The following is a 57671-nucleotide window of genomic DNA, read 5'->3' as shown; positions in this document are numbered from 1 at the left end:
ACTCCCGAGATTTTGGTAAGGCCATCGATGATCTGTGCCACTTTGGACCCAAACTCCTTTTCAATGTCCTCCAATTCCAAGTCCGTGTCTTCTACCACGTCATGGAGGAGTGCAGAAATAATGCTGGTAGTGCCTAAACCGATCTCTTCAACGCACACCAATGCCACTTCTAATGGATGATATATATAAGGCTCTCCTGACTTCCTCCTCATCTCCTTGTGAGCCTCGCTGGAAACATTAAACGCTTTTTTTATCAATTTGGCGTCACCGGGCTTGAGAAGCGGTTTGGCAACCCGAAGCAGCCTTCTATATCTTTTTAATATTTCTTTTCTTTCTTCCTCTAAATCTACTTTTATCATACAACCCAAGTTAAAAATAAATCTTCAGCTTTGAATCAATTGAACGGATAATATTTTTAATTTTTTTTGCTCATAGTTATTGAAACTTAACCAGAGATTCCTACCTTTGCAACCACGTTGAAAAAAAGAGAAATAAAGGTACATATAATTTTCTTTTTTCAATATTAAGTGGCACCATACGATAAGCGGATATGGATTTTCTGTCTTATTTAGGCAGATGGTTGACATTAACATAATCAATAATTGCGGATGTGGCGAAATTGGTAGACGCACTAGACTTAGGATCTAGCGCCGCGAGGCATGGGGGTTCGAGTCCCTCCATCCGCACATAACTTTTAACTCCCTCGATCTTGATTCCTCTGCCTTATGGTTTTAATCAGGATGGAGGGTTTTTGTTATTGGTAAACATTAAATTAAGAGCTCTTGGAAATCACATTAGACAAGCATGCAGAAAATGAAGCTTCAGTTAAAATCAAACTTAATGAAGCTGATTATCAACCCAAAGTTGATGCCAAAATAAAAGAATACGCCAAAAAGGCTAACATCAAAGGATTCCGGCCGGGAAAAGCTCCATTCTCCATGGTCAAAAATCTTTATGGTACTTCCGTCTTGGTGGAAGAAATCAATACCCTGCTGTCTGCATCGCTGAATGATTACCTGAAAGCACAGGAATTTAAGGTTTTAGGTGACCCATTGCCTGTAACCGAGGATGCTGAACAGATCGATTGGAAGAAACAAAAGGAATTCGAATTCGAATATAGAATCGGTTTTGTAGAGAAAGTTGACGTCAGTGTGGACGACACTTTGGAAGCCAAACTTTATGATATCGAGCTATCCGATAAGGAAGTGAGCGATGCCATAGAGAACATCAAAAGCCAATACGGGAAAATGACCAATCCGGAAGAAAGCCAGGAAAATGACTTTTTATACGGAGACCTGAAGTCAGAAGATGGCGGTTTTGAAGAATCGCTCTCCATACCTTTATCGAAAATAGACGGCAGATCACTCAAAAAGTTTATTGGGGTGAAAAAAGGTGATATCATCACTTTTGATCCAAACAAAGCTATTAAAGGTGACTTGGCCGAGGCATTGGGGCTTGGTCCTGAAGATGCCGCAAAATTAAGCGGAGAATGCACCTTCACCGTCCAGAACATCAACAGGACTGAGGAAGCCGAAATGAACCAGGAACTTTTTGACAAGGTATTTGGGCCAGACCAGGTATCCAATGAAGAAGAGTTCATTGAAAAGGTAAAAAACATCCTCAGCGAGAATTACAAAAAGGAAATCAAGGTCTTCAATGAAGAGCAGCTAAAAGATCTCCTTATCGAAAACACCAAAATCGAACTTCCCCAGGATTTCCTGAAAGAATGGTTATTGAAAGCCAATGAGGGAAAAGTTTCGGAAAAAGACGTAGAGAACGAATATCCTGCCTACTCAAAACAACTTATCTGGTCACTCATTTCCAATAAGGTTGCGGAAGAGAACGATATCAAAGCGGAACACGAGGATGTCATTGAAAAAACCAAGGAAATGATCCGGGAGCAGTTGGCTTCCTCAGGATTAGCCTCCCAGATGGAAGATAACATGGATATGTTTGTCCAAAATTACTTACAGGGCAACGAAGGCCGCAATTACATGCAGATGCTCACCGCTGTGCAGAATGAAAAAGTGCTCGATTTCGTGAAAACAAAAATAGCGCCTAAGGAGGAAAAAATAAGTGTGGATAAGTTTAAGGAACTTATCGAAAACTAAAAACCTTATTTATTTGTTTTTAAAAAGTCCTTTTCTAAGGGCTTTTTTTATTTTTGTAACGATCTTGTAAACAATAAAAAAATGAATAAAGAAGAATTAAGAAAATACGCTGTCCAGCATAGGGGTATCAGTGGAAATACTTTCGACCAATACACCCAGTTTGTGGAAAACATGACCCGGTCTGTCATTGAAGAAAGACCGACAAATTTCCGGGAAATTGATGTTTTTTCCAGGCTGATCATGGACAGGATCATATTTTTAGGAACAGGTGTAGATGACCATATCGCCAACATCATCACGGCCCAGCTGTTGTTTTTGGAGTCTACTGATTCCAAAAAGGATATATTATTGTATGTCAACAGTCCGGGGGGGTCGGTTTATGCCGGGCTTGGAATTTATGACACGATGCAATATATTAGTCCTGATGTGGGTACCATATGTACCGGCCTGGCTGCCTCTATGGGAGCTGTATTATTGGCCGGAGGTGCAGCGGGAAAACGTGCGGCCCTTCCCCATGCCAGGATTATGATACATCAGCCTTCCGGTGGCATGCAAGGGCAGTCCAAGGACATGGAAATTACAGTCAGGCAGATATTGGAATTAAGAAATGAACTTTACGAAATACTTTCCCTCCATAGCGGGCAAAGTATTGATCAAATTGAAAAAGACTCAGACCGGGATTATTGGATGAGAGCAGAAAAGGCCAAGGAATACGGTTTGATTGATGAAGTATTGATAAGGAAAGCAAAAGATTAATTGGATGGCGCAAGTGACTTGCTCCTTTTGTGGGAGGAATAAAAAAGACGTGGACCTGATGGTTTCAGGAATCTCAGCCCATATCTGCAATTACTGCATAGAGCAGGCATTTCAGATTTTAGGCGAAGAAGACAAAACCAGAAAGCAAGGCAAAAAACCAAAATTCAAACTGAAAAAGCCTAAAGAACTGTCCGCTTATCTGGACCAATATGTAATCGGACAGCAAGAGGCCAAAAAGGTATTGACGGTTGCCGTGTACAACCATTACAAGCGGTTGGGACAGAAGGAGGAGAATGAAGATGATGTAAAGATCGAAAAGTCCAACATCATCATGGTCGGCGATACGGGTACGGGTAAGACCTATTTGGCCAAAACCCTGGCCAAGATTCTCGAAGTGCCTTTCTGTATTGCAGATGCCACGGTATTGACTGAAGCTGGCTATGTGGGAGAAGATGTAGAGAGTATCCTTACCAGGCTTCTTCAGGCAGCGGATTATAACGTTGAGGCGGCTGAAAGGGGAATCGTATACATTGACGAATTGGATAAAATTGCCCGAAAGTCAGATAACCCTTCCATCACAAGAGATGTGAGCGGTGAGGGGGTACAGCAGGCCATGCTGAAGCTTTTGGAAGGCACCTCTGTCAATGTACCGCCCCAAGGGGGGCGCAAGCATCCTGATCAGAAAATGATAGCCGTGAATACGGAAAACATCCTTTTTATATGCGGGGGTGCCTTTGACGGGATTACCAGGCATATCGCAACAAGGCTCAATACACAGCCTCTCGGTTTCAGTAAAAAATCAGAACTGGAGATGATAGACAGAAACAACCTGTTGCAATATGTGACCGCTCAGGACCTGAAGGCCTTTGGTCTGATTCCGGAACTGATCGGAAGGCTACCGGTCCTTACCCATCTGGATCCTTTGGACAAAGCCACCTTGAAAAGAATACTCACAGAACCCAAGAACGCCCTGACCAAGCAATATATCAAATTGATGGCCATGGAAGATGTTGAATTGGAATTCAAGGAGAGTGGCATCAATTTCATTGTGGATAAGGCCGTGGAATTCAACCTGGGTGCCCGGGGGCTGCGTTCAATCTGCGAGGCGATCATTACCGACGCCATGTATGAATTGCCTTCGGAAGAGGGCGCCAAGCACCTGGTGATCGATGAGGATTACGCCAAAACACAGTTTGAAAAATCTAAATTCAAAAAGCTACAGGTGGCTTAGCCGTCAGTTAAGCTTTTTCAAGAGAAGTATAAATAAGCCTTGCAGTTTCCTGCGAGGCTTTTTTATGCCCTATTCTCTCCTCCACCTCATTGTAACCCGCCCTGACATCCTGAATTCTCCCCTCATGATTAATCAACAGGCTCAATTCCCTTTCCACTTCTTCATTTCGGTAGTCCTCCTGAATAAGCTCTTTGACGACCTCCCTGCCCGCTATCAGATTCACCAGTGAAATATAAGGCACCTTGATCAGCTGCCGGGCGATGTAAAAGGAAAGCGCACTTGTCCGGTAGACCACCAACTGGGGAACCCCAAACAAAGCCGTTTCCAATGTCGCTGTGCCTGAAGTAACCACAGCCGCTTTGGCATAAGCCAAAAGATCATAGGTCTGGTTGTACACCAAAGGAATGGAGGCTTTCCTGGCCAGAAGATAAACCTCATCCGGCAAATTGCTTACGGCAGCAACAACAAAAGCCACATCATCCATTCTCTCCTTAAGCGCAACCATTGTTTTCAACATCATTTCCACTTCCTGCTTTCTGCTTCCGGGCAACAAAGCCACGATAGGTTTGCTTCCGAGTTGATGGCGATTCAAAAAATCCGGATTGGGCTTGAATTTGGCAATTTCGTCTTTTAAGGGATTGCCCACATAATCCACTTCCCAGTCAAACTTCCTGAAGAAATCAGGCTCAAACGGTAGAATGGCATATAACCTGTCAATGTATCTCTTTAGCTTAAACGCCCTTTTCTGATTCCATGCCCATACTTTGGGAGAGATATAATAATGAACCGGAATGTGCTGATCATGGGCAAACCGGGCTATCTTCATGTTGAATCCCGCAAAATCCACCAGGACAATGGCGTCGGGACGAAAAGCGGTGATGTCTTTTTTGATCAGATTCAGGTATTTCAAAACCCGCCTGAAATGCAGCAATACTTCCACAAAGCCCATCAGGGCGATCTCTTTATAATGTGCCGCCAGTACACAGCCGGACTGCTCCATATATTCCCCGCCCATACCCCTAAACTCCAGGGATGGGTCCAGGCGGGACAAAGCACTTATCAAATTAGACGCATGTAAATCCCCAGAACGCTCACCGGCTATGATGTAGATTTTCATGTTTTTATTTTTAACCACAGAGAAAAAAGGAGAAAAAGGAGGTTTATGCTTCTATATTTTTTTATCTATCATATCCGATACTAATCTCTCCTGTAACTCTGTGGTGATTTTTTAACCACAGAGAAAAGAAGGAATAAGTGATTTAAGTCTTTGTTTACCGGCTTCAATTTCATTACCAAACCACTCCGTAAACTCCGTGTCCTCTGTGGTGGAATCATTACTCCCCATAATACTCTACAAAATTCCGGGGGGTTTCGTACAGCGTCAACTTGTACAGGCCACCTTCTTTGACCAAATGACCGATTTTAGACTCCAATATCTTCCAAAATTCCATGACAAGGTTCTCACAACTGGCCATCTTTCCCTGCATGAATGGTACGTCGATATTCAGGTTCTTGTGATCTATCTTTTCTATGATCTCTTTTCTGATCAAGATACTCAGCTGTTTTAAATCCACCACAAAACCGGTATCAGGATCAGGGAGGCCTTTTATGGTCACAATCAGCTCAAAATTATGACCGTGCCAGTTTTGGTTGGCACAGGGCCCGAACACCGCTTTGTTTTTTTCCTCTGACCAATTGGGGTTCCAAAGTTTATGAGCCGCATTGAAGTGCTCTTTCCGGGAGACATGTACCATTGCTTCTTTTTCAATTCAGGCTGCAAAGTTAAGCAAAAAAGAAAAAACATTCACGGGTTGGCTATTGGAAACACGTTTGTCCTTTTCAGGGCTGCATCTGACCTGGAAAGCTGGTGGATATTGCCCACCGATTACACGGATTAAGTTTGTGTAAATTCGTGTAATTCCTGGTCACCGAATCGGCAGTGGGCCCATTTCAGTCTAAGCCTGTATCTACCTCACGATATCTTTATAAACCGCAATTTCACTGAGTTGGGGAGGAAAAATCCTGCCTTGTAAACGCCTAGGTGACACTTCCAGATGGGATAGTAGAGAGTAGCCATAACCCCTAACCGATTTTGACCTTATAAACGTCTGCAAATCGTTATTTCATAGGCAAAAAGGGGCACGCATGACACAGAAACCATCCCTGACAAGGATCATCTATCCGGCACAACGGCCGTCATCGCGCACATGAAGACGAAGCTGTATCTTGATAAAAAATGTAAGTATTACTTCCGGAAAAAGTGCTGGAAATTGACGCACCAACACCGGAGGGAGGTTTTATGATGCCATGATGATATAAAAATCCGGTACGAGAATGGAAATTGTTATTGGATTGCTGATTGTAATCTGCTCCCTGATTCTTTGGCTTGTTTTTGTCCCGGTATATCTGAGGATAGACACCGGCGCTGGATTATATGAACTTAAGCAGGCAGGAAGTCTCCATATATCCCTGCATCCGGGTAAAGTTCCTTTTGTCAAAATGAGTGTTCTGGGGTTTAGAATTCCCTTCGGTCGAAAACGGAAGACAAAAAAGCAAGAGAAAAGAAAAAAAGGGAGCAAACCGATGATAAAAAGAACCACGCGGGCCTGGCTGTTTCTTTTTAAAGGCGTATTGAAATGCTTCAAGGTCAAAAAGCTGGCCGCGGCCTTTGATAGCGGCGACTTCACATGGAATGCCCGCTTCTTTTCCCTCATCCCTATGCTCAACACAAAATCAACCTTCATACAGGTTAATTTCAACGGCCTGAATTGTTTCTACCTGGAAATTGAAGGCCGCCTCAATAAACTGATTTGGACATTTATTATATTCTTAACTAAAAAATAGTAGCCATGGATGTTAATTTTGACACATTACTAGAAAAGCTTGCCGATTTTATCCAAAAGGAGGCCAAGTCGGAAACCATAATGGGAGAGCCGTTCATTCTGGGGGAATTTTCCTGTGTACCTGTGGTAAGGATAGGTATGGGATTTGGCACCGGAGGCGGAGGCGGTGACTCCCCCAAGACAGGAAAGGGGCAAGGCGGGGGAGCCGGCGCGGGAATCGGGATTGAACCTATAGGTTTTCTTGTAACCAAGGGAGCTGAGATTTCATTCATCGGCGTCCACAGAAATACGATGCTTTCCAATGTATTTGAAAAAGTACCGGATCTGATTAAATCCTTTATGGAAAAAAAGAAAACCGAAAAGACATGAACCCAAATTCGCCAATATAGCAAAACCTACTTATTCCTACTCCTTTATCAACTTATAAGTCACCATTTCCCGGCCCGACCGGATCATGAGCAGGTAAAGGCCTTTTGCCTGGTTAATTTCCAATTGGTGGAAGACTTCCTGCCGGTCCTTCACCCTTTCAAACTGGCCTACCAAAACCCCGGAACTGGAATAAAGTTCATAACCGACGGGGCCCAAGTAGGCATTGTTGATATTGATCGTGATTTTACGGTCAACCGGGTTGGGGCCAATGGCATATCCCAACCTGCCCAAAAGGGGTTCATTTTCCAAACTGGAGACAACCACCGTATTTGAAATCCGGTTGCATTGGTCATCTATAACGGCCACCTGGTAAGAGCCCCCATCCTCCACCTGATAAGACCGGGAGGTTGCGCCATCAATTTTCTCCCCGTTTCGGTACCATTGATAAAAAGATGCCGGCGCTTGCGAGGTGAGTTGTGCCCCGTTTATCACGATATTGGGTATGGCCAGGGTATTGGGCGTTATGGTCACCCGTCGTTCAAGCACCATCACTCCTCCGGGTCCCCTTACTTCCAGGGACACCGTATAGGTTCTGGCATTGCTAAAAATAAATGTGGGGTTTTCTTCAGTGGAAGTCCCCTGATTGCCGAAATTCCACCTATATGAGGTCACGTTCCCCTCAGTGGTGTTGACAAACTCGGTAAGCGCGCCCACACAGGTGAACCTGACGTCAAAGTTGGCGAAAAGCACGTTGTCACAATCCATGGCCAGCCAGTTGGACCCGTTGACCACCGCTGCGCTGGCACCCAGATTAATAACGGCTTCCCCTATCAGATCAACGTTTACAATATCCACATTCAAAAAACAGTACTTCTTATAAAGGTCATGATTGAGAATAGCCTTGCCATCGGAACGGATCCGTGTTGGGTTCCCGCTGCCCTCACGATGGGTCATATCTTCCTCCACTGTTAATCTGTTCCCGTCCGCAATGGACAAAGTAATCCCTTGGTCCATTTCGAGTTGCTTCACAGAAGTGTTGGCTTGGGCAAGGATCGTTTCCCCCGTTCTCAGTTGCAGGCTACCGATGTTTCCGGAAGAGGAAAGCTGCAGTTGGCTTCCTGCATTGATCAACGCGGCTATCGGGAGGTTGGCAAGGTCAGCATAAACCCCATTGTTACCTGTAAACCTGAATCGGATATCAGGTGACACCTCTGCTGTGGCCGCCATTTCTATCCCGTCAGAAAAATGTATTTCATTTAACCGTCCTTTTATATGGCCATCCCCGCCTAAACGCAGGGACCGGAGAACCAATCTGTCCAGGTCAAAATCAATTTCAGCCCCGGACACTTCCATATGCTGCAAGGTAGGCATAGCGATAACCCTCCACCTTCCTTCATTGAAATTCACATCTGTATCAGAGAGGGTAACCTCACCAAAATCGACTACATTTTCATTCTGGTTAGTGGCCACAAAATTCAGCGTACCGTTTTTGATATCCGTAAGGTTGTTGCTTGAGCGGAAACCGCTTTCTATGGAAAGTTCGTGACCGTCCAGATCCAGTGCCACTTCGGAACTTCCGAAAATATTGAGACTGAAGATACGGGTATCCCGATCCAGAGAAATGTTCTGGGCAACATCCGCCCGGTCAATCACCACCCTAGTTCCTTCATCGGGTAACTGATTTGCACTTTGTCCCTCATTGCTTAGCGACCAGTTTGCCGGGTTATTCCAGTTGCCATCCTGCCCTATCCAGTACAGGGTGTTGACTTGTCCGTCCAATACGCCTGCGGAAAACACCAAACTGAATGGTTGGCGGTTATTCCTCAAACTTCCTTTATGACTGATCCTCAACACATGACGCTGGGGATTGGGAGCATTGATGACTATCTGTTCCACATTGTCCCGAGAATTATCAGCACTATTACTGGCGATAGCGCTTGCCCCTTGTCTGGGATCCAGTGACCAGGGAAAAAAAGTGTTTCCGCCTTCATCCACGATCCTCATGTCAAGGTCATTGACCAACATCCGGTCCGTAGGATTAAGGGAAGGTGCAGGAGGAGATCCGGCAGGATCGGTCCAAGCTATGGTTGCTTTGATCGGGTCTATGCCATTGGAAATAAACTCGAGTTCGTAAACTTCATTGTTTTCCAGTGTGAGTTCTCTGATGATACGGGAGCTGCCATCTTCATTGATAATAAGGTTCGCCGCAGCTTCCGCATCCAACAAACCCCAACCATACATATAATCCGGTCCGGGATTCATCCCTGCTTCTTTGGCAGTCTGGATGGAAAGGGCTTTCAAAGTCGCGGACCTCATGTATCTGCCAGCATTGCGGTTTCTGTACAGTTCCTGCAACAGCAGCAGTGAGCCGGAAATGTTCGGTGCAGCCATGGAGGTTCCGCTAAGGGAGGCATACCCGTCGCCTGCACCATCATTGATGACGGAGGTACTGAAAACATTTACACCCATACCGACCAAATCCGGTTTGATCCTGCCGTCATCCACGGGGCCCCAACTGGAGAAAGGGCTCATCAGTACCGATCCGGGTCCTGTATAATTGGTGACCCCATTGACTGCGCCGATTGTCAAGCTGTTTTTGGCTACACCTTCGGGACCTATAGAATCGTCCGGGCCATCTGAATCCCGGGAACCGTCCCCCACATCGCTCCTATCGTTTCCAGCAGCCCATACCACTGTATAATAGGGTTTTGAAAATGCCAATTCATCTATCTGTCTGGATTTGCTGGTATAAAACCCAAACCTGTAGTCTTCGCTCTGGCTGACGCTTTCATTGCCTGCCCAGGCCCAGTTTCCATTGCTGTCCCTGTACCAGCCCACCAATATGCCGTATGAATGATTGGAAATGAGGTGGCCGTTAGGGGATAAATCGGGGTCATAGCTGTTCTGCATCATTTTGGAAATATCCGCATCCCAGTTAAATGCCCAACCTGTTGCCGCATTGGCCATTCCTCTTGCATTGGCGTTATTGCCCCTGGCTAATATGGTACCCGTCACGTGGGTGGCGTGGTTACTGATGGTTTCAGTGGAACCATCCACTTGCGTGACACGGTTGCCGAATTCATTGTGATTTGCCCGGGGTCTGGTCTGGTCGTAAATACCCACAATCATCCCCTCACCGTTAAGGTTAAGATTTAAACTTCCACCGGGCTGCAAAGCCCTGGTCCCCGTCGTGATGGCCGCTGTGACATTGTGTGTTGTATAGTATACAGGATGGTTTTCTTCATCCAAATATTGAAATTGGGCGATTCTATCGTTCTGCAAATGGATGGTAAGAGGAATATTCAATTTCTCAGCAAGCTCCAGTTTTTCTTCCCTGCTAAGGGTATATCGCTGGACGTTTTCCTGTAGTTTTTTGTAAATATCCGTCCGGACTTCCAGAAGGCCTGCGCTTCCCTTTTGGTCCACCTGGGCATTGGCTCCCAAACTGAGCAACACCATACAGGCCACCACCAATCCTTTACTTAGGTCCATCAATCCCATATTAATTTGTTCTGGTGAGTGTGGTCATTCCACTGTCCCCCGCTTCATTGCTCCAATTAATTGTAATGGTGCCATTCGGGTTGACCCTTCCTGTCCCATTAAAACTGTCCCCTCCGAAAACCAGGTCAGGTTGGTCGATAATGCTGATTTCACCACAAAGTTCGGTGAATATGGCAGGATTGTCCTCAGCACCATACACCTGCGCGTAAACCCCGCCCGTAATATCAGAAATCCTATAGGTGAACGGTTCTACCTCGGTAATGGTCACCTGGTAGTTGACCGTACCGCCCGTACCCACATTCACCGAATTGTATACCCCCGCCAAATCCGAAGGACAGGCCAACCTGATTTCCATTGTCAATGAATGGTAGTTGGCACTGATTTTTGTCTGTCCTGCGTCCAGGATCACCAAAATCAAATCAGGCTGTTCTTCCGTATCGAGGTTACCGGTTAAAATTTCTATAGGGAATTCGACAAAACTTGCATTGGCAGGCAAGGTTACTTCATTGGTTACCATCCGGTAGTGGACGCCGGCCACCGCCGTGGATGAAGGATCCACCCCTATTAAAAGGGATATGGGCGCATTGACCTGGGCTCCGACCAAGTTGATCTTCACCATTGCTTCATCCACCTGATTGTCACTGGTTTTGCTTACTATCTTTCGAACCGTTCCATTTGGTCTGGAAGCATCTTCAAATTCCACTTCCAAACCCTCCCAAACAATATTGAACCCAGAGTCCTCCATGCATGAAAAAATGCTGGACACCATTAACAACAACAGTGGGAAAATATATTTTTTGCTGAATTTTTGCATGGTTTTAATAGCCAGGATTTTGCACAAGGTTTTCATTTAATTGGACTTGGGACAAGGGAATATTCGACAGTACCCTGTAATCCGTATAAGGAACTTCCAGAAAGTCGCTGTGTTTGGTAATATTCATGCCGTTCCTTTTCAGGTCAAAAAAACGGTGGCCTTCAAGGGCAAACTCTTTCCTTCTCTCCAGCATGATTCTGTTAAAAAGCGGCTGTCCTGAAAGCAGGTCATCTACCGCTCCCAGGCCTCTCCTGGATCTCAACGCATTGATATCTGCCCTTGCCCCGGCGGGATTGGTCTGATACCTTGCCTCGGCGCGGATGAGGTATAGTTCCGCGGCGCGGATGATAGGCAGATTTTCCAAAAAATCGCCTTTGTACCCCGTCCATTTCCTGCTGGCATATACGGGCCCATCAATGCCTTCTCTGGTTGTTTCCATCCAGCAGTCTCTCCTCACATCACCGTCTTCATAAGTCGCCATAAGCTCATTGGACGCACCGATAATAAATTGTGCCGCCGGATCATTGTTGGATGTAAGCGAATTTAGGGAGTTGTTCACACCATCCACACTGCTCCAATCGACCTGCCTAAGTTCTATTTCAAAAATAGATTCCGGATGGGGCGCTCGGGAGAAACTCTGGACATATTGGCCGGATGGCACCAATCCATCGCCATTGCTTCTCAGACCAAGGAGGTTCATCGCGGCGGTAGCAGCTGCTTCCGCATCAGCCATTCTTCCCCAATACAGATAAAGCCTGGCAAGTAAAGTGATGGCGGCCCCGGTATTGGCAAGATAAACGCCTTCCGAACCTATGGGAACGGGAGGTAATAACGCAATCGCATTCTGAAGGTCACTTTCGATTTGCTGATATACCTCTCCTACAGTGGACCTGGACCTGAAATCGGCGTCTGAGGCAATCAGGGTCGGTGTAAGTCTAAGAATAGGCCCCAGGTTAAAGCCATCCACCTCCTTGCCCGGTTCGTATCCATACACCCTACAAAGATCAAAATAGAACAATGCTCTCATAAAATAAGCATCCCCCTTAATGATGGATTTCAGGTCTTCATCTCCGGAAACACTTTCATCATCTATCCCGTCGATTATCAGATTGGCGTCGTTGATCCCCCCATATACGTTGCCGTTCCAAAGATCGATATGGTCCCTGTCGCCATTGGCCTCTTCTCCCTGGTACCTGCCGGTGTTGGCTACCAGCCTAAGGTTGTCCGCCAGGATTTCAGGAGCGATCATCATGGTTTGTCCGTAATAGCCGAAACTGGCGGCTCTGTTGTACATGGAATTGGCCACTGCCTGATATCCGAAGACGTTATTAAGAGCCTGTTCTGGCGTGAGGCTTTGTCTTGGAGTGGTTTCCAGGTCAGTGCATCCCATTACTGCCAAAACCTGCAAGAATGCTGATATTTTTATGATTTCCTTCATCGTCATCGTTACTGTTAAAATGTCACATTGATCCCCGCGGTGATTTGTTTTGAGTTGGGATAGGTTCCATAGGTACTGCCAATGGAATTCACTTCGGGATCAAGCCCATTATACTTGGTGTAGGTCCATAGGTTTATCCCCTGGACAAAGAACTTGGCCTGTTCGATTCTTGCTTTCGTCAACAATTGCAGGGGAAGATTGTAATTCAAAGTGACCTGCTTTAACCTGATATAGCTGCCATCAGAAATTTGCTTGGTAGAAAACTGCTGGTAACCCGAATGGCCCGGAATCCTTCCCCCTTCATAGGGTTTGGGCACATTGGTGATATCCCCCGGCTGCCTCCAAAAATACATCTGGTCCACCGTCTGATTATCCTGTCCGATTGAACCAGCCTGTGACAAATTGTACAAATCCTGGTTAAATGCCAGGTTTCCATACTGGTACTGAAAAAACACCTCCAAAGAGACCGGGCCGTAATAAAAGGTATTGGATAAGCCCCCATAATTCCAAGGCAACGCGCTGCCTATATACTTTAAATCATCATCTGAGACCAAGTAGGTATATTCCCCATGTTGATCATAATACATCGGGGCTCCATTGGCCGGATTTACTCCAGCGTATTCATAGGCATAATAAAAATCTATCGGTTTCCCCACAATAAGGTCATTGCCAAGCCTGTCCAATCCTTCATACAGTTCCAATAACTCATTGGAAAATATGGAAATGTTGAAAGCAGATGTCCAACGGAACTTTCCCAACACCAGGTTGGTGGTCTGTAAATCGAAGTCAATTCCTTCATTTCTCAGCTTGCCGGTGTTCCGGGTAATGGCCCCGAAACCTGAGTCAATGGGAAGCTGGGTTTCGAAAAGCAACTTCCGGGAATCCTTTCTCCACACATCCACTGTGGCGATGACCCTTCCGTTAAACAAAGTGGCATCCACACCCAGGTTTGTAGACGCGGCCTCCTCCCAGGTTAAAAGGTCATTGCCCAACTGCACAAACCTCAAAGCTCCCTGTCCCAGGTATTGTCCGGCAGAGCCTACCAAAGTGCGCGACTCAAAATTGCCTATACTTGAATTTCCGGTAACGCCGTAGGATGCCCTCAGCCGGAGGTTATCCACCCAGGTGGCGTTCTGCATAAAACGCTCGGAAGAAATCCGCCAGCCCCCGGAGATTGCACCAAAGTTGCCCCACCTTGTATTGGTGCCGAACCTGGAAGAACCATCTCTTCTCAGGGTAAGGTCAAAGGTGTATTTGTCATCATAATCATATTTTGCCTGGGAGAAAAAGCCCGATCGCTTGTACTCTGTAAAAAAACCACCGACTTCGAACGGCACAGCTGCATTTTGAAGGTATCGTAATACCGGATTGGGAAACCCTCGTCCGGTAGCAGAAGTGGCTTCGGAGGTCTCTCCTTTGTATTCGTAGCCCAAAATCCCGGAAATGGTATGGACATCATTGAATTTTTTGTTGACATTGAAGTTCGCATTGGCGTTGGAGTTGACGATCCGGCGATCTGTAAACGTGGAAGACCCACCATAAGCAGCAAATGCCGGAATGGTAGAGGGACGGTTATTTTCATCCCTGTTGTCCGAAAAATCCACCCCCCCGAAGGTAGTGAACCCTAACCAAGGCAGAATTTGATAAGTCATCTGCAGGTTGGAGACCGATTGATAGCTGGTACCCCTCCTCAACTCCTGCCTCACTCCCTGAACGATATTATAACCAAACAGGTGTTCACTGGGATAAGGCGCAAAAGCACCGTCTTCATCGTAGATCGGCACGTTGGGCCTGGCCGCATAACCGGCTACGAATGGGCTGTTGACAAAATTACCCCGGTCAATGGAGCCATTGGTGATCTGCCGGGATAAAGAAAGATTGGCATTAATGGTAAACCGCTCGTTCGCCCTATGGGTCAAATTTATCCGGCCCGTGCTTCTCGTATAATCAGACATGATGATCTGGCCTTCCTGATAGGTATGGGAACCGGAGATAAAAAACTGCGTTCTTTCATCTCCCCCGGATAGGGAAACATCGTATATACTTAACCTGCCGTCCCGAAACAAGGCGTCTACCCAGTCTGTACTTTGCAGGTCCCTGTCCCCAGGGCTGCCGAATATCTGCTCGGCGTCCGCTGGATTCAGACCAGCGTTGGCATACGCCTGCCTTTTGATAGAGGCCAACTGATTGGCATTCATCACATCATAAAACCCCATGGGCTGCACAATGCCTTCCTGAACTGAAACCCTAACGTTTGTTTTCCCCTGTTTACCTCTTTTGGTGGTGATCAATACCACACCGTTGGCTGCCTGGGCACCGTAGATGGAAGCGGCGGCGGCGTCTTTAAAGACTTCAATGGATTCTATGTCATTGGGGTTGATAGAGGCAAGCGCATTTTGTGGACCCTGACCCGATAGACCGCCTGAAGCCACCTGTACCCCGTCCACAATGTACAGCGGCTGAGTACCTGCATTGATGGACCCCACCCCTCTGATCTGAACATTTAACGTTCCCCCGGGCTGGCCTGATCCGGCGGTAACCTGAACCCCAGCCACCCTTCCTTGCATGGCACGGTCAAAAGACTGCATGGGAAGATCCTGAAACACCTGGCCTTTAACCGAGGCAATGGCCCCGGTTACCTCTCTCCTTGTCTGGTCACCATAAGCGGTCACCACCACTTCCGAAAGGGCAGTAATCTCAGAGATCATGGATATATTGACTGTGGGCCTGTTTCCTACATTGATCTCCTGGGTCTGCAGACCCACAAACCTGAATATCAGGGTGTTTTCTCCGGAAGGTATGTCGATTTCATAGTTGCCATCAAAATCCGTAATGGTTCCAACCGAAGTACCTTTTACCAGAATGGTCACTCCGGGAATAGGCTGTCCATCTTCAGAGGAAATGACCGTCCCACGAACTGTCCGGCTCTGGGAAAAAGCCATGGTTGAAATTGAAAACAATAGCAATAGCAGCGGTAGCGATTTCCTCATAGAATTCAGTTCTGGTGAATTAATAAATCAATTTTATCCAAATTACTTCAATAATCCAACAAATTAAAGTTGTTCGGACACCATTTTATTTTCTGCCTGAATATGCAGCCTGTACAAAGCTTTTTTTTACGGGTAGCCTTTTGGCTTCGGAAAAAGAAAACAACATATACATTATTCTGCCTCTCTATCCCCAATCTAAACAATTAACGCTGTAGCGTGAATTCGGTTTATTTCTTTATCGAAAAAACTTTACAATATGATAATTTCTATCCTTCTATTCAACGACCGGTTCTCCTCTGTATTGTTGGGTTTAATCGGCTCGCTATCTCCTTTACCTTCTGTTTTTAGCCGGGACGGCGCCACACCCAAAGACGCAAGATAATCCTTTACACTGTCTGCTCTTCGCTTACTCAAGTTCTCGTTATAGGCTGGATTGCCTATATTATCCGTGTGCCCCTCTATGAGAATGGAAACGTCGGGATGCTCATCCAGAAAATGTTTTAATCTCCGCAAAGAGGACACAGACTCATCTTTGAGGTCCGCTTTATCAAAATCAAAGAATATATTTTCAAAGACAAAGTTCTTCCCCGTCTCAACAGGCACCAGTTCTATTTCGATATTCCTACGGTCCTTCAGACTGTCTTTTTCCACATTATAAATTTTGGGTATATAGCCTTTTTTTTCAACATACAAGCCGGTGAAAGCTTTGTCGGGGTAAAGCATGGTGAACTGCCCTTCCTTGCCGTCAGATTGGAATCTGTAAAGGGTACTGTCATTGTTCAAATCAACAAGAGACAATTTTGCTTCCACCGGCTCGCCTGTGCTTTGGCTATATACCCTTCCTTCCGAAACAATGATTTTCTCTCCCAGATCAATTTCTTTGGGAAAATTAAACCGATAAATAAACGAACTGTCCACGTTTCCTCCCCTATAGGAGTTTTCCGTGTAGTACGCATAATCTTTCTGAGCGGTAATGAATAGGGCAAGCTGATCGTTTTGATCGTTTATCGGATATCCCAGGTTTACAGGATCACCAAATTGTCCCTGCTCAAACCGCGACATATAAAGGTCTTTACCACCAAAGCCTACATGTCCATCTGAGGCGAAGAACAACACCTCATTGTTGAAAAATATAAAAGGTGACACCTCATCTTTAGAGGTATTTACATAAGGCCCTACATTTTTTGCTTCTGACCAGGTGCCGTTTTCATTCCGCTCGGTATACCAGATGTCATTCCCCCCGTGTCCGTCTTTTCTATTGGAAGAAAAAAAGAGTACGCTTCCATCTGCCGATAGAGAAGGTTGGGAATCCCAATACCTGGTATTGACATTTTTGCCCATGTTCACAGGTTTCTGCCAATCACCGCTGACTTTTTCTGCAATATACAGGTCACAGCTTCCAAATGAATCAGGGGTGTCACACGAAGTAAATATCAGGATGTTTCCATCTGCTGAAATGGTACAGGTACCTTCGTTATAACGGGTATTGATAGCACTTGAAATCGAAATGGGTTTTGTCCAGTTCCCGTTGTCCTGGTAGGCGACATAAATATCTTCATGTTCGTGGTTGTTGAGGCCATCTCTTTTGGTAAACAGTATTTTTTGACTGTCCGCCGTCAGTACAGGGAAATATTGCAAGCGAAAACCATTGATAGGATCAGGTAACCGTTCCTTTGTTAAAGACTTTGGTTGCCGGATTTCAGCAGCAATGAAGTCCATCTGCTTTTTTTTCTCTTTAAAAAAACCGGACTGAGTAAATTCTCCCATATACGGCACTGCTTCCTCAAACTTCCTGACTGCTTCCGGAAAGGCCCCCTTGTTCAGGAGGATCTGTGAGATAAGCCAAGCAAACTGTCCTTTAAAAGTATCATTGTTTTTCACCCTTATTTCCCCCTTTCGGGCTATTTCCAGCGCGTCTTCGGCCCTTCCCCTGCTCAACAAAATCTGGGAGTGCTTGACGTATGCTTCATAAAAATCATTGCTTCTTTCATAAGCTGCCTGAAATTTCTCGGCTGCTTCTTCAAATTGCCTCCTGGATAAATAATTTTCCCCTTCCTCAAAATGCTTTATTGCCCTTCTGTCGACCACAGAATAGTCCTGAGCCAGCAGTTGAGTACAGGATGTAACCATTAAAACAACTGAGAATATGAAAGTAAACTTGTACATGACACAGTTAAGGTATCTCCATATACTTGTGGGTTTGAAGGGAAATCCTCCATTCAGGATGTTTTTTTACAAATTTAATGATCATATCGGTCACCTCCGCCGCCTTTGACCATTCGGGCTGCAAGAGTTTATGGCAGCCCCGGCCAACCAAAGCTGCATGTTTCAATGCAAAATCAAAATCACTCCTATGATAAACTATTACTTTCAATTCATCCGCCCGTGCATAAATGCCGGGATCAGGCTGTTTGAATTTTTTTGGCGAGAAACACACCCAATCCAATGCTCCCGAAAAGGGGTGTGTTCCGGATGTTTCTAGGTTAACCGTAAATCCCTTCTCCTTCAGTAATGAAGTCAAAGGGCCCAAATCATACATCAAAGGCTCCCCTCCCGTAATCACCGCCAAGCGGGCCGGGAATCCGGCGGCCTCTTCAACGATTTCCTCAACGGTTTTGAGAGGCCACTTTTCGGCTTCCCAAGACGCTTTTACATCACACCAAACACAACCTACGTCACATCCTCCAAGCCGTATGAAATAGGCAGGGCGTCCGGAAAAAACCCCCTCACCCTGTATGGTATAAAAGGCCTCCATCAAAGGCAACGACAACCCCTTCCTAACTAACGTTTTGTTATCTTCCATAATTTTTGTTTGAGCGGGTGATTGAACCGCTTTTTATATTTTAAATAACGAAATTATCCACCATAAATTTTGCCCTGAGCAGATTGCAGCGTATTATACAAAAGCGCAGCAATGGTCATAGGGCCCACGCCTCCTGGCACCGGGGTAATGGCGCTGGCCTTTTTGGATACTTCCTCGTATTTCACATCCCCCACCAGTCTGAATCCGCTTTTCTTCGTTGCATCTTCGATACGGTGAATTCCCACATCGATGACCACTGCTCCAGGCTTCACCATATCTTCGGTTACAAACCCCTGTTTCCCGATCGCTACGATCAATATATCCGCCGAACGGGCGATTTCCTTCAGGTTTTGGGTCCGGCTGTGGGTAACCGTAACCGTACAGTTTCCGGGGTAATCATTTCTGGCCATCAATATGCTCATCGGTGAACCCACGATATGGCTTCTTCCTATTACCACACAATGCTTACCCGATGTTTCGATTTCATACCTCTTAAACAGTTCCAAAATCCCATAAGGAGTGGCCGATATATAAGCTGGCCAGTTTAAGGCCATTCTTCCCACATTAGCCGGTGTGAAACCGTCCACGTCTTTCTCCGGACGTATCCTGGCCGTCACTTTTTGCACCGAAATATGCGAAGGCAATGGCAATTGGACGATAAGGCCATCAATTTCGGGGTCTTCATTGATTTTTTGCACTTCCTGCAACAGGTCAGCTTCACTTATGTTTTCCTCTAACCTCACCAGTGTGGAAGCAAAGCCGACTTGCTCGCATGCTTTCACCTTTGCCCCTACATAAGTCTGACTGGCCCCATCATTGCCCACAAGGATGGCGGCAAGATGCGGGGTTTTACCTCCAGTCGCTTTGATTTTGATTACTTCCTGCGCGATCTCTTCTTTTATCTCCGCAGATATCTTTTTGCCGTCAATGGTGATTGGTCCTTTTTGTTGTTCCATTTTCATTATTTTGTACGGAGGGACTGAGTTTGGCCGGAATTACCCGGCACCACAAAATCGCCTTTTTAATATAAAATACCAAAAGGATGGGCCATGTTCCATCCTTTGTTTGAAATACATAGGGTATTCTAGTCCGTCAATCCAGTTTTAACACCGCCATAAATGCTTCCTGGGGTACCTCCACGTTGCCGACCTGCCTCATTCTTTTCTTACCCTTCTTTTGCTTCTCAAGTAATTTTCGCTTTCGCGAGATATCCCCTCCGTAACACTTGGCCAAGACATTTTTTCTCAGGGCTTTTACCGTTTCCCTGGCGATTATCTTGGTCCCAATGGCCGCCTGTATGGCTATTTCAAACATCTGCCTGGGTACCAGTTCCTTCAGTTTTTCGCAAAGGCGCTTTCCCCATTCATAAGCCTTATCCCTGTGCACGATCGCAGAAAGGGCATCTACCGGTTCTCCATTGAGCATGACGTCCAGTCTGACCATGTGGGACTGACGAAAGCCTATTAACTCATAATCCAATGAAGCATATCCTCTGGAAATGGTTTTCAGTTTATCAAAAAAATCGAATACAATTTCTGCCAAAGGCATATCAAAAGTCAGCTCCACACGATCTGAGGTGAGGTATACCTGGTTTTTGATTTGGCCACGTTTTTCCATACATAGCTGGATCACCGGCCCCACATAATCTGCCGCGGTGATGATGGAGGCCTTTACATAAGGCTCCTCGATGTGTTTGAACAAATTGGCTCCCGGCATGTCTGAGGGCGCATTGATCAACTTGTATTCGTTGTTGTTCATAAGCGCCCTGAACTGTACAGATGGCACCGTGGTGATCACCGTCATGTCGAATTCCCGCTCAAGTCTTTCCTGGATGATCTCCATATGAAGCATACCCAGGAAGCCACATCTGAATCCAAACCCTAAAGCCGCAGAGGTTTCCGGTTCCCACACCAACGAGGCATCATTGAGCTGAAGTTTTTCCATGGATGACCTAAGCTCTTCAAAATCCGATGTATCAACCGGATAAATCCCGGCAAATACCATCGGTTTTACATTTTCAAACCCTTTCACCGCACTGCTGCACGGCCTTTTTACATGGGTAATGGTGTCCCCTACCTTTACTTCCTTCGCAACTTTTATTCCTGATACCAGATATCCCACATTACCCGCACTGAGTGAGGGCTGCGGCTTCTGTTGGATGCCAAGTATGCCTATTTCATCGGCTTCATATTCCCTTCCCGTATTGACAAACTTGATCCGGTCTCCCTTATTGATGGTACCGTTAAATATTCTAAATAAAACCTCCACTCCCCTGAAGGGGTTGTATACCGAGTCAAAAATCATGGCCTGGAGGGGCGCATCCACATCTCCCTTAGGCGCTGGAATTTTTTCCACCACCGCATTAAGAATGTCTTCGATTCCCAAACCTTCCTTACCCGAGGCAAGGATAATATCTTCCCTGTCACATCCGATCATTTCTATCACCTCGTCAGCGACCACTTCAGGCTGGGCTCCGGGAAGGTCGATTTTATTGAGTACCGGGATAATCTCCAAATCATGGCCTATGGCCAGATAAAGGTTGGAAATGGTCTGTGCCTCTATTCCCTGGGAAGCATCCACTACCAATAAAGCGCCTTCACAGGCCGCAATGGAACGGGATACTTCATAAGAAAAATCCACATGACCTGGGGTATCTATTAAGTTAAGGACGTACTCTTCTCCTTGATAATTGTATTTCATCTGGATCGCATGGGATTTGATCGTGATCCCCCTCTCCCGCTCCAGATCCATACTGTCCAGCAACTGGTCCTGCATTTCCCTTTCTGTTACCGTATTGGTAAATTGCAGAAGCCGGTCAGCAAGTGTACTTTTGCCGTGATCAATATGGGCAATGATACAGAAATTTCTTATTTTTTGCATGTTCATACTGAGTGCAAAAATAGTAAATAGTTAGGGTTTTAATATTATTTGCTAATTTTAATTGTCTGTTTACAATGTTGTCCCGGTTGTTGGAAATCCCGGAGCTCTTCGGAGTAGTAAGTGAATACCTGAAGGTCAATAATATCCGATATAAATGGCTTCCCATAAACATATAAATCTTCTTCTTTTGATAGGCGTGTTGTTGTTACTTATTAGGGCCCACACTCCCTTGGACAACGATCCCAGTGAAAAGGTCCTGGTTTTTCCTAAAAGGGCGCTCCAATGGGAAGACTTCAAGCAGGTACCCAAGGTCAAGGGAAAAAGCAGTATCAATGCGATTTGCTTAAGTTCCTGCGATGTAAAAATCAAAAGCATAAAACGATTTGAGACCCATGTAAAACTGGATATCATAGCGAATATTAAGCACCAGAAGGAGCTTTCCGAAGTTTCATCGGACTTTCTGTCCAGGGCTGATGAGTCAACTAAAAAAGCGGTGCTCCATCATGAAAACGGGCACTTTATCATAGCACAGATCATCGGTCACCGGATAGTAAGGGACGTACAGGGATATCAGTTTCACCCGAAAGACTACAAACACCAGCTCAATGACATCATAAGGGAAAATTTCCGGGAATGGAGAATGATGGATGCTTTATATGATGCGGAAACCACCAAGCCCCGTGACGCGGAGAAGCAGCGAAAATGGGACAGGTTTTTCCAGGAAGAACTGGAAACCCTAAGAAATGAAACAAAATGAGCCCTTGATTTTATGAAATCGAGCATGACAAAAGTGTGATTATAATCATATGAAATCGAGCATGACGCAAGCGACACACAGAGGGGTGCCCGATCGCCCCGATAGCTCGGGGGGGAAAACATGCGAGATTCCATGCCTGCATGCTGAAGTGCATTACGGCACGCAAGCATGTGACCGCTAAAAGACAATCATAAACATATGAAATCACTGGCAGAAAAAAAGAAAAAGGAAAACATAGTTGAATATATTCTTTACATGTACCGGATGGAAGATCTCCTCAGGGCCTACCGGTTCAGCATGGATGACATCGATCAATATTTCCTCGCGCATGCAAAAATATCAAAAGAGGAAAAAACCGCTTCTTATCAATGGCTGGAAAATATGGCCATGGAAATGGAAAAACATGGGGTAAAAAAAGAGGGTCATCTTCCAAGAACACAAAGATATGTGGATTCACTTGCCAAAATCCATTGGGAACTGGTCAAATCAGACCGGCACTATTTCCATATTTATCAGAAAGCCAAACCTGTTGTAATGGATTTTATTATGGCTGCTGGAAATAAAAATCCGGGACATGAAGTACAGGTATTTGTAAACGGCCTGTATGGCCTGCTCCTAAGCCGGCTCAACGGAAAACAGGTCCCCCCGGAGATGTCCAAAGCGGCAGAGGTATTCGGAGAGGCCCTGGGCTATGTCAATCTGGTTTATATGAGCAGGCAAATGGAAAGGAAATTTAAAAGCTAAGGTATTCATAAATACTTTTGTAGCAATTCCTGTCCTGCACGTAATCCAGAAACAGCTGGTAAAAAGGATGATTTGCCAAGGTAGCGCTGTCTCCAATGACCAAAAGCTTTCTCTTCGCTCTTGTAAGTGCTACGTTCATTCGTCTGGTATCGGCCAGAAAACCTATTTCGCCCTGCGGGTTAGACCTGACCACACTGATCACCATGATATCCCTCTCCTGCCCCTGAAATCCATCAATGGTATTGACCGTCAGGTTTTTATCCAATGACCGCAGCAGTACGCAGCCGGCGTCTTCAGCCACCAGGTCTTTAAGATACCGGACTTGGGCACTGTAAGGAGACACCAATCCTATGCTCCATAACCTTCCCTCTTTATCTTTAACACCTACTCTTTTCAACAGATTTGTCAGAATCTCAAGGCTTGCCTTCGCCTCTTCCTTATTAAAAACACTTAAACTTTTTTTGTCCAGGTATTCCGTAAATCCGCTGCCTGCAGTATCTATAAATTCCAATACGCTCTCATCTTCACGTAAAAAGTGTAAACTTGTGCCTGGAGCGGCCTTCAGTTTATTTTGATAAAAACTGGCATTGGGAAAACCCATGATCAAATCCGGCATCCGGTATTGCAGGTCCAGCATGCTAATGGCTTCAGGGTTTCTTTTAACTATTTTTTCAAACAGCGTCTGTTGCAGCCCGTCCTTGGCGGCCCTCAGGGATTTAATGGTCGGCGGCAATTGACAATGATCACCGGCCATGACCACTTTTTCGGCATTCAGAACGGGGATCCACGTGGCAGGTTCAAGTCCCTGCGCCGCCTCGTCAATAAATACCGTGGAAAAGCGCCTCCCCTTTAAAAATGGTGATGCCGATCCTACCATTGTACAGGCAATCACCTGAGCACTTTCCAACACCGTGTGGGTCATGTATTCATATAGTTGATCCGCGTCTTCAAGTAACCTTGACGCTTCATCCCGAAGTGCTCTCCGCTGCATTTTTTCATGGTGCCCAAAACTTCTTTTGTATTTCCCGGCGTTCCTCCGGCACTCCTCAGCCGATTTCCTGAGTTTTTTGTAATCCTTATAACTCGGATGGTTTACAATTTTTGCATCCAGCGTCTGGTTGAGCATCTCCTCCTCAACCCTGGCCGGATGGCCGATCCGGAGGACGTTTACCCCGGCTTCAAAGAGCTTTTCTACCAACAAATCCACAGCCGCATTGCTAGGGGCACATACCAATACCTGAGGTGAGGTATTCAGCGAAAATAGGATGGATTGAATCAGCGTGGTGGTCTTGCCGGTTCCGGGAGGGCCATGTACTATTGCTACGTCCACGGCGGAATCAATGAGGTTAAACGCTTGGTTTTGCCCCCGATTCAGGACCGGAACATCAATATCAACCGACCGATTGAAAACAGGCCTCCCGGCTCCCAGCAAACGGTCTCTTAATGTGGCCAGCCGGTCTTTATCCGCTTCCAGTACTTTAAGCATGGTTTTTTCCATAATCGTGTAGCTGGTCTCATCAAACATCAAATCTATCCCTAACCTCCCTTCATTAATCCATCGGGGAATCTTTCCTGTGTATAATGTAATCACCATTTTTTTATCTGTGACCATATTGACCACCCCACTCGTCCTGCTTTTTTGGATATCATCCCCGGCTGCATTTGAAAAAAGGGAAACGGTCTTTCCTGAATTAAAAGCATGGGATTCCAATTTTTCCTGATTCTCTAGTTCGAGAACCATTTTATCGGAAAATATCCATTTTATTTTAACTAACCTCACTGGATACCAGCATATTCCCGATGCTTTTCTCTCTTTTAAAGGTTTACTTTGACTTATTTTTTTGAATTGTTCTAAATCCTCTTTCCATTCAGACTTCAAAAGTTTTATAGTATATAATAATTCTTCTCTTATATTTGTCATTTGTGGCGTTTTAAAATAAACCATAAGATCGATAAAAACTGTTATTGTTTTAACCAATCAGCTTAAGCCTTAGTGAATTTTCTTGCACATGCATATTTGTCGTTTGACAAGCCCAAAGTACTGTTAGGTAATTTTATCGGTGATTTTGTCAGAGGTAACTTGGAAGAACAGTTTGATAAACAAATCATCATAGGTATCCTATTACATCGGGAAATAGACCGTTTTACAGATAGACATCCGCTCGTAAAAGAAGCACAGGGCATATTGCGTCCCATTTTTTATAAGTATTCCGCTGTGATTACAGATATGTTTTTTGATTATTTCCTTTCCAAAAACTGGGAAGATTACGATCATAGATCTATCGAAGATTTCACGGCACAAGTATATGATATTATTGATACACACAAAGCCATATTGCCCCATAAATTTCTGCACCCGTACAAATTCATGAAAAAAGAAAACTGGCTGGTGTCATATGGCACCATGGAAGGTATACAACGGGCCTTTACGGGTATTTCCTACAGGACCACTTTTGATTCCAAATTGGAAAAAGCCCCGGTTTATCTAAAAAAATACCATGAAACATTTGAGAATTATTTCAAGCAGTTCTTTCCGGAATTGGTTTCTTTCTCAAGAAACAAACTTGACGAGTTATTGAACAAGAATGGTTACCTGTAAACCCAAAAAAAGTACTTATATAACTTTAGCCCTGGTCATCATCATCCTCATGGCGGGGCTGAGCTATCTTCTATATGACTTTTACCACAACAGCACTTTTCACTTCCTGTTTTATATGATCGGCTGCACCCTCATCACCGTGGTACTTTTGATGATATTGGTCAAAATGATGGCTGGTTACAAATTCATTGCCGCAGGTAAAGATAAAATCGAGATATGGCTTCCCTTTAAGGGCTATCGAAAAACCTATCCGGTAAAAGATGTTCTCGCTTGGCAGGAAGAAGAGGTCATTGCCAATAAAAAAACTTTTAGGCAACTTGTCATGGTATTCACGGATAAGGCTTCTTTTTCGGTCAGCAACCATGAACACCTGGGCTATGAAGAATTGAGAAGGTATTTTATGAAGAAAATACCCAAAAAGAAGGTGAAAAATTAATCAGATTGTTCAAGCAGACCACTATAGAAAGCGACCAAGCTGAAGGCATGATCGCTTTTCTGTGATTGATCCATTGTATCAATGGCTCCAGTCAAAGGTATCCAACGATTCGAGACAAGCCGTGAGCAATTGGATACTTGCCGCAATGTCCTCCTTGTGTGCCATTTCTATTACCTGGTGCAGATGCCTGGTGGGAATGGAAATGGCCCCTGCGATGGCCCCTTGCTTCCCCATCCGCTGTACGCCAGCGGTATCCGTCCCTCCGGCTGTCAGGATTTCCGGCTGCCACTTGATTTTGGCTTTGTCCGCTGTCTGCTTCATGAATTCCACCATCCGGTAATCGCATATGGTGGATGCGTCCATCACCTTTATCGCGGTGCCCTTCCCCAGTGAGGTGATTTTTTCATGCGCCGATGCGCCGGGCACGTCATAGGCTATGGTGGTATCCAGCGCAATGCCGAAATCAGGATTGATGTGATGGGCGGACACGCTGGCTCCTCTCAAACCCACTTCCTCTTGCACTGTAAAAGTGGCATAAACATCATATGCAGGATTTTTCAGGCCACGCAAGGACTCCAACAAAATGAATACCGCGACCCTGTTGTCCAAGGATTTGCAATTGACACAATCCCCCATTTCTATCAGCGCTCTTTCCCGGGTTATGGGGTCGCCCACTTTGACAAATTTCTCTACGTCCTTTTTATCCATCCCCAGATCGATGAAATAATCCGTAAGCTGGGGCAGTTTGTTTTTCTCATCTGCGGTCATTACATGGATAGGCTTACTCCCCATCACCCCTATCAGGTCTTTTTTGCCATGGACGATGACCCGCTGGGAAGTCAGGGTTTTCGGATCAAAACCTCCAAGGGGGTGAAACCTTAAAAAACCATCCTCATCAATATGGGTCACGATAAACCCTATTTCATCCATATGCGCCGCCACCATCACCCTCTTGTTATCGGGATTTTTATTTCCATATTTCACGGCTACCACGTTACCCAAGTTGTCGACCTTCACTTCATCGACCAAAGGCTCCACTTCCCCGAGGACAAAGTCCCGGATTTTTTTTTCAAATCCCGGTGCTCCGGGAACTTCACAGATGTTCTTTAGCAGGGTTATGTCAATTTGCTTATTCATAAGAATCCGGTTTAATAATTTTATTAGAAGAAATACGGTGGAGGCCAACCCGTTCGTTGCGATTCAGTTGCCCGCAGTCTCACGATTGCATCCAAGGGTTAGAACAAATAAACCGATATGATCCTATGGCTTGGATCACTAGGCAGGCGGGATACGAAGCAAACAAAACAGCATGAAGGTCAATACGCCCTCACGACCTTGCCCTCCATATAATTCACAAAAGATCTGTTCACTACCCGCATGCCCCCCTGAGTGGGAAAATCTCCTGTAAAATACCAATCCCCACTGTGAGCCGGGCAAGCCATATGCAAATTGGCCACCGTTTGGTAAATTACGTGAACGCTGGCCCGTATATGGTCAGAAGTAATGATCTCCGCAATTTTATCCGAAATCTCCTGGTCGCTGAAAGAGGAATATATTTCTTTCACAAAGTTTTCTTCTGCATTGGGATTCTGGAGACATTTTTCATAAACCTGGTCCAGAACATATCCCCTTCCCTGTTCTCTTAAAAGTTCCACTGCTGCTCTGAAGGCGATGAAGTCTTTCATCCTGGACATATCAATACCATAACAGTCCGGAAACCTTATCTGCGGTGCTGAGGAAACAATGATAATCCTCTTGGGTTTGAGCTTATCCAAGGTAGTCAAAATGCTCTTTTCTAAGGTAGTTCCCCTTACAATACTGTCATCAATGACCACAATGGTATCCACTCCCGGTCTGATCACTTCATAAGTCGTATCGTAGACGTTTGAAACCATCACATCCCTGTCAGAATCATTTGTGATGAAGGTCCGGAGTTTCACATCCTTGCTCACCAGCTTTTCTACCCTCGGTCTGAAGTTCAAAAGCTCCTCCACATCTCCCAAATGGGGTTTGCCCTCTATCAGCACTTCTCTCCTTTTTGCGCTCAGATAATCCTCCAATCCTTCTATCATCCCATAAAAAGCCGTTTCGGCCGTATTCGGGATATACGAAAAGACCGTGTTTTTCAGATCAAAATCTATGGCTTTCAATATTTGTGGGACCAGTGCCCGTCCCAGATTTTTTCTTTCCCGATAAATATCCGGATCTGTACCCCTAGAAAAATAGATTCTTTCGAAACTGCACGATTTCTTTTCCCTGGGAGGGATGATTTCAAATTCCCCATAGGAACCGTCCTTGTTGACAATCAGGGCATTTCCAGGTTTGATCTCTTTTATCTCCTTATAGTCAATATTAAAAGCGGTTTTAATAGGAGGTTTCTCGGAGGCGACTACCACTATTTCGTCATCAGCATAATAGTAAGCAGGTCTGATCCCTGAAGGATCCCTCACCACAAAGCTGGACCCATTACCTATCAGCCCAGCCATGGCATAGCCTCCATCAAAATCCCGGCAGCTTCTCCGCAGGATCCTGGCTACATCCAGTTCCTGTTCGATGACTTCCGTGATCTCCTTATTGGTAAACTTGCCTTTGTACTTATCAAATATCCGTTGGTTTTCTTCGTCCAAAAAATGGCCTATTTTCTCCATGACCGTGACCGTGTCGGTTTTCTCTTTGGGGTGCTGCCCTAACTGAACCAGTATGTGAAACAACTCCTCCACATTGGTCATATTGAAATTCCCCGCCATAGCCAGGTTCCGGCTTCTCCAATTGTTCTGTTTTAAAAAAGGATGACAGGTTTCAATAGAATTTTCGCCGTGGGTACCGTACCGCAGATGGCCCAGCCATACCTCCCCGGAAAAAGCCATATTTTCCTTTATCCAGGTGGCGTTTACCATATCCCTTTCCGTGCCGGTCTTTTTGGCTTTTTTATATTTTTTGGTAATTTTCTGAAAAATTTTAGTCACGGCTTCTGATTCCACAGACCGATACCTGCTGATATAGCGTGTACCTGGTGAAGTGTTGATCTTGATATTGGCGACACCTGCACCGTCCTGACCCCTATTGATTTGCTTTTGCATCAAAACATAGAGCCTATTGGTCGCATAGAATGGGGTACCATATTTGTCAATGTAATATTGCAATGGTTTCCTTAGCCGGATCAAGGCTATCCCACATTCATGTTTGATCTGATCACTCATAGAATTGGCGAGGAATAATTTCACCACAAAGTTAAGCCTTTTTTATTAGGAAAAGTACTCGTTCTCCCATCTTTATGCGCCTCTCCCTGATGACAGCGGAGACTTTGCGGAAATTTTATTTGTAAAAAAAGCAAAAAAGATCATTCCCATAGTGGATATTTTTGAAGGTGAACCTGTTTGCCAAAGAATAATTTGGTTGTATTTTCAAAAGATTGGGTATAATCAGACACCAAAAAACTGTCTTCTTCCGCTGATTTTTGTCTTGCTGTCATCTGATGGTATTCCAAAAATGCTTTCACCGCATGTGCCACCGTTTCAGAGCTGTCTATCACGTCCATCTCTCCCTTGTAAAATCCCTTAATTTGCTCTTTGATCAATGGATAATGGGTACATCCCAGCACCAATGCCTTTGTACCATTAAGTTCGGGCTGGTCCAAGTAGGAGGCTATTATATCCTCACTTATTTCTTTTAAATGGAACCCTTCTTCAATCATAGGCGCGAGCAGCGGAGTGGCAAGGGATCTAAGTTCAATCCCCGCTTCCAACTCATTGACCTTTCGAAGATAAACCCCTGAGTTAACCGTTTGTTTAGTGCCTATCAATCCCACCCGCTCTCCCGGATGGTGTTCTCTCAGGTAATGGATTACCGGATCAATCACATTGAAAACATGTGCTTTGGAAGCCACATAGGCTTTTACAAGATCATAAGCAGCGGCGGAAGCCGAGTTACAAGCAATCAAAATCATTTTACAGCGGGCCTGAAGCAAAACATCGGCGATTTTAATCGAATAAGCTTGGATCGCCGCTGTGCTTTTATCCCCATAAGGAAGGTGGGCGGTGTCTCCAAAATAAATGATCCGTTCAAAAGGCAAAAGTGACTTGACCGCTCTCGCCACGGTGAGGCCACCGATGCCGCTGTCAAAAATACCGATAGGTGCTTGGGCTGTGTTTTTCATTGTCAAAGGTTTTAAGGACACAAAAATAACCGGATTATTTTAAACAAAAACCCTAAAAAAATATCCCCCAGATTTAGGCATCTGAGGGAATGCAAGCGAAGAGTTATGATATACGATCGAAATACAAATTTAGGAAATATATCCTAATCCTCAAACAAGGAAAAAAATCGTCAGTTTGAGTAACTGTTCCCCAGATTAAATTTAAAAATCACTTGATAAACAGGAACAACGGACTTTTATTTTTTGGCATGGTAAATGAATTTTTTTTATAGATATGAGTTTAACAACATGAAGCAATTGATTTTGACACTAGCACTGATTGCCGGAATGATATTGTTGACCCTCATTACGCTACTTAAATACCAGCAAAGTTTGAGGGACAATATAGTTGGTGACGGACTGCATTTGGACGTCACGGTGCCAGTTTACGAAAAAACTGGAATGAAAGATACGGTAAGGATTTCTGAGAAGGATCTCCCCCGGAAAATTCAAAAAGTCATTGAATTGGACAGTTTGATCAATGATCTGGAAATAGCCACAATCAGTAAAATATCAAAGAACAATTCATTCTATTATGACGTTTGTTTTCTGGATGTGGACAATTTTCAGATTATGGTCCTTTATGACCAAAACGGAGCCATTGTAGACCCCTGATTTTTATGAGTATGGCCCAAGGCCATACCCAGTTTTTCAAAGGAGCACTGATTGTATAAATCGGTGCTTTTATTTTATCTTTACTAGGAACTAGATAAACACTCCACAAAACATATCAAATATCAAACAGGACATGAATAATATACTTTTAATTGAAGACGATCTGACCTATTCAAAGATCATCAAAAATTTTCTGGAGAAAAACGGATTTGAATTGGTCACTTCTACCAAGGTGAATGATGGGTTAGCATCATTGGAAAAAAGTAAAATCGATTTGGTCATAACCGACTACAGGTTACCGGATGGAACAGGGATGGATGTTTTGGATTATATTATCAAAAACAAGTCAAACGTACCCGTAATCCTTATTACCAATTATTCGGATATAAGAACTGCTGTTAAATCCATGAAGATGGGGGCCTTCGAATACATCACAAAGCCATTGAATCCGGATGAGCTTCTTTTAAATGTAAAAGAGGCCATTAAAAAGAAAAAGGAACACCTTCCGGAAAGGAAACAATCTTTTAAGCAGGAACCTAAAGGAACTCCCGCTGTCGGGGACGAGGATTACATGGTGGGAAAAAGTGCCCAGGCATTAAAAACCGAAAAATACATTAATTTGGTGGCTCCCACTGATCTGAGTGTGATTGTATTGGGAGAAAGCGGTACCGGCAAAGAATACATTTCAAAAAGGATCCACCTTAAATCCAAGAGGAAAGACGGACCTTTCATTGCGGTGGACTGTGGCGCTTTATCCAAAGAGTTGGCAGGCAGTGAACTTTTCGGACACGTCAAAGGAGCCTTCACCGGAGCTATAGACAATAAGACCGGCCATTTTGAAAGCGCAAATGGGGGCACCATCTTTTTGGATGAAATCGGTAACCTCAGTTATGAAGTTCAGGTAAAACTGCTCAGGGCCATAGAGGAAAGAAAAATCCGGAAAATCGGCGGAAATAAAGATATACCTGTAGACGTGAGAATCATCACGGCAACCAATGATGATCTGCTCGAAAATGCAAGAAACGGTGATTTTCGGGAAGATCTTTTTCACCGGTTGAATGAATTCAGTATCGAAGCCATTCCGTTAAGAGAAAGAAAAGAGGATCTGCTCCATTTCGCCAATCTGTTTTTGAAAAAAAGTAATCAGAGCCTCAATAAAAACGTGCCAGGCTTCAGCCCCGAGGTAATCAGAATTTTTCAGGAGTACCATTGGCCAGGCAACCTCCGGGAACTGAAAAACATTATCCGCAGGGCGGTCCTGCTTTCAGATGAAGGAGAGGTGCAGCCGGAAGTGATCCCTTCAGAACTGAGCCTGTCTGAACGGCCCACAATAGAGGTCAACTCTGCCAGAGATCTTAAATCCTCATTTGAAGAGCAGGAAAAATCCCTGATCATCAAGACGCTGGAAGAAGTGAGGTATAATAAATCCAAAGCCGCAAAAATACTGAACATGGACAGGAAAACACTCTATAATAAACTTGAAAAGTATGGGCTGGGTTGAATCAGGCACTTACCGAAAGGCCCAACTCCCTGGATATTTCCTCTAAAAGATTATTTACCTGTTCTGTAAGTATCCATATTTTTTCTTCAATCTCATCTGTCCTGCCGTTTTTTAAATCTATCTCCAATTCTTTGGCAAGTCTGCTTTCAGATATCTTTAATTGTCCCAGGCGACTGGAAAGTTGGTGGGCAATTTCCCTTATTTGACGATAGTCCTCCATACCCAAAGCCCTGTTCATGGAAAGGAGGTCTGAACCGGTCTGTGTATAAAAATCTTCCAAAACCTCCTTAAAGAGCGTTTCATCTCCCATACAGAATTTCTTGATCCCGGAAAGGTCATACTTTTGGTTTTCCCCGGGACAAGCCGGCTCGGTGATCACGATATTTCCAGTATCATTGAGAGGTATGTATTGTAACAACTTGGCCACCAGTTCCTTTTCCTTAAATGGCTTTAAAATCAGACCATCAAACCCTTCTTCTTCCATTTTTTCTCTTTCCTTCGCAAAAACATTGGCCGTCATCGCAAAAATGGGCACCTTCTTATATTGCTCCATCTGTCGCAATTGTTTCAGCACCTGATAGCCATCCACCTCCGGCATCTGAACATCTATCAAAGCCAAATCAAATGCCTCTTTCCTGAAATTACCCTGAAAATCCACCCCACCTGTATATGAACTCACCTTGGCACCAAGGTTTTTAATCAAAAGTTCAGAGAATTTCAATCCTACCGGATCATCATCTACCAACAACACTTTGAGACCATCCATTGTATACCTCCGAGGGTCCAACTCAGGCTGGAGTTCCCCCGCATCCACCAGTTCAGTGGGTAAGCTTACAGACATTTGGGTTCCCTCTCCCAATTCACTTTCTACCAGAATCTCCCCCCTCTGTAAATCTACGAGCTTTTTGACGATAGCCAGCCCCAAACCAGTCCCTCCAAATCTTCTCGAAATGCTTCCATCCCCCTGATTGAATTCACGGAAAAGCGTTTTTTGCATCTCAGCTGTCATACCCATCCCCGTATCCTCTACTTCAATAATGAGTCTATCCTCCTCTTCATATTTAACCAAGACCCTGACTTTACCTTTTTCAGTAAACTTAATCGCATTAGAGATAAGGTTGTTTAAAATCTGATTGATCCTGAGTTCATCCCCCACGAGCCATTTTTGATCCGGTACGGAAATATCCATTTCCAGGACAAGACCCTTTTCCGCGGCCTTATGGTCAAAGAATTGCTGTATGTCTTTAAAAAGCCTAAGCGGATTAAATGGTGCATTTTCAATTTTAATCTTTCCAGCCTCAAGTTTCGAAAAATCAAGGATATCGTTGACTATCCCCAATAGGGTATCCGAAGCAAAATTGACCATCCTTACGTATTCTTCCTGGTCACGGTTAAGAGGTGTTTTTTCCAAAGCCTCATTATATCCCTGTATCACATGCAAAGGATTCCTGATCTCATGGCTCATGCTGGCCAGAAAATCCTGCTTGGCTTTAGCCAACTTATCGGATCTTTGCTTGGCCTCGGTAAGCTGCTTTTGGAACGTTTCGGATTTCTTAATTTCCTTTATGATGCTGAAAATAAACCCTGTAGAGCCGATGACTCCCACAATGATCAACATCCCCAACAAAAGGGACAATTTATAAGTCAATTCATAAGCAGATTCATTCTCGGACTTGGATGCCATAAGCGCTTCGTTCTGCAAAGAAGTCACGATATCCTGTATGCTTATGATCAGTTCCTTGTTTTTATTGGTAAGCTCCTGCTCCAATGCACCCAACCTGGATCGTAAACTGCGCTCTTCGTAATTGATGTCCAGCACCATTTGTCTCACCGCGTAAATGATGGAATCGGAATCAGAAAACTGACTGCATGTCTCATTCCCTACCCTGTTCAGATTCAACCTCAGCTTTGTCAGGAGGCGTTCCATTTCCACCTTTTCAGCGCCTGAGAAAAGGTTTCTGGGTGCTTCTGTGTTAGGCGCTGAGTTAGGCACCGAATCCCTGTTTGCAGGCTCAGGACTTCTGTTATTGTTGTTGGTGGAAGCGGGATTGATCCGGATTTTTCCCAGGCTTTGAAGCCGGCTTAACTCCTCCTTCCTTCTGATTTTCCTTTCTATATTGTTTAATGCCTCTCTGGTGAAATTCCTGCTGAGAAGATTATTCTTTACATCTTCAAGGCCTCTGTACACCACAAGCAGTTCATTGACACTGTATCCGATTTTTTTTATCTGCTGGACTTCTGAGGTATCCGCCGAAAGCGCCTCAAGTTTCGAAAGCCTCTCCTGGATTCGTGAAAAATAATCCACATTCTCTGTGGTATCCCCTTCTAAAAACAAAACCCTGGACTTGTCCAATTGATAGATATCAGCTAGAAGGTAGTTTAGCTCCCGCAGCTTTTCGTTTGGTTCGGACAATGATTCCACAGAGTCCAAAAGCTTTCTGACACTGAAATAGGTGACAGCGCTTACCCCAACTGTTAAACAAACGGCCAGAAAAAACCCAATAATAACCTTAACCCTCGCGTTGAAAGCCATATTTAGTCAAATTATCAAATGCAATGTATTGCAAACTCCATACCAATTCCTTTTTTTTCAAAGCAGGACGCTCAAGTCATAAAGTCACTTCTTTCATTCTTATCTTGCTGAATTCCATGAATTTACTAAAGGAGCGAATGAAATCCAAATATAAGGCAAACAAGGCGCCCATCATTCCCCAAGCAGCGTTTTTTTTGTGATTTTTTCAAAAACACTATAGATAGCGTAATAGGTGACAGGAATAGTCACTGCTAAACCAAAAACGAAAATAAAGGCCCCAATAATATTCAATAAAGCAATAAGTAAACCGAAAACCAGAAATTTCCACCATCTTTTATGGATGAGTTTCCTACTATACTCCAATGAATTCCAAAAATCAAGCCCTCCGAATAAATTCATCAAAATGGCAAACATGTACCCGATGATAAGATAAATGCCCGGTATCACCAACAACAGTATACCAACCACAGTCAACAGCTGCCCCACCACCCACACCAGAATGATAGGAATATAGTAAGCAAACCCTTTAAAATAATCGGGATAAATCACTTCTTCATGTTGGCTGACTTTGTTCGCGACGAGATAAAAGCCTGCAAACATGGGGCCAGCCAAAAACACACTGAACACAAACACGAAATCAGGTGCATATATAACGAACAGAAACTGGATGGAAAGTATCAGCAACGTGTATGCTACGGAGTAAATAGGTACTGCTTTGAAGATTTCCCAGCCTCTTAAAAATCCAGTTTTGATATCAAAGTCATATTCAGCCTCGATCAGCCGGTCTAATTTTTTTCTATACATAGAGAAGAAAGGATAAGAGAAGAATTGTAAAATATCTTATCGGGAATATCAAAAATTTACATGATAAATCATTTGGTGATGGCTTCGAGGATATCGTGTTTGGTAATGATATGAATCTGATGGTGATGATCCCTGACCAAAACCGCTTTTTCCTTGTCCACCATAGAGGAAAGCACATCCAATGTACTGTCCAGGGCCACAAACTTCATGGATTCTTCCATTACTTCCTCTACAGGAGCATCCTTCAATTCCGGATTTTCAATTATCCTGAGTAACAGCTTATTGTCCGTGATGCTACCCACAACCTGTCCATTTTCCATCACCGGGATCTGGGATACACTTTTTGCATTCATCAATGTGATAGCCTCTCGGACCTTGTCCCCTTTTTGTACCACAACCAGTTGCTGTGTTCCGTTTCTTGCGTCTATTATGTCCCTTGCTGTACCAAATGATTTGTCTTCAAGAAATCCATGATTCCTCATCCAATCGTCGTTATAGATTTTTCCCAAATACCTGGTTCCGTGATCCGGCAACAAAATAACCATTACGTCGCCCTCTTTAAGGTTTTCTTTGGCGTATTCCAATGCCCCGTGCACCGCGGACCCGCAGGACCAGCCCACAAAAAGCCCCTCCTCCCTCGAAAGTCTCCTGGTCATGACCGCCGCGTCTTTGTCAGTCACCTTTACAAAGTAGTCTATCATTGAAAAGTCCACATTCTGAGGCAATATGTCCTCCCCGATCCCTTCCGTCAAATAGGGATATATCTCATCCGGATCAAAAATACCGGTCTCCTTGTATTTTTTAAATACAGAGCCATAGGTATCTATACCTACCGATACCACATTTTTATTTTGCTCCTTCAGGTATTTGGCAGAGCCGGATATGGTCCCTCCTGTCCCTACTCCCGCCGCAAAATGCGTCACCTTGCCCTCGGTGTCACGCCATATTTCAGGACCCGTAGTTTCATAATGGGCCTTCCAGTTTGAAAGATTGTCATACTGGTTGGGATAAAAAGAGTTGGGTATTTCCTTGTTGAGCTTTTTGGCTACTGAATAATAGGACCTGGGGTCGTCGGGGGCCACATTGGTTGGGCACACGATCACCTCTGCACCCACAGCCTTAAGGATATCGATTTTTTCTTTGGACTGTTTATCAGCCATGGTGAAAATGCATCTGTACCCTTTGGCTATTGCGGTAAGCGCCAATCCCATCCCCGTATTCCCGCTTGTTCCTTCTATGATGGTCCCACCTGGCTTAAGAACGCCCGCCTTCTCTGCATCCTCCACCATTTTCACCGCCATTCTGTCCTTCATGGAGTTTCCGGGGTTAAAGTATTCGACTTTAACCAATATATCTCCTTTGATTCCCCTATTGAGTCTGTTCAACCTGACAAGAGGTGTGTTTCCTATGGTCTCTATGATGGAATTGTAAATCATTGCCTTTTTATTAATTCACTGCAATTTAAGAATTATCCGGGATTTAAACCCATGCCCCGGCTTCTTCCCCATAACCGGCAAAATTCTGATCCAGATGTGAAATAAAATATTTGAAATTATAAATTATGTATTTTACAATATATTTTTTGATTCATAAAACAACTACAACTTCTGTTGAGGTTGTTTTTTTATTATCTTTGATAGTAAATCTATTCAATAACTAACCGTTAAATTTTTACAGAAATGAAAAGAATTTTGATTAATTTGATGAGTGTGCTCATTTTATTTATGGGTGCAACTTCCTGCTACACTTACACATGGACAGTCGGAAACGGCCCTCAAACAGGGATTGAAGTTAAACGAATGAACCATTATTTGATCTATGGTCTGGCGCCTGTGGGCATTTCTGATGTCAACGAAATGGCCGGTGGTGCTGAAAATTATGAAGTAACTATTCAACATACTTTTGTAGATGGACTGATCAATGCCATAACCCTCGGCATATATTCTCCTACCACGACTGTTGTTACAAAGTAACTCTTCTATAAAGGCAAATGAAAAAAGCAACCATAATATTGGGGTTTTTGGTGTTGGCTGTATCTCTGTACAATATTTCACCTTATCTTACAGACTATGCCGCCCTGGCGGAATATGGCAAAGGCTATGTCTGGGGAAATATTATTCTTCTGATGGTGGCTTGTATTTTATTGTATGTGGGTTATAGAAGAAAAAAGGCGAAGGCCTGATGGGTCTTCAAGGCCCGGGTGGGAAATCCATTCCGGGCTTTATTTAACGCCTGCCAGCAGATACAGCACCGCCATGCGGATGGCCACCCCATTTTCCACCTGCTGTAAAATAATGGAGTGTTCTGAATCCGCCACATCCGAATTCAACTCGACTCCTCTGTTGATGGGGCCTGGATGCATGATGACTATCTGTTTGTCCAACCGCTCCAGCAGTTTCTTATTCACCCCATAATAAAGGGAATATTCCCTTAAGGACGGGAAATACTTGATCTGCTGTCTCTCTAGCTGGATCCGAAGAACATTGGCCACGTCACACCACTGAAGTGCCTTAAAAACATCATATTCCACTTTTACTCCCAATCCACCAATATGCTTGGGCAATAAGGTAACCGGACCACAAACCATCACTTCCGCCCCGAGTTTTTGAAGGCAAAAGATGTTGGAAAGGGCTACTCTTGAATGCAGGATGTCACCAATAATCGCCACTTTTTTCCCGGCAACGTCACCCAATTTTTCCCTGATCGAGTAGGCATCGAGCAAGGCCTGGGTCGGGTGCTCATGTGTGCCATCCCCGGCATTGACAATATTGGCGGTGATGTGCTTTGAAAGAAAATGCGGTGCTCCTGGGCTGCTGTGCCTCATCACCACCATATCCACCTTCATCGCAAGAATGTTATTCACCGTATCGATCAGCGTCTCCCCCTTTTTCACAGAGCTACTGCTGGAAGCAAAATTAATCACGTCAGCAGACAACCTTTTCTCGGCCAGTTCGAAAGAGAGTTTTGTCCTTGTGGAATTTTCAAAAAACACATTGGCAATGGTAATGTCACGGAGCGACGGCACTTTTTTGATCGGCCGGTTGAGCACATCCTTGAAATTGTCCGCCGTCTCAAAAATAAGCTGTATGTCAGAAGCGGTGATATCTTTTATTCCTAATAAATGTTTGGTAGTGAGTTGCTGCATAGGTATTATTTGCTGACTTTTTCCGTGATCCAAATAGCATCTTCATCATGACCTTGAGATTGCCATTCTACACTGACATGCTGGCTTTCCAATGTGTTGACCTGTCTGCCGTAATAATCCGGTTTGATGGGAAAGTCCCTGGTAAACTTCCGGTCTATCAACACCATCAACTCCACTTTTTGGGGTCTGCCGAAAGCGATCATCGCATCCATAGCAGCCCTTACTGACCGACCTTTATACAGTACGTCGTCCACTAGGACCACCTTTTTGTTCTCAATCAAAAAATCAATTTTAGTTTCATTGGCTTTTAAGGGGAGGTCCCTCCTTCTGAAATCATCTCTGTGGAAGGTGGCATCCAAATAGCCATACCGCAATGGAACATCCTGGATCTCCTGCATCCGCTGTATGATCCGGTCCAACACCAAAGACCCCCTGGGCTGTAATCCCAACAACACCGTATTATGGAAATCATCATGGTTTTCGATCAGCTGGTAGCAAAACCGGCTGATGGTAATGGATATTTGGGTATGATCAAGAACCAGTCTTTTTTGCATGGTTAAAATTTGGAGCAAATATAGGAATTATTTGCTTCCGACCCCCGAACCCTCAAATGAAATCATCAACTTTTATCTTAGTAAAAAAATTAACATCCCTGGTCTTTTCCTTTCCGGTATCATCCTGGTACCGGATTTTCTGTTTTCCGCTCAACAGGTAATAATTATCATGCCACCAGGTAAGCTGGAGGCTTTTTTCCTTGGTGTCCCCTATTCTTTCCCGTTCATTAAGGAGCTCCAGCTCAAACGGCTCGTTTTCTATGATCACCTCTCCATTCCTGATCTGGCTTAACATTAACTGAAGCCCATCCAGGTACATGTAAAAAAGATTGGTGCCATCATAACTCATTTCCCCGAACTTCATCGGTTCATTTTTACTGGAATTATCCAGATTAAGGCTGTTGTCCCAAACAATCCTGCCCTCATCATCCAATAGGATAAATTGGGCCGATAGGTATTTATACTGGTTTGTTACCTGGGTATTTCTGAAACGGGGATCCATCCATAAAGGGTTATACAGGCTCCCAAAATTCCCCATCATCGGGTTCATCCTGTAGAAATTACTGGCGTACATACCATCCCTGGGTATATATCTTGAAGAAGATGAAACAAAATGGTCATTATAAACAAGGTAATAACCATCGATGGCGTTCACCTCCCTTGTAACGACCACGTTCCTGATAGGCGTGTTTTTACCTCTTTCCATGTTTCTTTCCAATACTTTCATTCTCCTCTCCCGCATCTTGTCAGGAAGGTAATTGTAAAAATTATCGAAATCCGACACGGAATAGAACTTGTTTTCATATTCACCGAACTCGTTGATTCTCGTAAAATAAAGCCCCTGGTAGGCTTCTTTTTTCCTTAATCCGAAGGGGCCTATCAATGCCTGTTTATAATTATAAGAAGACGTGAGCAGCCCTTCTACAATTTCCATGGAAGGGTCATCCACATCCTCTATCTTTACTTCTCTGAGTTTGTTGCCATTGGTGTCATAAGTCAATATGGAAACAATCTTCTTTTTGTAGAAATCCCTTCTGCTCATCAGTACATCAAAAACATTCAATTCAGGATCCTTTCTCATTTGCAGAATTTTGGCGTCTTTTTCAAACACCCCGGGGACCGTCGCCACCTCCGTGGTAACGATATCCAGGACCTGGATAACGGGCCTGTATTCGTAGTTCCCCATAAAGACCGCCTTTTTGTTGAAAACCAAAAAATCCTGCAAATCCATATTCAATATGGTAGAAAGTGATAGTTCAACCACCTCCTTGGTCTTCAGGTTGATCTCGAATATTGATCTTTCCGGACTGTACTGGCTGCCCTTGTGAAAGAGCACGTACAAAAACTGGTCATCGAGGTCAAAGCCTAAAAGTTCGTAGTTTTCATTTAAAGAAAATTGATGGGGGCTCCCATCGGCGTGGAGTTGGAAATCAGAAACTACATATTGAAACACGTTCCGCCTGGAAAATGGCTTTTCCGATACAAACCGGAAGGCAACCATTCCCTCATTTCTGGGGATCACTATAAATTCGTCATCCGCCCACTGCGTTTCTACCTCCAGCCTTTGGGTAAACTGCACCTGTGCTTCCAAAGAAATCGCCCACACCCAATACACCATTAAAAAAACGGTGACATTCTTAATCATACTCTCGACATTTTTAATATTTTTTCGGCCGCTTTCTTATCCAATGGCATTACGGAAAGCCTCGACTGTTTAACAAGCAGAATATCAGAGAGGGACGGCTCGGCCTTGATCGCTTTCAAAGACACCGGGGTAGGCAAAGGTTCCAAAGGTTTCAATTTGACAGCGACCCAATTTCCATCTTCCTTTGCCGTTGGGTCCGGAAAAGCTTCTTCTGATACTTCAGCCAAACCCACCACTTCTCTTTGCTTTCCACTATGATAAACAAAAACCTGGTCTCCCAAATTCATTTTTTCGAGAAAATTCCTCGCCTGAAAATTCCTGACGCCGTCCCACACGTCTTCTCCTTTTTGCACGAGGTCTTCAAAGGCATAGGTTTCAGGTTCTGTTTTAACCAACCAACTTTTCATGTTCTTTTAATTTGATTTTATGTGGTATAATTCCAGGATGTGATATCGCAGGTTCGTCCATAAGAGAAATCTCCCTGATTCAACAGCTTTTTCATCACAGCACATTACCCTCCTTTCATTTCCCTTTTATTCTTCTTAAGATAAGGGATATGATTTTATTTTAAAACAAATATTATGGACATTTGTCCTATATTCATAAGAACGCAAAAAACCTTGGATAACTTGGACAATAAATATCTCATCAAAATACTCAAACTCACCATACAGTTAATGGAACTGCATGAGGTGAACCCCTTTAAAATTAGAAATTACCAATCTGCTGTTATCAATATAGAAAGGGAAGGCAGGGAATTGGCAGGTCTCGACCTTCAGCAGCTTCAGGAATTCAGCGGAATCGGAAAAAGCATTGCTGAAGTCATTCTGGAAATCCAAAAAAAAGGCACCCATGTTTTGCTGGAGGCTTTGCTTCAGGAAACTCCCGAAGGAATTCTGGAAGTGTTGGAAATCAAAGGACTGGGGCCCAGAAAGATCAGGACACTGTGGAAAGATCTGGGTATCACTTCCACCCATGAACTGCTGGAAGCCTGTCGTTCCGGTCAGGTGGCCAGGCTCAAGGGCTTTGGGGAAAAAACCCAGGAAAGCATCATCCAGGCGCTGGAATTTATTGCCTCCAATAAAGACAAGTGGCTATATGCGGACATTGATACCGAGGTGGATGCCCTTCTCGGAAAACTGCAGGAAACTTTTGGTGAGGATAAGGTGGCCTGTGTGGGTGACTACGCCAGGAAACTGGAAATAATAGATCAGCTTTCCTTTATCATCGCCACAGACCAGCCCAAGAAAAGCATCATGCAATTGAATGACATCAATGGCATGAAACAGGATATAGCAAAATCCAGTCCGTACAGGTGGGGAGGGAAATTAGAGACCTTCGGTCTGGACACCGTATTTTTATTGGTCCCTGTCAAAGATTTTGTCAAACAGAAATTAATCAAGACGGCGAGCAGACCTCATCTGCTCTCCCTGGTCAATGAAAACCAGATGCTTGCAGAGGTTTTTATCAATGGCGACTATACTACGGAAGAGGAAGCATACCAGCAGGCGGGTTTGCCTTTTATCCCTGAGGAATTAAGGGAAGGCCAATTGGAACCGGGCCTGGCAACAAATAATATTATTCCGGATCTACTGGAATTTAAGGACCTGAAAGGACCGCTTCACAATCACTCCACATACAGCGACGGGAGGCACAGCCTCAAAGAAATGGCTGCCTACTGCCAGTCCCAGGGCTACGAATACCTGGGAATTGCGGACCATAGCCGGTCCGCCTTTTATGCCAACGGGCTGGATGAGGACAGGATAGTCCAGCAACACAGAGAAATCGACCAACTCAACAAAGAAATGGCCCCTTTTCGGATATTTAAGGGCATTGAAAGTGACATCTTGATCGATGGCAATCTTGATTATTCGGACGATATTCTTGCCAGGTTTGAATACATTGTGGCATCGGTCCATTCCAGTCTCGGCATGGACCGCAAAAAAGCCACTGCCCGCTTGCTCAAAGCCATCCAAAATCCTTATACCACCATACTCGGACATCCCACGGGCAGGTTATTGCTGAGAAGAGAGGGTTATCCCATCGACCACAAGGTCATCATTGATGCCTGTGCCTCATATGGGGTAGTGATAGAAATCAATGCCAATCCCTGGCGGCTGGACCTTGACTGGCGATGGGTACATTATGCCATGGAAAAGGGTGTAATGCTTTCCATCAACCCCGACGCCCATGAAAAAGAGGCGTTTATGGACATGAAATACGGGGTCCTGGTCGGACGAAAAGGCGGACTGACCAAAAAAATGACCCTCAATGCCCTGGACCTGGATACACTGGCGGGCTATCTTGAAGAAAGAAAAAAGAAACCGTGATGAAGTGGACCCATATCAATGAAGAAAGCCTGCTGCAGCGATCATTTACACTTGGACTCATTGGCATTCTCTGCAGTCTCTTTCCCATCATTTATTTCAACATTGGCCCCGGCACCTTTGCTTATAGTAATTTGCTCAATGGACTGGGTATAGCCGCCCAACTTCTGGCCATGAGTATGGCGGTGTTGGTGCTGCGAAGAAGAAAAATCAAAGAAGAGACCAAAGAAAAAGCCAAAAAAATGGTGCTGGTCCTCGCTGTAGCCCTGTTGTTTTTCTTTTTGGTATAAAAGACCAGCCCATGCGCAAAATAAAAATCCTGGTTTTACTTGTTTATTCCGTTCTTTTGGACGCCTGTCAAACAACCGCTCCCTTCGAATGGCAGGAAGGAGACATCCTGTTCCAGAACGGTGATTGCGGGGACTTCTGCGAAGCCATCCGAAAAGTAACCGAAGGATATGAAGGCAGGGATTTTTCCCATAATGGCATCCTGACAAAGGAACGCGGCGAATGGTGGGTGTTGGAGGCCGTCAGCGCGGGCGTAAAACTCACACCCCTGGATACATTTCTTTACCGGCATGTAAACGAAAAGGGCCGGCCAAAAGTTCATGTGGGCCGGCTGGTCCCCGTTTACCAAAAACTCATTCCCCAAGCCCTGGAACACGGAAAAACCCTGTTGGGAAAACCATATGATCACGCTTTTGACCTTGATAATGATGCCTACTACTGTTCCGAATTGATTCACCTTTCTTTTAAAAAAGCAAACGGCGGCCAACCTGTTTTTCAGCTGCAGCCTATGACATTTATTGATCCTGAAACAAGAGAAACTTTTCCGGTCTGGGCCACTTATTTTGAAGAAATGGAGGTACCCATTCCCGAAGGCGAGCCTGGCCTCAACCCGGGCGGGATGACCCTGGATCCGGCCATAACCATGGTCCACGCTTTTTCAGAAAATTAAGTTACGCAGGTTTTACTTTTGAAAATTCTGAAACAATGCCTTATCTTGACTTGTCAAATAACAATTAACCTCATCCCACTATGAACCGAAGAACAACGTTGAAAAAATTGCTGGCCGCCGGCGGTCTGGGCCTCATGGCAGGCGAAATTCATGCCCTGAGTACTTTTAGCGAAGCAGCAAGACCGCAACCTTCCCCCCAGCCGCTTTATTTATTCACCAAAGTACTGCAGTGGATGCCTCTGGATGATCTGGGCCAGGCTGTGAAGGATATGGGATTCAGTGGCATCGATTTACCGGTTAGAAAAAACGGCTTTTTTGACGTGGATGAGATCAAAACCAACATGCCAAAAATCACCCGCCAAAGTGAAAACCTCGGTCTCCAAACACCCGTGCTTACCACTGAAATCACGTTGGCCCATTTTCAGGAGATGGAGGAATTTTTGAAAACCTTGTCTGGGGAAGGAATAAAAAACTACAGGATGGGATGGATGCCCTTCCCGTCCAACAATATCAGGGAAGAGCTCAGGTCCCTTAATGACCGGATGAAAAAGGCCGCAGAACTGCATGCCAAATACGGCGTGACGGGGCATTATCAAAACCATGCCGGCAACAGGATAGGGGGTTCAGTTTGGGAAATCCATCATTTGTTGGAGGGGATAAACCCGGATCATATAGGCATACAATTTGACCTGCGTCATGCCACGGTAGAGGGATACCGGTCTTATGAAAACGTCTTTTATCTGGTCAGTGACAAAATCAGGAGTTTCGATCTGAAGGATTTCGTATGGGGCAATCCCTCCGGAAAAGGGGATGAACCCGTCAACGTCCCTTTCGGTGAAGGCAACGTAAATTTCAAACTGTTATTAAAACACCCGGGGTTTAAATCCACTGAAATCCCTAAAATCCTTCACATAGAACATGACATGGGAGGAGCAGAACACGGGCATAAAAACCCGAAAATGCCAGGTGATCAGATATTGTCTGCCATTCAAAAAGATGTGGAAACCTATTCCAAAACCATGGGATAAGTCCGGACGGTCAGCGTGACTCCCCAAAAACACTCCGGGTTTATTCCAGCGCCTTTTGGATGATCCGCAGGGCCTGTTCCGAATGGGGCATGCTCAAGGCAGCTTTATGGCCTTTGTCCGACATTTTCTTCCAGGTCTTTTGGACAATATCCACCAGTTTTCCCTCCTCCTCCCGGTGTTTCTCAATAAAGCCGTCAAAATAATATTTAAGAAAAACCAGGCAAACCACATCTTCCAAAGTCTGAGCTTCCGGATCCGTCTTGAGCCTTCTTTTATTCAACAGGTCATCCACTTTTTGGATTTCGCCTTCCCCGTAGCCATTTTGACGCATGATGCTTCCCGCCAGTTCGCCATGAAACTTTTTCAGTTTGGTCCTCCACAGCAGATACCCTTTTCTATCCATTGGAAACTCTTCCCTGGGAATAACCCATCGCTTTATATGCTGGCATCTGGCCGCCAGCCGAAGAATTTCTGATGCTGAAGGACAAAACTCCATTAACATTTCCGACATTCTGACCCCATAAATCCATTCCTTGGGCACTTCTTTGCCGTTTACCAGCTCTTTATGTGGATCTTCTTTGTTGATTTTGTCAAAATCCTCTATGGTAGATTTAAACCGGTTCATTTTTTCCCCTGTCATATCAAAAATACACGTTTATGAAACATATCATCCTCAATGCCATTAACCTTGCTGCCGGCGGTATCAAAGATCAGTGACTAAAAATAGCAAAAATTCCCGACTCACACGCAGATCGACGCTGAAGCGAGCCAATCTCTTACTGAGACATTTCTTTCCCTTACCACATTTCCAATAACCAGAATAGCCGGAGAAGTCATAGGACTCATTTCCTGTCTGCAAACAATATCCCCGACCTCTCCTACCAAAACTTTCTCCGAACCCTTTGTCCCATCCTGAATAATGGCTATCGGCTCATTTTCTCCCCTAATGCCCCTAAACAGATCAGCTATCTCTTTCAACTTTTTCAGCCCCATCAACACCACCACGGTGGCCCGCGATTGGGCTGCGTGGTAGAGATCTTCGGGTATTCCACCATCCTTTAACGTACCTGTCACTACCCAGAAACTTTCATTGATTCCTCGTTTCGTCAGCGGGATTCCGGCTGAAGCAGGCACAGCGGTGGCACTGCTGACTCCTGGGATGACCTCCACCTCCAGCCCGTAAGAGGACGCATGCTCCAGTTCTTCATGCCCCCTCCCAAATACGTAAGGATCCCCCCCTTTCAGTCTGACAATGTGTTCAAAACACTTTGCGTAATCCAGGATCATCCGTTGGATTTCTTCCTGCTGTCGGCTGTGCATGCCCGCTCTCTTGCCGACGTATATCTTTAGACATGAGTCTGGAGCATAAGTCAGTAAATCTTTGTTGGCGAGTGCATCATACAAAATCACTTCGGCTTTTTCGAGTACTTTTATCGCCTTTAAGGTAATCAGATCAGGGTCACCAGGCCCTGCACCCACAATATATAATCTGGCACTCATCTTATTTGTTTTTACGTAACGCTTGTGTCTTATTGAAACAAATTTAAGTAATTTTTTACGTAATATTACGTATTTTTGATTTTTATTTTTATCTTAGCGGTATCAATAACCCGGAGTATCCACTTACAGCTTTTGACATCAAAAAAACAATCATTGTCATGGAAAGAATCATCGTAGTAGGAAACGGCATGGTCGGTTACAAATTTTGCGAAAAGCTCGTCGCAGCTGCCGGCAAAGGAAATCTGGATATTACGGTATTTGGGGAAGAACCCTGGCCAGCTTACGACAGGGTACACTTGAGTGAATATTTTTCGGGTGCGACCGTGGACAACCTCATGATGGCCCCCAGAACATGGTATGAGGAAAACCACATCCTTCTCAAAACCAATGAACTGATTACTTCCATTGATAGACCCAATAAAGTGGTAAGGAGCCACCACGGAGTGACCTACCCTTACGATAGACTGGTATTGGCGACGGGATCAGGGGCGTTTGTTCCAAAAATAGACGGCGTTGATAAAAAAGGGGTATTTGTCTACCGTACCATAGAGGACTTGGATGCTATTCTGGATTACGGAAAAAAGGCAAACTCAGCGGCAGTGCTGGGAGGGGGCTTGTTGGGGTTAGAGGCCGCCAAAGCAATCATAGACATGGGACTGGAGGCGCACGTGGTGGAATTTGCTCCCCGTCTGATGCCCCGTCAGCTGGATGCTCAGGGCTCTGGGCTGCTGCAGGCAAAATTAGAACAGTTAGGGATTCATATACATTTGGAAAAAAACACCAGGAAGATCCATGGCAACGGAAAGCTTTCCGGTTTGGAATTCGCGGATGGCAGCGAACTGCCTGTGGACATGTTGGTGATCTCAGCGGGAATCGTCCCCCGGGATGAATTGGCGAAAAAATCGGGGCTGGCCGTAGCCAACCGCGGAGGCATTAAGGTAAATGAATTCTTGCAGACAAGTGATCCGGACATATTTGCCATCGGTGAAGCGGCTTCTTATGAAGACATGGTCTACGGATTGGTTGCTCCCGGATATGAAATGGCTACCCAGGTAGTGAATCAATTGACAGGTACACCCCCCAAACCCTTTACGGGGTTTGACATGTCCACCAAACTCAAGCTGATTGGTGTGGAGGTAGGCAGTTTTGGTGACCCTTTTGGGGAATCCGAGCCTTTCAAACCCATTGTTCTGGAAGACAAAAACAAAGGTATTTATAAAAGAATCAACATCTCCGAGGACGGGAAAAGGTTATTGGGAGGCATTCTGGTAGGAGACGCCAGCGACTATAACCTACTCTGGCAGATGGTTCAAAATAAAATGCCCTTGCCTCCGGAACCGGAAGACCTGATTTTGGGAAAAAGGAATGGAGAGCAAGGACAGGCTGCTGCGGGCATCGCGTCCCTTCCCGCGGAAGCGCAGGTGTGTTCCTGTGAAAACATCACCAAGGCGGATATTTCCAATGCCATTCTGGATGGGGCGCATAAAATCGGTGAAATAAAAAAATGTACCAAGGCCGGAACAGGCTGCGGAGGCTGCCTGCCCATGGTCAATGATCTGCTCAAACTTGAACTGCAGAACATGGGCAAAAACGTCAAAAATGTGCTCTGTGAACATTTTGATTATTCTAGGCAGGAGCTCCTGGATCTGGTGAAAATAAAAAACATCAAAACCTATAACGACCTGCTGGATCAATATGGCAAAGGCGATGGCTGCGAAACCTGCAAACCGGCGGTGGCATCCATTCTGGCCAGTGTTTGGAACGAACTGATCACCAAGCAGGACACCATCCAGGACACCAATGACCGTTATCTGGCCAACATTCAAAAAGGAGGGTCCTATTCCGTGGTCCCCAGAATCCCCGGGGGGGAAATCACCCCCGAAAAACTGATTGTGCTGGGACAGGTCGCCCAAAAATACGGTCTTTACACCAAAATCACAGGGGGCCAACGGATAGACATGTTCGGTGCCCGGGTGGACCAGTTGCCGGATATCTGGGAAGAATTGATCAATGCCGGTTTCGAAAGCGGCCATGCGTATGGAAAGGCCCTCAGAACAGTGAAAAGCTGTGTGGGATCTACCTGGTGCCGCTTTGGTGTGCAGGATTCTGTCTCCTTCGCCATACGTGTAGAAGAGAGGTACAGGGGTATAAGGGCTCCTCATAAAATCAAAGGCGGCGTTTCCGGATGTATCCGGGAATGCGCGGAAGCCCAAAGCAAGGATTTTGGGATCATCGCTACCGAAAAAGGCTGGAATCTGTATGTATGCGGAAACGGCGGGTCCAAGCCCCAGCATGCCCAACTCCTTATCAATGATGTGGACAGCGAAACCTGTATCAAGTACCTGGACCGCTTCCTGATATATTATATCAAAACTGCCGAGCCGCTCACCCGGACTGCCACCTGGCTCAATAAGCTCGAAGGGGGGCTGAACCACCTCAGAGATGTGGTGGTCAACGATTCTCTCGGATTGGGAGAGGAATTTGAAAGGGAAATGGAATTCATGGTGGCCACCTATTCCTGTGAATGGAAAGAGGTAGTTAATGATCCAGCCCTGCGGGCAAAATTCACGCATTTTGTCAATGTTGCGGAGCCTGATCCCAGCATCGAATTCCAGGAAATGCGTGGTCAAAAAATCCCCGTGGACTGGTATAAATAGATGCTTTAATAGAAATTCGATAGATAGCTTTTGTCTGCATTCCCTCTCAAACCAAATAAAAGCGGGCAGACATTACCATAGAAATATCCATCCATATTAAGTAATGACAATGATAGCCGAATTAGAAAAATACCGGACCGCTGACCCTGCCAACATCAAATATTGGGAAAAAGTAGCCCATGTCGACGCCTTCCCAGAAGACGGCGGGGCATGCATCAAACACAAGGATCTACAAATCGCGGTATTTAGGTTTTCCCGAAGAAACGAATGGTATGCCTGCCAGAATCTTTGCCCTCACAAAATGCAAATGATCCTGTCCAGGGGCATCATCGGATCAGAGGGAGAGGAACCCAAAGTGGCCTGCCCGTTTCACAAACAAACGTTTTCATTGAAGACCGGCAAAAATCTCAACGGTGACCTCTGTGACATTGCCACTTACCCGGTCAAAGTCGAAGGGGATTATGTTTATTTAGGTTTTGAAGAATAGGCAGCCGGTTTTTGTTTTTGCCATATCTTCAGTAAAATTACTTAAATTGGCACTTATAAAATAAAGGCAGAAACCCCTGATTTATGAAAGAAGCCAGCGGATCTCCCAGGCTGGACAGGCTGGGAAGGTATTATCTGGTAGCACTTTGTGCCATCGCATCCAGCATCATTTTAAGCCAGCTATTGGTTCAAAAATTCATCAGTGACCAGGAAAATGATTCCATGGTCATTAATATTGCCGGAAGACAAAGGATGCTGAGTCAGCGCATCAGCAAAAGCGCGCTTTTGATCGGGAGCACAACCTCCCCTGATGAAAAGGAAAGGCGGATCAGTGAACTCAAAACGGCCTTGGGAGAATGGCAGGAGGCCCACGCGGACCTCACCCGGGGCAACCGGGTAAAGGGAATTGAAAGTCCCGGCAGCCGGAGGTTAAAGGAACTGTATGAAGTCATCGAGGTCCCTTATCAAAGTATAGTTTCCCATGGCCTTGACCTGCTCTCTGCCGTAGCCCTAATCCAGGGTGAAACCCTTCCAAACCTCCAACCACATATAAACGGCATCATAGAAAATGAAAATGCATTTGTAGCGGGGATGGATGAGGTGGTCCTCCAATATGAAAATGAGGCAAGAGCAAAGGTAAAGAGTTTAAGAAACATAGAGTTGTTATTGCTGTGCCTGGCATTGGGTATCATCGGACTGGAAATCAGGTACATTTTCCTCCCCTCAGTTAAAAAAATAAGGGCGACCTTCCGCCAGCTTTCCGATTCGGAGGCAAAATCCAAAGAAATGCTCAGGGAGATCAGTTCTCTCTATGATTCCCTGGAGCTCGCGTACCAGGACTTGCTGGACGTGGATGTGGACGTGGGTGAATTTGCCGTGATAGCCAAAACCTCACCGGATGGCGAAATCCTTTTTCTGTCTGATAAATTCCGGCAAACCATGGAGTTTGATCAGCATGTCCCCCGCCATTTTTTCCATTGGCTGGAGGATCACGGCTACAAACAGGAAGATCTCCAGAAGATCCTCGCCATCGTGTCAGCCGGAAACACATGGACCGGAGAAGTACGGACGACCAATGAATGGGGAGATTTTGTATGGTGGAAAATGGACCTGATCCCCGGATTGGACGAAAACGGTCAGGTCGCTGAGATTTTAATATTAGGCATTGACGTTACGGAAAAGAAAGAAGCGGAATCCAAGTCCAGGGAAATCAATAAGGAAAAAATAGAGAAAAAAGTAAAAGAACAGCAATATCGGTCTGTGCTGATTCTGGAAGGTCAGGAAGAGGAAAGAAAAAGAATCTCCAGGGACCTCCATGACGGTATTGGGCAGCTGCTTACTGCCATGAAATTCAATCTTGAAGGGGTCCACAAGGTCCAGTCCGCCTATGAAAAAGAAAAGCTTAAAACCTCCAAAGACCTGCTGTTGCGCGTAATAAGAGAAGTCAGAAGGGTTTCATTCAACCTGGCTCCCAGCGCCCTTTCGGATTATGGGATTGTATCGGTGCTGATGAAATTTTGCCGTGAAATGACAAAAATTTCAGATGTTGAAGTCAGGTTTGAAAACCAGACCGGTTTTATTTCCAGGCTGGAGGCAAAGGTGGAAAACAACCTGTACAGGATCGTACAGGAGGCCGTAAACAATGCGATCAAATATTCTCAGGCGTCTGAGATCAAAGTTATCATGAAACATACTTCCAAATACCTCCATCTGGAAATCAGTGACAATGGTAAGGGTTTTGACCTAGAAAAGCTGGAAAAAAACGATCATTTTTCCAGTTCCGGTCACGGTATTTTTAATATTCGGGAAAGGGCAAATTTTATCAATGCAACCTCTGAAATCCGGACCCAAACTGGGGAAGGCACCTCAATCAGCATAGATGTACCTTTGGATTAAGTCACGAATTTGTAGTAATTTGGGAGTTGGAAACATCCCGGATGGCTTGTTTCAGACAGACAAATTTTAAGCATCATCAATGGACCCAACAAAAATTGTTTTGGCAGACGACCATACCGTGGTAAGGAGCGGCATCCGGACCCTGCTTGAAAATGAAAATGATCTCGAAATCGTCGGCGAAGCCGCCAATGGCGAAGAAGCCATACAGGTGGTACGGGAACTCAAGCCCGATCTGCTGATCATAGATATCAGAATGCCCATCATGAACGGGCTGGATGCCACAAAGGTGCTGTCTGAAGATGCTGAAAACAGAACAAAGGCCCTGATCCTTTCGATGCATGATGATGAGGATTATATCCTTCAGGCGGTGGAAAGCGGCGCATCCGGCTACCTGCTAAAGGACACCAGCAAAGAGGAATTCATCAAAGCCATCCACACGGTCCGGGAAGGCGGCAAGTATTTCAGCGGGGATATCAGCAAAGTGCTGGTCAATCAATACCTGAATCTAAAAAAAGACAGTGCCCCGAAAAACCATTCGGGACATCACGGTTTTGACATCACCAAAAGGGAAAAGCAAATCCTGGCCATGATCGCCGATGGGATGGGCAACAAAGAAATCGCTGACAACCTGGGAAAAAGTATCAGAACAATAGAAACCCACAGGTTCAACATCATGAAAAAATTAAAAGTGAACAATGTGGTTGAATTGCTCAAAAAAGTGGAAGATGAACCCGGCCTGAAAGCATTCATCAGCAACTGACTTAAAAGCGTCGCTTACCGGTTCCGTTACCCATGGCTGCATCCCGCCGCCTGGTTGCCTTCCGAATAACTGCCCCAGTTTCCTTAGGGCAGCAGTTCAGTCCGTTTTCGGCTGATAGCACAACAACATGATTCCGCTCTCATACGCCATGGATTTGACCAGTTTCATTTGTTGCCAGCCTCTCATTTCATCAAATATCCGCCAACCTTTTCCAAGTGCCACAGGATTTATAAAAAGATGGTATTCGTCTATCAGGTTTTCCTTGATCAGGGAGGAAACAAAGGAGCAGCCGCCATACACGATGATGTCCTTGCCATCCTGATGTTTCAGCTTTTTGATTTCGTCCGCCAGATCGCCTTTTGCCAGGTCGGTGTTTTTCCATTCCGATTTTTCAAGCGTTTTGGTAAAAACAACCCTTTTCTTCTCCGAAAACCGTCTGGCCACTTCGTACATCGGGTCATCCGGTTTGGTAAGTGTATCGAACCAATACGGGATATAATCAACTGCCAGCTTTCTGCCGATGATTTCCGTGTCCGTACTGTCCATTAATGCCAGTACATGATCCTTGATCTCGTCCCAGGCCCAGGTGACCCATTTTTGCTCGTCATCCGGACCTGCCGCAGCGTATCCGTCAATGGAAATTTGCATTTGTAACTTTAGTTTCCGCATGTTAATTGTTTATTTTTCGTTTCCTTCCTCAGTTTTATATCAGACTACTGCCTTTGTTTTCCAGCCATGAAGTACAGAGCCTCTTTTGCCTGCTTGAGCCTTGCCGTATTATAACACTATTTTTGCAATTCATCACAAGCTCTGGCTTCTGGGACGTTCAAGAGAGACTTTGTCCTATCATATATACCATTTTTGCCCGTTAAAAGAAAACTTATAAACGGCTGAGGGATACCCTTGCCCTTTTTAACTCCCCGTTCTTCATGCCAAAAAGCGGCCTTACTGTTTTCCACCGTCTGATCAGGAACTCATAGATCAAATAAGAAATACCGAAGGTGCCCAATATCATAAGGCTTGCTTTAGGCCAGAACCCCCAGTTCCAATCCCTCACCCAATAGGCGATCACCATCATCACGCTCTGGTGCAGAATATAGAAAGGGTAAACGGCCTCGTTGGCGTTCCGCAACAATTTGCTTTCACGGTTCAAATATTGCGCTGCGTACCCAAAGCACACCGTAATCCATAACCAAATATTGACTACCTTGAAGGCATTGCGGATAAAATGCATGGTCACCGTATGCTCAATGAACCAGTTCATCAGAATATATACCGTGAAAGAAAGCATGCCGGCCATCAGCAGCTTTCTCCTGTTCATCCGTACTTTGTCCCAAAAGGACTGCCCTACACCGGCCAAACTGAAGCCCGCTATGAAAAAGAAGAAATAATTGACCATTGTAAACCAATCGTTTGTGAAGTTGTGGGTGACCGGAAAGAATTCCTGCAGAATGGTATAGGTGAAATAAAAGGGCAAGAGTACCCAAAGCAGTTGGGGTCTAACACCCGAAATCCAAGTTTCCAGTTTGCGGAGATAGGCGTTGTCGGGTTTGTTTTTGAGGTAAACGAATAAAGGGGTGAGCAGCAAAGAGTACAACAGCAAATAGGGCAAAAACCATAGGTGATGCCAGCTTAAGTTTCCCTCAGGATAGGTGCCTATAAACGCCAGAGAAGGCCAGAATTCAAAGTAGCTGCCGGTAAACTGTCCTTTTGCCAACCGCTCCACATAGACTTGTGGGGGAATAATGAAGATCATCCCGAAGACAAGCGGCAGCAGCAACCGTTTGATGCGTTCCCCGGAAAACTGCCAGGCGTTACGCTTGCCCAGGGCATACCAGGTACCCATGCCTGAGATCACAAAAAGGATGGGCAACCGCCATTGGTTAAGGAACAGCATAGGCCAAGTGACCCAGCCATAGATGAAGTTGTTTTTAAGATGGAAGTCCCATGGCACGAAAAACATGCCCACATGATAAATGATCAACAGGCCAAAAACGATAACCCGCAACCAATCCAAATCATATCTTCTCATTTTTCCAAAGATTAGTGATGCATCAAAACTGAGATAAATTTTCAGTCTGCGAAAGGTTCATGGGCCAGGTTGCATGTTTTTGGGATGAATGACAAACCTTGTTTTATAGCCCTTCCACCTGTCTTTTAAAGTTTGGGATCATTGACCTGGAAACCGGGACCACTTCCTCAAAACCATGAAGGCTAAGTTGATAGCCCTGCGCATTGCCTTTCGAATTACACACCTTTCTAAGATTTACCAAGTACGCCCGGTGGGTCTTCAAAATAAAAGGGAAATCACGAAGTTGCTCTTCCAGTTTTTTCAGACTCATTCGCTTGATGATCTTTTGGATATTTGCCCCTTGCTGTACATACAGTTCCATATAGTTCCCATCAGCGCGGGCCAATATCAGTTGTTCTGGAATCAAATCAAAATCATCAATATTCAACTGCGTTTTAATGAATACTTTGGAGGGAGGAGACCCCGCGGGAAAAGGTGGCTGTAAAAAATTCAGGTTCCTTACTTCCTTTACATGCTGCCTCAGCAAACGGATATAGTTCAGGGGAACAAATATGGCCAAAATCAAAAAACCGATCAAAAAAGTGTTGCGGATTTCTTCAAAGAAATAGCCCCAAGACCAATTGAAGGGATTATGATAGATGACATCCCGAATGAGAAAACTGCCTATCCCTATCAGCAGCAGCAATATACTGATATGCAAAAACTCCTTGCCCACAGTCCATTGATCATAGGCACTGGTAAGTTTTTCCAAAAAATAAAAATAAATAAAAGCTATCAAGGTGGGTTGCAGGGCATGGATCAGACAAATCCATACATAATTTATCCGGTGCTCGGGAGGGTATACCACAAAGGGCTCAAAAAAGTACAAAAACAGGAAACCAAATAAAAACAAAGCCACAAGCAAAAGTAAGGCCCTATCTTTCAGGTAGTATAATGGGTAGGGTTGATGGAGCAACCTGCTAAGTTGCTGAAATACGGTTTTCATTGTGGTCCATTATATAAAGCATCCGTTCTTTATGGAAAAAACATTATCCGGTATCTTCTGCTTAAAAATACCTAAAATTGGATATAAAAGGAATATTTCAACCACAAAACCAAAAATCCCCAAAAAGCCTGGCTTGGGGATTCTTTTTTCTAAAACTCTACCCTGTAAGCCAGTATTGGGATCATAGGGGTAAGGTAGGCGGTTTTGACGGTGCCCTCCATGGGTTCGAAATAGCTTCCGAACACATTTTTCCGGTTGCTGATATTCTGAATGTCCAGTGAAAGGGTCTGGGTGGACCGGGGTCTGTTCCGCTTTAAACTGACCCGGATATCGGTCCGGAAATAGGCGGGATTCTGTTCCTCAAAGCCCCTGGCCTCTTCCCATACGGTTTCGCCTTTGGCGATGGATTCCTCAAGGTTAATCGGGGTGTTCCTCAGACCTCCGCCATATATAGACCTCAGGTTGAACCCAAAAACCCTGTTCTTTTTCCAATGGTATTCCTTGCCTGCGGTAAACACCAGGTTCGCACGTCCGTTGAAGCGGGTGTTTCTCCACCTGTTCTCCTCGGTTTTATACAAGGAGTTATAAAGGGAGGCAGACAGCAGAAAGTAGAGGTTGCGATGCGTGAACTGCTCAAGGGTAAATTCGGCACCGTAGTTTTTGCCCAATCCCCTGTTGACCAAAGGATCGGTCATAAATGTCCACTCCTGATTAATGATGGAGTAAGTCTGATCTTCACCCGGTTTGATGGGGATCCGGAACAGATGCTGGTAATAGGTTTCGATTTTCATCCTCAGGTAGGAATTCAGGGACCGGTCATATCCCAGAACAACATGATGGGATCTGCTCAGGTCGAGTTCCTTGTTGGGCAACAGGATTTCCCCGTTTGCTTCCTGCTTCGCAAAATAGGTTCCCAAAGGCTGCACCTGGCTGTGTAGACCGTATCCCATGCTGATCCTTTGTTTTTCATCCAGTTCATAGGAGACACCGAGTCTAGGTTCCAGGGAGTTGGAATTGTTCAGCAACAGCTGCAGGTAATGCAGCCCCATGTTCAAGGTCAACCGCTCTGAGGCCCGGACGTTTAGCTGCGAAAAAGCCTGGACACTTTGGGTGCTGCCCTTAGAATCTATATGGGTTTGCATGCGGCCTCTATCCTCATCAAAGGCTTTTTCATGGATATTGTAATACAGTTGATTGAGGAAAACACCGCTTCTCAGGTTGTACTTGGGAGAGATTTTGGTGTTCAGGACCGCATTGAACGTAATTTTCGACTGACCAAAATCCTCGTAAAACCGTTCTTCATTTTGGTATTCATTGTTGAGCCGCCCGTATTTTTCACCAAGGCCACTCCCTGATGCCAAAAGGGTGGTCTGAAGAAAATTGGATTTGTTGAGGATATAGGCATGCTTGATTCCCACGGCGCCTGTATTGGAAAAAAAGCTTGAACTATACCGGTCAAAATCCCCCGACCAGTTCAGCGAATCCTTTTGGGCATGCCGATTTTGGTCACTCAGTCCCCCAAACCCGAACACGGATAAAGTGCTCTTTTCCCCTATCGGCAAGAAAAAGTTAAAAGAGAGATCCTGAAAGTTGGTAACAAAATCCCCCAAAGGAACCCCCAATTTGGACAAAAAGGAAAGGGTGGAATAGCGGTAATTGATCAAATAGGAACCTTTGTAATTGGGTGAAAACGGGCCTTCCGCTGCGATATCCGTTCCCAGCAATCCTGCCTGAACGGTAAATTCCCTTTTTTCATTGTTCCCCTTCCTAAGGCTCAG

49 protein-coding genes and 1 tRNA gene (2 of these 50 cut by a window edge) are annotated in these 57671 nt (G+C 45.0%); 22 read left to right on the top strand and 28 right to left on the bottom strand.

Translation table 11 applies throughout. The features are described from left to right. Nucleotides 1-359, bottom strand: the 5' end (the start) of a protein-coding gene (locus ACFPFU_RS22610) for a RelA/SpoT family protein (protein ID WP_377068434.1). The gene continues 1861 nt to the left of window position 1, outside the view; 359 of the gene's 2220 nt are visible here — the first part of the coding sequence; it begins with the start codon at nucleotides 357-359; the stop codon falls past the left edge of the window. A gap of 245 nt (nucleotides 360-604) precedes the next feature. On the opposite strand from ACFPFU_RS22610, the gene ACFPFU_RS22605 reads away from it, so the two are divergent. From ACFPFU_RS22605 to clpX, 4 genes are all read left to right on the top strand, one after another. Further along, nucleotides 605-686 (top strand) — tRNA-Leu (locus ACFPFU_RS22605). A 96-nt stretch (nucleotides 687-782) separates the two neighbouring features. Continuing rightward, the gene (gene tig, locus ACFPFU_RS22600; RefSeq protein ID WP_377068432.1) at nucleotides 783-2111 is read left to right on the top strand and encodes a trigger factor; all 1329 of its coding nucleotides are present in this window, start codon (nucleotides 783-785) and stop codon (nucleotides 2109-2111) included. An 81-nt stretch (nucleotides 2112-2192) separates the two neighbouring features. Continuing rightward, nucleotides 2193-2867 (top strand): ClpP family protease, encoded by a 675-nt coding sequence (locus ACFPFU_RS22595; protein ID WP_377068430.1) that lies wholly within the window; start codon nucleotides 2193-2195, stop codon nucleotides 2865-2867. 4 nt (nucleotides 2868-2871) lie between these two features. Further along, on the top strand, nucleotides 2872-4098 hold the full coding sequence (clpX, locus tag ACFPFU_RS22590) for an ATP-dependent Clp protease ATP-binding subunit ClpX (RefSeq protein WP_377068428.1): 1227 nt from the start codon (nucleotides 2872-2874) through the stop codon (nucleotides 4096-4098). Nucleotides 4099-4105: 7 nt separating this feature from the next. Here the strand turns inward: clpX and lpxB are convergent, their stop codons facing one another. Next, a complete protein-coding gene (gene lpxB, locus ACFPFU_RS22585) occupies nucleotides 4106-5215 on the bottom strand; it encodes a lipid-A-disaccharide synthase (RefSeq protein ID WP_377068426.1) in 1110 nt (369 codons plus the stop codon). Nucleotides 5216-5432: 217 nt separating this feature from the next. Next, nucleotides 5433-5852 carry a 6-pyruvoyl trahydropterin synthase family protein gene (locus ACFPFU_RS22580; protein WP_377068424.1) on the bottom strand — a complete coding sequence of 140 codons (420 nt, stop codon included), beginning with the start codon at nucleotides 5850-5852 and terminating at the stop codon, nucleotides 5433-5435. 580 nt (nucleotides 5853-6432) lie between these two features. On the opposite strand from ACFPFU_RS22580, the gene ACFPFU_RS22575 reads away from it, so the two are divergent. Both ACFPFU_RS22575 and ACFPFU_RS22570 read left to right on the top strand, forming a co-directional pair. Then, on the top strand, nucleotides 6433-6942 hold the full coding sequence (locus ACFPFU_RS22575) for a hypothetical protein (RefSeq protein ID WP_377068422.1): 510 nt from the start codon (nucleotides 6433-6435) through the stop codon (nucleotides 6940-6942). 5 nt (nucleotides 6943-6947) lie between these two features. Beyond that, nucleotides 6948-7310, top strand: coding sequence for a GerW family sporulation protein (locus ACFPFU_RS22570; RefSeq protein WP_377068420.1), 363 nt, complete (start codon nucleotides 6948-6950; stop codon nucleotides 7308-7310). A gap of 36 nt (nucleotides 7311-7346) precedes the next feature. Here ACFPFU_RS22570 and ACFPFU_RS22565 read toward each other — a convergent pair whose 3' ends face one another. The 8 genes from ACFPFU_RS22565 to lepA all read right to left on the bottom strand — a co-directional run bounded on the left by ACFPFU_RS22565 (nucleotide 7347) and on the right by lepA (nucleotide 21742). Next, on the bottom strand, nucleotides 7347-10802 hold the full coding sequence (locus ACFPFU_RS22565) for a S8 family serine peptidase (RefSeq protein ID WP_377068418.1): 3456 nt from the start codon (nucleotides 10800-10802) through the stop codon (nucleotides 7347-7349). A 10-nt stretch (nucleotides 10803-10812) separates the two neighbouring features. Further along, on the bottom strand, nucleotides 10813-11625 hold the full coding sequence (locus ACFPFU_RS22560; protein ID WP_377068416.1) for a DUF4843 domain-containing protein: 813 nt from the start codon (nucleotides 11623-11625) through the stop codon (nucleotides 10813-10815). A gap of 4 nt (nucleotides 11626-11629) precedes the next feature. Beyond that, nucleotides 11630-13063 (bottom strand): RagB/SusD family nutrient uptake outer membrane protein, encoded by a 1434-nt coding sequence (locus ACFPFU_RS22555; protein WP_377068414.1) that lies wholly within the window; start codon nucleotides 13061-13063, stop codon nucleotides 11630-11632. Nucleotides 13064-13077: 14 nt separating this feature from the next. Further along, a complete protein-coding gene (locus tag ACFPFU_RS22550) occupies nucleotides 13078-16053 on the bottom strand; it encodes a SusC/RagA family TonB-linked outer membrane protein (protein WP_377068412.1) in 2976 nt (991 codons plus the stop codon). Nucleotides 16054-16302: 249 nt separating this feature from the next. Further along, nucleotides 16303-18219, bottom strand: a complete 1917-nt coding sequence (locus ACFPFU_RS22545; protein WP_377068410.1) for an OmpA family protein — start codon at nucleotides 18217-18219, stop codon at nucleotides 16303-16305. A gap of 7 nt (nucleotides 18220-18226) precedes the next feature. Continuing rightward, entirely contained in the window at nucleotides 18227-18856 is a 630-nt protein-coding gene (locus ACFPFU_RS22540) for a 7-carboxy-7-deazaguanine synthase QueE (RefSeq protein ID WP_377068408.1), read from the bottom strand. A 53-nt stretch (nucleotides 18857-18909) separates the two neighbouring features. Then, a complete protein-coding gene (folD, locus tag ACFPFU_RS22535) occupies nucleotides 18910-19812 on the bottom strand; it encodes a bifunctional methylenetetrahydrofolate dehydrogenase/methenyltetrahydrofolate cyclohydrolase FolD (RefSeq protein ID WP_377068406.1) in 903 nt (300 codons plus the stop codon). A gap of 136 nt (nucleotides 19813-19948) precedes the next feature. Then, on the bottom strand, nucleotides 19949-21742 hold the full coding sequence (gene lepA / locus ACFPFU_RS22530) for a translation elongation factor 4 (RefSeq protein WP_377068404.1): 1794 nt from the start codon (nucleotides 21740-21742) through the stop codon (nucleotides 19949-19951). A gap of 148 nt (nucleotides 21743-21890) precedes the next feature. On the opposite strand from lepA, the gene ACFPFU_RS22525 reads away from it, so the two are divergent. Beyond that, nucleotides 21891-22493 carry a DUF922 domain-containing protein gene (locus tag ACFPFU_RS22525; protein WP_377068402.1) on the top strand — a complete coding sequence of 201 codons (603 nt, stop codon included), beginning with the start codon at nucleotides 21891-21893 and terminating at the stop codon, nucleotides 22491-22493. Between the two features lie 198 nt (nucleotides 22494-22691). Continuing rightward, entirely contained in the window at nucleotides 22692-23237 is a 546-nt protein-coding gene (locus tag ACFPFU_RS22520; RefSeq protein WP_377068400.1) for a DUF4924 family protein, read from the top strand. On the opposite strand, the gene ACFPFU_RS22515 is transcribed toward ACFPFU_RS22520, so the two are convergent. Next, entirely contained in the window at nucleotides 23227-25158 is a 1932-nt protein-coding gene (locus ACFPFU_RS22515; protein WP_377068398.1) for an AAA domain-containing protein, read from the bottom strand. The two genes, ACFPFU_RS22520 and ACFPFU_RS22515, sit on opposite strands and share 11 nt — an antisense overlap. Nucleotides 25159-25230: 72 nt before the next feature. Between ACFPFU_RS22515 and ACFPFU_RS22510 the strand changes: the two genes are divergently transcribed. Together ACFPFU_RS22510 and ACFPFU_RS22505 are read left to right on the top strand one after the other, a co-directional pair. Continuing rightward, nucleotides 25231-25836 (top strand): acyl carrier protein phosphodiesterase, encoded by a 606-nt coding sequence (locus tag ACFPFU_RS22510; RefSeq protein WP_377068396.1) that lies wholly within the window; start codon nucleotides 25231-25233, stop codon nucleotides 25834-25836. Continuing rightward, on the top strand, nucleotides 25823-26272 hold the full coding sequence (locus ACFPFU_RS22505) for a hypothetical protein (protein ID WP_377068394.1): 450 nt from the start codon (nucleotides 25823-25825) through the stop codon (nucleotides 26270-26272). The genes ACFPFU_RS22510 and ACFPFU_RS22505 overlap by 14 nt, the downstream gene beginning before the upstream one ends. 78 nt (nucleotides 26273-26350) lie before the next feature. On the opposite strand, the gene ACFPFU_RS22500 is transcribed toward ACFPFU_RS22505, so the two are convergent. The 3 genes from ACFPFU_RS22500 to murI form a co-directional block, all read right to left on the bottom strand. Beyond that, nucleotides 26351-27409, bottom strand: a complete 1059-nt coding sequence (locus ACFPFU_RS22500) for a M42 family metallopeptidase (RefSeq protein ID WP_377068392.1) — start codon at nucleotides 27407-27409, stop codon at nucleotides 26351-26353. A 179-nt stretch (nucleotides 27410-27588) separates the two neighbouring features. Next, on the bottom strand, nucleotides 27589-29472 hold the full coding sequence (locus ACFPFU_RS22495) for an amidophosphoribosyltransferase (RefSeq protein WP_377068448.1): 1884 nt from the start codon (nucleotides 29470-29472) through the stop codon (nucleotides 27589-27591). 140 nt (nucleotides 29473-29612) lie between these two features. Beyond that, nucleotides 29613-30428 (bottom strand): glutamate racemase, encoded by an 816-nt coding sequence (gene murI / locus ACFPFU_RS22490; protein WP_377068390.1) that lies wholly within the window; start codon nucleotides 30426-30428, stop codon nucleotides 29613-29615. Between the two features lie 288 nt (nucleotides 30429-30716). Between murI and ACFPFU_RS22485 the strand changes: the two genes are divergently transcribed. Together ACFPFU_RS22485 and ACFPFU_RS22480 are read left to right on the top strand one after the other, a co-directional pair. Next, the gene (locus tag ACFPFU_RS22485) at nucleotides 30717-31082 is read left to right on the top strand and encodes a hypothetical protein (RefSeq protein WP_377068388.1); all 366 of its coding nucleotides are present in this window, start codon (nucleotides 30717-30719) and stop codon (nucleotides 31080-31082) included. A 133-nt stretch (nucleotides 31083-31215) separates the two neighbouring features. Then, the gene (locus tag ACFPFU_RS22480) at nucleotides 31216-32583 is read left to right on the top strand and encodes a sigma-54-dependent transcriptional regulator (RefSeq protein WP_377068386.1); all 1368 of its coding nucleotides are present in this window, start codon (nucleotides 31216-31218) and stop codon (nucleotides 32581-32583) included. A gap of 1 nt (nucleotide 32584) precedes the next feature. Here the strand turns inward: ACFPFU_RS22480 and ACFPFU_RS22475 are convergent, their stop codons facing one another. The 3 genes from ACFPFU_RS22475 to ACFPFU_RS22465 form a co-directional block, all read right to left on the bottom strand. Beyond that, complete coding sequence (locus ACFPFU_RS22475; protein WP_377068384.1) at nucleotides 32585-35116, bottom strand: ATP-binding protein; 2532 nt, start codon at nucleotides 35114-35116, stop codon at nucleotides 32585-32587. Between the two features lie 171 nt (nucleotides 35117-35287). Next, complete coding sequence (locus ACFPFU_RS22470) at nucleotides 35288-35920, bottom strand: DUF2189 domain-containing protein (RefSeq protein ID WP_377068382.1); 633 nt, start codon at nucleotides 35918-35920, stop codon at nucleotides 35288-35290. Between the two features lie 68 nt (nucleotides 35921-35988). Then, entirely contained in the window at nucleotides 35989-37356 is a 1368-nt protein-coding gene (locus ACFPFU_RS22465; RefSeq protein ID WP_377068380.1) for a cystathionine beta-synthase, read from the bottom strand. 243 nt (nucleotides 37357-37599) lie between these two features. Between ACFPFU_RS22465 and ACFPFU_RS22460 the strand changes: the two genes are divergently transcribed. Continuing rightward, complete coding sequence (locus tag ACFPFU_RS22460) at nucleotides 37600-37893, top strand: Bor family protein (protein WP_377068378.1); 294 nt, start codon at nucleotides 37600-37602, stop codon at nucleotides 37891-37893. 17 nt (nucleotides 37894-37910) lie between these two features. Beyond that, nucleotides 37911-38102, top strand: a complete 192-nt coding sequence (locus tag ACFPFU_RS22455) for a hypothetical protein (RefSeq protein ID WP_377068376.1) — start codon at nucleotides 37911-37913, stop codon at nucleotides 38100-38102. A gap of 39 nt (nucleotides 38103-38141) precedes the next feature. Here the strand turns inward: ACFPFU_RS22455 and ACFPFU_RS22450 are convergent, their stop codons facing one another. From ACFPFU_RS22450 to ACFPFU_RS22435, 4 genes are read right to left on the bottom strand one after another with little or no spacing between them, the layout of a single operon-like run. Next, nucleotides 38142-39065: an aspartate carbamoyltransferase catalytic subunit gene (locus ACFPFU_RS22450; protein ID WP_377068374.1), complete on the bottom strand. Its 924-nt coding sequence runs from the start codon at nucleotides 39063-39065 to the stop codon at nucleotides 38142-38144. A gap of 5 nt (nucleotides 39066-39070) precedes the next feature. Continuing rightward, entirely contained in the window at nucleotides 39071-39619 is a 549-nt protein-coding gene (pyrR, locus tag ACFPFU_RS22445) for a bifunctional pyr operon transcriptional regulator/uracil phosphoribosyltransferase PyrR (RefSeq protein WP_377068372.1), read from the bottom strand. Between the two features lie 52 nt (nucleotides 39620-39671). Beyond that, nucleotides 39672-41264, bottom strand: a complete 1593-nt coding sequence (locus ACFPFU_RS22440; protein WP_377068370.1) for a transcriptional regulator — start codon at nucleotides 41262-41264, stop codon at nucleotides 39672-39674. Beyond that, nucleotides 41261-41671: an EVE domain-containing protein gene (locus ACFPFU_RS22435; protein WP_377068368.1), complete on the bottom strand. Its 411-nt coding sequence runs from the start codon at nucleotides 41669-41671 to the stop codon at nucleotides 41261-41263. Before ACFPFU_RS22435 ends, ACFPFU_RS22440 begins: the two co-directional genes overlap by 4 nt. Nucleotides 41672-41893: 222 nt before the next feature. On the opposite strand from ACFPFU_RS22435, the gene polX reads away from it, so the two are divergent. From polX to ACFPFU_RS22415, 4 genes are all read left to right on the top strand, one after another. Continuing rightward, nucleotides 41894-43594 carry a DNA polymerase/3'-5' exonuclease PolX gene (gene polX / locus ACFPFU_RS22430; RefSeq protein ID WP_377068366.1) on the top strand — a complete coding sequence of 567 codons (1701 nt, stop codon included), beginning with the start codon at nucleotides 41894-41896 and terminating at the stop codon, nucleotides 43592-43594. Continuing rightward, the gene (locus tag ACFPFU_RS22425) at nucleotides 43594-43881 is read left to right on the top strand and encodes a hypothetical protein (RefSeq protein ID WP_377068364.1); all 288 of its coding nucleotides are present in this window, start codon (nucleotides 43594-43596) and stop codon (nucleotides 43879-43881) included. The genes polX and ACFPFU_RS22425 overlap by 1 nt, the downstream gene beginning before the upstream one ends. A gap of 11 nt (nucleotides 43882-43892) precedes the next feature. Next, nucleotides 43893-44549 (top strand): YiiX/YebB-like N1pC/P60 family cysteine hydrolase, encoded by a 657-nt coding sequence (locus ACFPFU_RS22420; RefSeq protein ID WP_377068362.1) that lies wholly within the window; start codon nucleotides 43893-43895, stop codon nucleotides 44547-44549. Between the two features lie 80 nt (nucleotides 44550-44629). After that, nucleotides 44630-45577, top strand: a complete 948-nt coding sequence (locus tag ACFPFU_RS22415; protein WP_377068360.1) for a sugar phosphate isomerase/epimerase family protein — start codon at nucleotides 44630-44632, stop codon at nucleotides 45575-45577. 40 nt (nucleotides 45578-45617) lie between these two features. On the opposite strand, the gene ACFPFU_RS22410 is transcribed toward ACFPFU_RS22415, so the two are convergent. Both ACFPFU_RS22410 and cobA read right to left on the bottom strand, forming a co-directional pair. Then, on the bottom strand, nucleotides 45618-46202 hold the full coding sequence (locus tag ACFPFU_RS22410) for a DUF4202 domain-containing protein (RefSeq protein ID WP_377068358.1): 585 nt from the start codon (nucleotides 46200-46202) through the stop codon (nucleotides 45618-45620). Between the two features lie 116 nt (nucleotides 46203-46318). Further along, a complete protein-coding gene (cobA, locus tag ACFPFU_RS22405) occupies nucleotides 46319-47077 on the bottom strand; it encodes a uroporphyrinogen-III C-methyltransferase (RefSeq protein WP_377068356.1) in 759 nt (252 codons plus the stop codon). Between the two features lie 158 nt (nucleotides 47078-47235). Here cobA and nirB point away from each other — a divergent pair, with 158 nt between their 5' ends. The 4 genes from nirB (at nucleotide 47236) to ACFPFU_RS22385 (ending at nucleotide 52876) form a co-directional block, all read left to right on the top strand. After that, a complete protein-coding gene (gene nirB / locus ACFPFU_RS22400; protein WP_377068354.1) occupies nucleotides 47236-49734 on the top strand; it encodes a nitrite reductase large subunit NirB in 2499 nt (832 codons plus the stop codon). A gap of 109 nt (nucleotides 49735-49843) precedes the next feature. After that, nucleotides 49844-50221 carry a nitrite reductase small subunit NirD gene (gene nirD / locus ACFPFU_RS22395; RefSeq protein WP_377068352.1) on the top strand — a complete coding sequence of 126 codons (378 nt, stop codon included), beginning with the start codon at nucleotides 49844-49846 and terminating at the stop codon, nucleotides 50219-50221. Nucleotides 50222-50304: 83 nt separating this feature from the next. Beyond that, nucleotides 50305-52116: a sensor histidine kinase gene (locus ACFPFU_RS22390; RefSeq protein WP_377068350.1), complete on the top strand. Its 1812-nt coding sequence runs from the start codon at nucleotides 50305-50307 to the stop codon at nucleotides 52114-52116. A gap of 79 nt (nucleotides 52117-52195) precedes the next feature. Beyond that, nucleotides 52196-52876 (top strand): response regulator transcription factor, encoded by a 681-nt coding sequence (locus tag ACFPFU_RS22385; protein ID WP_377068348.1) that lies wholly within the window; start codon nucleotides 52196-52198, stop codon nucleotides 52874-52876. A gap of 96 nt (nucleotides 52877-52972) precedes the next feature. Here the strand turns inward: ACFPFU_RS22385 and ACFPFU_RS22380 are convergent, their stop codons facing one another. The 4 genes from ACFPFU_RS22380 to ACFPFU_RS22365 all read right to left on the bottom strand — a co-directional run. Further along, a complete protein-coding gene (locus ACFPFU_RS22380) occupies nucleotides 52973-53545 on the bottom strand; it encodes a dihydrofolate reductase family protein (protein WP_377068346.1) in 573 nt (190 codons plus the stop codon). Nucleotides 53546-53756: 211 nt separating this feature from the next. Beyond that, a complete protein-coding gene (locus tag ACFPFU_RS22375) occupies nucleotides 53757-54908 on the bottom strand; it encodes an acyltransferase family protein (protein WP_377068344.1) in 1152 nt (383 codons plus the stop codon). A 103-nt stretch (nucleotides 54909-55011) separates the two neighbouring features. Then, on the bottom strand, nucleotides 55012-55893 hold the full coding sequence (locus ACFPFU_RS22370; RefSeq protein WP_377068342.1) for a LytR/AlgR family response regulator transcription factor: 882 nt from the start codon (nucleotides 55891-55893) through the stop codon (nucleotides 55012-55014). Between the two features lie 149 nt (nucleotides 55894-56042). Further along, nucleotides 56043-57671: the 3' portion of a TonB-dependent receptor gene (locus ACFPFU_RS22365; protein WP_377068340.1), read on the bottom strand. It continues 717 nt past the right edge of the window; 1629 of the gene's 2346 nt are visible here — the last part of the coding sequence; its start codon lies off the right edge, out of view; it ends in the stop codon at nucleotides 56043-56045.

Source organism: Negadavirga shengliensis (assembly GCF_042652345.1).
GTDB lineage: Bacteria > Bacteroidota > Bacteroidia > Cytophagales > Cyclobacteriaceae > Negadavirga > Negadavirga shengliensis.
The sequence above is the reverse complement of the archived record's forward strand: the minus strand, read 5'-3'. Positions and strand labels throughout refer to the sequence as shown.

Excerpts from the sequence above, each read along its gene's own strand:
- ACFPFU_RS22595 (WP_377068430.1), top strand. The coding sequence starts at position 2,193 with ATGAATAAAGAAGAATTAAGAAAATACGCTGTCCAGCATAGGGGTATC.
- ACFPFU_RS22560 (WP_377068416.1), bottom strand. The coding sequence starts at position 11,625 with ATGCAAAAATTCAGCAAAAAATATATTTTCCCACTGTTGTTGTTAATG.
- ACFPFU_RS22480 (WP_377068386.1), top strand. The coding sequence starts at position 31,216 with ATGAATAATATACTTTTAATTGAAGACGATCTGACCTATTCAAAGATC.
- clpX (WP_377068428.1), top strand. The coding sequence starts at position 2,872 with ATGGCGCAAGTGACTTGCTCCTTTTGTGGGAGGAATAAAAAAGACGTG.
- ACFPFU_RS22435 (WP_377068368.1), bottom strand. The coding sequence starts at position 41,671 with ATGAAAAGTTGGTTGGTTAAAACAGAACCTGAAACCTATGCCTTTGAA.
- lepA (WP_377068404.1), bottom strand. The coding sequence starts at position 21,742 with ATGAACATGCAAAAAATAAGAAATTTCTGTATCATTGCCCATATTGAT.
- ACFPFU_RS22525 (WP_377068402.1), top strand. The coding sequence starts at position 21,891 with ATGGCTTCCCATAAACATATAAATCTTCTTCTTTTGATAGGCGTGTTG.
- ACFPFU_RS22570 (WP_377068420.1), top strand. The coding sequence starts at position 6,948 with ATGGATGTTAATTTTGACACATTACTAGAAAAGCTTGCCGATTTTATC.
- ACFPFU_RS22465 (WP_377068380.1), bottom strand. The coding sequence starts at position 37,356 with ATGATTTACAATTCCATCATAGAGACCATAGGAAACACACCTCTTGTC.
- ACFPFU_RS22555 (WP_377068414.1), bottom strand. The coding sequence starts at position 13,063 with ATGAAGGAAATCATAAAAATATCAGCATTCTTGCAGGTTTTGGCAGTA.
- ACFPFU_RS22415 (WP_377068360.1), top strand. The coding sequence starts at position 44,630 with ATGAACCGAAGAACAACGTTGAAAAAATTGCTGGCCGCCGGCGGTCTG.
- ACFPFU_RS22460 (WP_377068378.1), top strand. The coding sequence starts at position 37,600 with ATGAAAAGAATTTTGATTAATTTGATGAGTGTGCTCATTTTATTTATG.
- lpxB (WP_377068426.1), bottom strand. The coding sequence starts at position 5,215 with ATGAAAATCTACATCATAGCCGGTGAGCGTTCTGGGGATTTACATGCG.
- ACFPFU_RS22420 (WP_377068362.1), top strand. The coding sequence starts at position 43,893 with ATGCGCAAAATAAAAATCCTGGTTTTACTTGTTTATTCCGTTCTTTTG.
- ACFPFU_RS22565 (WP_377068418.1), bottom strand. The coding sequence starts at position 10,802 with ATGGACCTAAGTAAAGGATTGGTGGTGGCCTGTATGGTGTTGCTCAGT.
- pyrR (WP_377068372.1), bottom strand. The coding sequence starts at position 39,619 with ATGCAAAAAAGACTGGTTCTTGATCATACCCAAATATCCATTACCATC.
- ACFPFU_RS22375 (WP_377068344.1), bottom strand. The coding sequence starts at position 54,908 with ATGAGAAGATATGATTTGGATTGGTTGCGGGTTATCGTTTTTGGCCTG.
- ACFPFU_RS22575 (WP_377068422.1), top strand. The coding sequence starts at position 6,433 with ATGGAAATTGTTATTGGATTGCTGATTGTAATCTGCTCCCTGATTCTT.
- ACFPFU_RS22515 (WP_377068398.1), bottom strand. The coding sequence starts at position 25,158 with ATGACAAATATAAGAGAAGAATTATTATATACTATAAAACTTTTGAAG.
- ACFPFU_RS22485 (WP_377068388.1), top strand. The coding sequence starts at position 30,717 with ATGAAGCAATTGATTTTGACACTAGCACTGATTGCCGGAATGATATTG.
- ACFPFU_RS22385 (WP_377068348.1), top strand. The coding sequence starts at position 52,196 with ATGGACCCAACAAAAATTGTTTTGGCAGACGACCATACCGTGGTAAGG.
- ACFPFU_RS22550 (WP_377068412.1), bottom strand. The coding sequence starts at position 16,053 with ATGAGGAAATCGCTACCGCTGCTATTGCTATTGTTTTCAATTTCAACC.
- ACFPFU_RS22475 (WP_377068384.1), bottom strand. The coding sequence starts at position 35,116 with ATGGCTTTCAACGCGAGGGTTAAGGTTATTATTGGGTTTTTTCTGGCC.
- ACFPFU_RS22500 (WP_377068392.1), bottom strand. The coding sequence starts at position 27,409 with ATGAATAAGCAAATTGACATAACCCTGCTAAAGAACATCTGTGAAGTT.
- ACFPFU_RS22425 (WP_377068364.1), top strand. The coding sequence starts at position 43,594 with ATGAAGTGGACCCATATCAATGAAGAAAGCCTGCTGCAGCGATCATTT.
- cobA (WP_377068356.1), bottom strand. The coding sequence starts at position 47,077 with ATGAGTGCCAGATTATATATTGTGGGTGCAGGGCCTGGTGACCCTGAT.
- ACFPFU_RS22440 (WP_377068370.1), bottom strand. The coding sequence starts at position 41,264 with ATGATTAAGAATGTCACCGTTTTTTTAATGGTGTATTGGGTGTGGGCG.
- ACFPFU_RS22580 (WP_377068424.1), bottom strand. The coding sequence starts at position 5,852 with ATGGTACATGTCTCCCGGAAAGAGCACTTCAATGCGGCTCATAAACTT.
- ACFPFU_RS22520 (WP_377068400.1), top strand. The coding sequence starts at position 22,692 with ATGAAATCACTGGCAGAAAAAAAGAAAAAGGAAAACATAGTTGAATAT.
- ACFPFU_RS22545 (WP_377068410.1), bottom strand. The coding sequence starts at position 18,219 with ATGTACAAGTTTACTTTCATATTCTCAGTTGTTTTAATGGTTACATCC.
- ACFPFU_RS22380 (WP_377068346.1), bottom strand. The coding sequence starts at position 53,545 with ATGCGGAAACTAAAGTTACAAATGCAAATTTCCATTGACGGATACGCT.
- ACFPFU_RS22540 (WP_377068408.1), bottom strand. The coding sequence starts at position 18,856 with ATGGAAGATAACAAAACGTTAGTTAGGAAGGGGTTGTCGTTGCCTTTG.
- ACFPFU_RS22410 (WP_377068358.1), bottom strand. The coding sequence starts at position 46,202 with ATGAACCGGTTTAAATCTACCATAGAGGATTTTGACAAAATCAACAAA.
- nirD (WP_377068352.1), top strand. The coding sequence starts at position 49,844 with ATGATAGCCGAATTAGAAAAATACCGGACCGCTGACCCTGCCAACATC.
- ACFPFU_RS22455 (WP_377068376.1), top strand. The coding sequence starts at position 37,911 with ATGAAAAAAGCAACCATAATATTGGGGTTTTTGGTGTTGGCTGTATCT.
- nirB (WP_377068354.1), top strand. The coding sequence starts at position 47,236 with ATGGAAAGAATCATCGTAGTAGGAAACGGCATGGTCGGTTACAAATTT.
- murI (WP_377068390.1), bottom strand. The coding sequence starts at position 30,428 with ATGAAAAACACAGCCCAAGCACCTATCGGTATTTTTGACAGCGGCATC.
- ACFPFU_RS22390 (WP_377068350.1), top strand. The coding sequence starts at position 50,305 with ATGAAAGAAGCCAGCGGATCTCCCAGGCTGGACAGGCTGGGAAGGTAT.
- ACFPFU_RS22505 (WP_377068394.1), top strand. The coding sequence starts at position 25,823 with ATGGTTACCTGTAAACCCAAAAAAAGTACTTATATAACTTTAGCCCTG.
- ACFPFU_RS22470 (WP_377068382.1), bottom strand. The coding sequence starts at position 35,920 with ATGTATAGAAAAAAATTAGACCGGCTGATCGAGGCTGAATATGACTTT.
- ACFPFU_RS22370 (WP_377068342.1), bottom strand. The coding sequence starts at position 55,893 with ATGAAAACCGTATTTCAGCAACTTAGCAGGTTGCTCCATCAACCCTAC.
- folD (WP_377068406.1), bottom strand. The coding sequence starts at position 19,812 with ATGGAACAACAAAAAGGACCAATCACCATTGACGGCAAAAAGATATCT.
- ACFPFU_RS22495 (WP_377068448.1), bottom strand. The coding sequence starts at position 29,472 with ATGAGTGATCAGATCAAACATGAATGTGGGATAGCCTTGATCCGGCTA.
- ACFPFU_RS22450 (WP_377068374.1), bottom strand. The coding sequence starts at position 39,065 with ATGCAGCAACTCACTACCAAACATTTATTAGGAATAAAAGATATCACC.